Here is a 55,240-nt window from a genome sequence, read left to right on the forward strand (position 1 = left end):
AAATGGTGGGGCTTTTGTATTTGTTTGGGCTGTAATTCTAGGGCCTGCCAAAAAAAAAAAATATTTTTAAGGGCCCAATTTTGGTGGGGCCATTGTTTAAAAAGCTGTTTTGCGCGTGGGGGGGCCGTTTGGCGCCCCCGACACTTTCAGGGATTGCCTGCAGTAAAGTTCGGCAAACCGCCAATCGGCCGGTCGAACTGGAAAGGGATCGACTCCAGCGCCAAGCCGACGTTGCGCTGCACCACGAAATGCAGGTGCGGGCCCGTGCTGTTGCCGGTATTGCCCGACTTGGCCAATGCCTGCCCCAACGCCACCTGCTGCCCCTCAGCCACGACCACTGAACCGCGCATCAGGTGCAGATACACTCCCATCGTGCCGTCCGGGTGAAGAATGCGCACGAAATTGCCCGAGGGGTTGGGCCCCCGCCCGCTCTGGCTGTTCTCGATCTTCACTACCATCCCACCCCTGGCCGCGATGATCGGGGTGCCCTCCGGCATGGCGATGTCCATGGCAAAACGGCCCTTGGGGCCGTAATGGCTGAAGCGCCCATTGGGGCCTTGAGTCAGGCGGAAAGGGCCGCCCTTCCAAGGGAACGGGTAGCGGTAAGCCTGCGTACGCTGGCCGGGATCACCCATGGCGTACTGAAATTTGCTGGCGTACCTTAGCGGCCCGCCGGGTGCCGCCAATACAGAACTGAGCACCTTGGTCGAACGTGGCCCGACTACGGCCCGCACGATCCGCGGTCCGTTACCGCCAAAGGCGTTAGCCAACTGGTCGATACGCAATTCAACCTGCATGGGTACATACAGCTCATTACGCACCAGGAAGCGAACGCCGCCGGGGAATGGCTCGGTTTGCAGGCGTACCCGCCCTTCTACCTGCTCGAACATCGGCTCGCCCAGCTCCAGCGCCTTGGCACCTGGGCTGGGCCGCTCGGAGTAGGACGCCACGCCGAAATTATCGGTGGTCTTGTAGATGGTCATGCCCAGGCTCGACGCCGAGGCCGTGAGCAAGGTACAGAGCAGCAGCAAGCGGGCAGCAGGCATGATAGTGGCTTTTTGACAGTTACCGTCTGTCGAAGCCTAGCAGCCGGATCTGGGAGCGGTATGACAGTTGGTCGGATGACCGCCGCAGTTCTGTAATGACGGCCATGCGCCGCGAAAGGGCCGCGCAGCGGCCCAGGGCGTTGTACGAGGCACTAAGCGCCGGGAGTGAAGTGCTTCTGCGCGGTGCCGCGGGCAATCAGCCGCGACAGGTAGTCGAGCTTCTGCGCATCCTGGTCGACGAACTTGAAGGTCAGTTGCAGCCAGTCGCTCTCAGGTTTCGGCTCCAATGCTGCGATGGCATGCAGGTAACCGTTCAGGCGAGCGACTTCAGCGCTCTCGCCCTGCTCCAGGTCCAGCACAGCGCCTTCGAGCACCTGTGGCAGCACGGCACTGCGACGCACCACCAGCAGCGCCTCTTTGAGGCTCAACGCCTTGATCACACAAGGCTGAGTACCACTGGAAAGGCGCAGCTGGCCTTGACCACGCCCGGTCTGCGCGGCGGCCGCAGCAGCCGTCTGCGGTTTGGGTGCATTGATCAATGGCTTGGCCGGCGCAGCGGCAGCAGCGGCAGCAGGCGTGGCCTTGACCGCTTCAGGTTTGCCCCCGGTCAGCGCGCTCAACGAATCGTTGGCGAACGCCGAGTTCACCCGCGCCTGACCACCGGCTACCAAGCTTTCAAGCTTGCCGATCTTGGTCAGGGCCTTCTTCACTTTGGTCAGCAGCTGTTCGTTGGTGAACGGCTTACCGACAAAATCGGAGACGCCCGCCTGGATGGCCTGGATGACGTTTTCCTTGTCGCCGCGGCTGGTCACCATGATGAACTGCAGGCTCTTCATCTCTGGCTGCTGGCGGCACCAGGTCAGCAGCTCAAGGCCGGACATCTCGGGCATTTCCCAGTCGCACAGCACCAGGTCGAAGGTTTCCTTGGCCAGCATGGCCATGGCCTTGCGGCCGTTCACCGCATCTTCGATGACCATGCCCGGGAAGGCATTACGCAGGCACTTCCTCACCAGATCACGGATGAACGGGGCGTCATCCACGACCAGCACATTGACTTTACTCATCGATACTCCTCTTGAATCCCGACTAGCCTACCGCCGATTGGTGGCCATTTGCCAACATCTGGATCACGCCGGGACTTCTTTGCATCGTTCGCGGGTGCCTGCTGACTGCTCAAGCGCAAACGAAAACGCCCGGCAAAAGCCGGGCGTCGATGCTCGGGAGCAATCTTATTTATCGTCAGGTTGAGCCGGAACATTAGCAATTTCGGCCTCATCACCCGCCGTTCCCTGAACTTCGGCTTTCATGCGCTTGAGGCCCAGGTGGCGGACGTCGGTTCCGCGCACCAGGTAGATCACCAGTTCTGAGATGTTGCGCGCGTGGTCGCCGATGCGCTCCAGCGAACGCAGGGCCCAGATGACGCTCAATACCCGCGAGATCGAGCGCGGGTCTTCCATCATGTAGGTCACCAGTTCACGCAGGGCGGTCTTGTACTCGCGGTCGATGGTCTTGTCGTACTGGGCCACCGACAGGGCCAGGTCGGCATCGAAGCGGGCGAAGGCATCCAGTGCGTCGCGCACCATGTTGCGTACCTGGTCGCCAATGTGGCGCACTTCGACGTAGCCGCGCGGCGACTCGCCTTCTTCGCACAACTGGATGGCACGGCGGGCGATCTTGGTCGATTCGTCACCAATGCGCTCCAGGTCGATCACCGACTTGGAAATGCTGATGATCAGGCGCAGATCAGAGGCCGCGGGCTGGCGACGGGCGAGGATGCGCACGCATTCCTCGTCGATGTTGCGTTCCATCTGGTTGATCTGCTCGTCGACTTCACGCACCTGCTGGGCAAGGCCGGAGTCGGCCTCGATCAGCGCGGTAACCGCGTCATTGACCTGTTTCTCGACCAGCCCGCCCATGGCCAGGAGGTGGCTGCGCACCTCTTCGAGTTCGGCGTTGAACTGCTGGGAAATGTGGTGCGTCAGGCTTTCTTTGTTGATCATCGTTTCGCTCCGGGAAGCTGCGGCAGCTGCAAGCTGCAAGCTGCAAGCTGCAAGCTTCAAGTAGTTCGTATCGTTCCTGGCCCCGCGCTAACTGCTCTTGCTTCTGCTTGAAGCTTGAAGCTTGAAGCTCGCAGCTTGAAGCTCGCAGCTCGCCGCTCAAGGCGCCGTTAGCCGTAGCGACCGGTGATGTAGTCTTCGGTCTGCTTCTTCGCCGGGTTGGTGAACAGGGTGTCGGTATCACCGAATTCGACCAGTTTGCCCATGTACATGAACGCGGTGTAGTCCGAAACACGGGCCGCCTGTTGCATGTTGTGGGTCACGATAACGATGGTGTACTTGGATTTCAGTTCGTAGATCAGCTCTTCGACCTTCAGCGTCGAGATCGGGTCCAGTGCCGAGCAAGGCTCATCGAGCAGCAGTACTTCAGGCTCGACGGCGATGGTACGGGCGATCACCAGACGCTGCTGCTGGCCGCCGGACAAGCCCAGCGCCGAGTCGTGCAAACGGTCTTTCACCTCATCCCACAGTGCGGCGCCCTTGAGCGCCCACTCGACCGCCTCGTCCAGCACACGCTTCTTGTTGATGCCCTGGATACGCAGGCCATATACCACGTTCTCGTAGATGGTCTTGGGGAACGGGTTTGGCTTCTGGAACACCATGCCCACACGACGGCGCAGCTCGGCCACGTCCTCGCCCTTGCGGTAGATGTTGTTGCCGTACAGGTTGATGGCGCCTTCGACACGGCAACCGTCCACCAGGTCGTTCATGCGGTTGAAGGTGCGCAGCAGGGTCGACTTGCCGCAGCCCGAAGGGCCGATGAAAGCCGTCACGCGCTGCTTGGGGATGTTCATGCTGACGTCGAACAACGCCTGCTTGTCGCCGTAGTACAGGCTCAAACCGGGTACTTCGATGGCCACGGTCTCTTCGGCCAGGCGCAGGCTCTGCTTGTCGCGGCCCAGGGCAGCCATGTCGATGCCGTGGGTGTGGGATTCTTGCTGCATGGTCTCACTCCGTTTGTAGCTGCATGCGTTGAGCTGCAAGCTGCAAGTTAGGGCAAAGCGGCAATCTTCTTGGGGCTTGCCGCTTGTGGCTTAAAGCTTCAATCAGTGGTCGAGGGCCTTGTACTTCTCGCGCAGGTGGTTACGGATCCACACCGCCGAGAGGTTGAGGGTGGCGATCACCATCACCAGCAGCAGCGCAGTGGCGTACACCAGCGGCCGCGCCGCCTCGACGTTGGGGCTCTGGAAGCCGACGTCGTAGATGTGGAAGCCCAGGTGCATGATCTTCTGGTCCAGGTGCAGGTACGGATAGTTGCCGTCCAGCGGCAACGACGGCGCCAGCTTGACCACACCCACCAGCATCAGCGGCGCTACTTCACCCGCGGCTCGGGCCACGGCGAGGATCATGCCGGTCATCATTGCCGGGCTGGCCATTGGCAGCACGATTTTCCACAAGGTCTCGGCCTTGGTCGCGCCAAGCGCCAGCGAGCCCTCACGCACGGTGCGTGGAATACGCGCCAGGCCTTCCTCGGTAGCCACGATCACCACCGGTACGGCCAGCAGCGCCAGGGTCAGCGATGCCCACAGCAGGCCTGGCGTGCCCAGGGTCGGTGCCGGCAGCGATTCGGGGAAGAACAGACGGTCGATCGAACCACCCAGCACGTAGACGAAGAAGCCCAGGCCGAACACGCCGTAGACGATGGCCGGAACGCCCGCCAGGTTGTTCACGGCGATGCGGATCAGGCGCGTGACCGGGCCTTGCTTGGCGTATTCGCGCAGGTAGACCGCCGCCAGCACGCCGAACGGGGTGACGATCACGGCCATGATCAGGGTCATCATCACGGTACCGAAAATGGCCGGGAAGATACCGCCTTCGGTGTTGGCTTCACGAGGATCGTCGCTGAGGAACTCCCAGACCTTGGTGAAATAGGTGCCCATCTTGGTAAAGCCGGACATGGCGTTGGGCTGGATGGCGTGCACCACCTTGCTCAGGTTGATCTCCACTTCGCGGCCGTTGCCGTCGCGAGCGACCAGGCTGTCGCGGGCGAAGGCCTGATGCAGGCTGGTGAGGCGGTCTTCGATGGCCTTGTAGCGGCTGTTCAACTCGGCACGTTCGGCATCCATGTCGGCCTGGGCCGTAGCGTCCAGCTTGCCTTCCAGCTCCAGCTTGCGGCCTTGCAGGCGCAGCCGCTCCAAGCCATGGTTGATGGCGCCGATGTCTTTTTTCTCAAGCTGCTGCAGCTCGCTGTTGAGCTGGTTGGCGCGTTTGAGACGTGCCTGCAGCTCGTTCCAGGCGCCAGCGCCTTCGGCGACCACGCGGCCTTGTTCCTTGACGCTCACCAGATAGCCATAGAAGTTGCCCCATTCGCGGCGCTCCAGGGCGATCAGGTCGACCGGACGCTGCTCGTCGACCAACCATTCACCGACCACCCAGGTGAAATCACTGCCGTTGAGGTCACGGTTACCCACCTTGATCAGCTCGCGGGTCATGAACTCGGGGCCTTCGTCAGGCACCGGCAAGCCGGCACCCTTGAGGCGGGCGCGAGGTACTTCTTCTTTCTGAACCACTTCACCGACGATGACGTGGTCACCCTGGCCCGGCACCTTGTAGGTGGCCTGGACCAGGTCGGCGGGCCAGAAGTGACCCAGGCCGCGTACGGCGATCACGGCCAGCAGGCCGACGGTCATGATGACCGCCATGGCAACCGCGCCACCGCTGATCCAGACGCCTGGGGCGCCGCTCTTGAACCAGCCTTTGAGGGAATCCTTTTTCACGGATCTCTACCTTTCTATCAAAGCGACGAGTATTTCTTGCGCAGACGCTGGCGAATCAGCTCGGCCAAGGTGTTCATGATGAAGGTGAACATCAGCAGCACGAGAGCGGCGAGGAACAGCACACGGTAATGGCTGCCGCCGACTTCGGATTCGGGCATCTCCACCGCCACGTTGGCGGCCAAGGTACGCATGCCTTCGAACAGGTTCAGCTCCATCACCGGAGTGTTGCCGGTGGCCATGAGCACGATCATGGTCTCGCCCACCGCTCGGCCCATGCCGATCATCAGCGCCGAGAAGATACCCGGGCTGGCAGTGAGGATGACCACGCGAGTCAAGGTCTGCCACGGCGTCGCACCCAGGGCCAGGGAGCCCAGGGTCAGGCTGCGCGGCACGCTGAACACGGCGTCTTCGGCGATCGAGTAGATGTTCGGGATGACCGCAAAGCCCATGGCGATACCGACTACCAAGGCGTTGCGCTGGTCATAGGTGATACCCAGATCATTGGTTATCCACAGGCGCATATCGCCACCGAAGAACCAGGTTTCCAGGTACGGGCTCATGGTCAGGGCGAACCAGCCAGTGAACAGGATCACCGGGATCAGGATCGCGGCCTCCCAACCATCCGGAACGCGCAGGCGAACCGACTCAGGCAGCCGGCTCCAGGTGAAACCTGCCAGCAGAATGCCGAACGGCATCAGCAGGAACAGGCTGAACACACCTGGCAGGTGCCCTTCCAGGTACGGCGCGAGGAACAGGCCAGCGAAGAAGCCGAGGATCACCGTCGGCATCGCCTCCATCAGTTCGATCACCGGCTTGACCTTGCGGCGCATACCCGGGGCCATGAAGTAAGCGGTGTAGATAGCGGCGGCGATGGCCAGCGGGGCCGCCAGGATCATCGCGTAGAACGCGGCCTTGAGGGTACCGAAGGTCAGCGGCGACAGGCTCAGCTTAGGCTCGAAGTCGGTGTTCGAAGCCGTCGACTGCCAGACGTACTTGGGCTCGTCGTAGTTCTCGTACCAGACCTTGCCCCACAGCGCGCTGAAGGAAATTTCCGGGTGCGGGTTCTTCAGGCTCAGTGGCAGCAGCTTGCCGCCCTCTTCGATGAAGATGCGGTTGGCACGCGGTGACAGGGCCATGATACCTGGGCCTTCGGCAGCAGGCTCGACCAGCAGGGTGCGGTGCGCGGTGCTGTGGAAGACGCCCAGCTTGCCCTCGGCGTCCAGGGCGACGAAGCCCTTGCGGCGCTCTTCGGCATCGATCTGGACGATCGGCGCCTTGCCCATCTGGAAGGTACGGATCTGCTTGAAGCGCAATTCGCCATCCGCGTCACGCGCCATGAACCATTGCGCCAGGCCGCCTTTGGAGTCACCGAAGATCAGCGAAATGCCGCCGACCAGTTGCGCAGTAGCGGTAATCTCGGTATCAGCGCTCTCAGACAGCTTGTAGCGGCCATTGAGGCTCTTGTCGCGCAGGCTGAAGACATCCGCGGTGGCTCGCCCGTTGATCACGTACAGCCACTGCTGGCGCGGGTCGATGAAGATGTTCTTCACCGCCTCGGTCATTTGCGGCAGCTCGATGCGGTTCTGCTCGGTGGTGACCTCTTCGGTCATCAGGTTTTCGGTGCGCGTCAGCTCGATCACCTGCAGGTGCGCACCAGTGGAACCGGCAAGCATCAGGGTGTCGCCGTTGACGTTGACGCTGACGTGCTCCAGCGCGCGGCCTTGGTCATCCAGCACGTACGGCTCTTGGCCATACGGATAGTCGATGCCGGGGGTAATGGTCTTTTTGTTGTCTGGGTAGGTGATCTTGTAGGTGTGGTGGAACACCAGCGCCTGCCCATTGGACAAGCCCAGCACTACCAGTGGGCTACCCGGCTGGTCGGTGCTGATCGAGCTGACCTGGGTGCCTGCCGGCAGCGGCAGGTCGACGCGGTTGAGCTCGTTACCGGTCTTGGTATCGAAGAACAGTGCCTGCCCGTTGTCCGAAACACGCATACCGACCAGGTTCTGCTCTTCGAGCGCGATCATCAGCGGCTTGCCGGCATCCTGCTGCAGCCAGGTCGGCTCCAGGGCCTTCTTGCTGGTCAGCTCGGCGCCCTGGAACAGCGGCAGCACCACATAGGCCAGATAGAAGAAGATCAGCGTGATGGCTGCCAGCACAGCAAGCCCGCCTACCAGTACATACCAGCGGGTCAGGCGGTCCTTGAGCGCGCGCATGCGGCGCTTGCGTTGCAACTCGGGCGTATTGAAATCAATCCGCTCGGGAGGGGATTTTTGGGTCATGGTGGAGTTGGCCAGATCATTCATGCGCACACCCTAGCGGTCCCGTATGACAAAAACATGACAGTGCGTTGACGCAAAAAAGCCCGCCGCTCAGGAGCCCTGGCTTCGGACCGAGAATTCGTGGAAAAGGCCGGCTCAATTGCCGGCCTTTTCCTCAGTTACTTACTTTTTTGCAACGTTACCGGCGTGGGACAGGCCCAGGTCAGCGAGGGTCTTGTCGACCACTTTCGATGGCAACGGAATGTAGCCGTCCTTCACCACGACCTGCTGCCCGGCCTGCGACAGCACCAGTTTGACGAACTCAGCTTCCAGCGGGGCCAGCGGCTTGTTCGGGGCCTTGTTGACGTAGACGTACAGGAAGCGCGACAGCGGGTAGGTGCCGTTCAGGGCATTGGCCTCGTTGTCTTCGATGAACTCGCCGCCTTCTTTCTTGGCCAGGGCTACGGTCTTGACGCTGGCAGTCTTGTAGCCGATACCCGAGTAGCCGATGCCGTTCAACGAGGAGCTGATCGACTGCACGACCGACGCCGAGCCTGGCTGTTCGTTGACGTTAGGCTTGAAGTCACCTTTGCACAGGGCCTCTTCCTTGAAGTAGCCATAGGTACCCGATACCGAGTTACGACCGAACAGCTGCACTGGCTTGTTGGCCAGGTCGCCAGTCACGCCCAGGTCGCCCCAGGTCTTGACGTCGGCCTTGGCACCGCACAGGCGAGTGGAAGAGAAGATCGCGTCGACCTGAGCCATGGTCAGGCCCTTGATCGGGTTGTCCTTGTGTACGAATACGGCCAGGGCGTCGACAGCGACCGGAATGGCGGTCGGCTTGTAGCCGTACTTCTGCTCGAAGGCCTGCAGCTCGACGTCCTTCATCTTGCGGCTCATCGGGCCAAGGTTGGCGGTGCCTTCGGTCAGCGCGGGTGGCGCGGTGGAGGAGCCGGCAGCCTGGATCTGGATGTTGACGTTCGGATATTCCTTCTTGTAGGCCTCGGCCCACAGGGTCATGAGGTTCGCGAGGGTGTCGGAACCGACGCTGGAGAGGTTGCCCGAAACACCGGTGGTCTTGGTGTAGGTCGGGATCGCAGGGTCGACGGCGGCTACCGCGTTGGCGGTTGCAACGCCAGCGGCGGCAAAGGTGAGGGCCGCCATCAAACGCTTAAGTTTCATGCCTTGCTCCTAGCAGGAATATTTGGGGTGTTGGATGGATCGGGCCCAAGTATCAGCAGGCCGCATGAAGACGATATGACTTCAATATGACAATTGGATGAAAGGCCATCACCGGTTGTCGGGGATGGCCTTTGCAAGATGTTGCAGGAAAGTAGGGGCTACCCTAAAGCTCTCGGCGGTCCCTGAACATTATGTATAAAGAGTCTAGGCCGGACCCCGACGGAAACACCACGATATAGTCGTCGAACTGAACCTGTGCCAGGTTGGCGAAGCGCTCTATCCGCGGCACCTTGGGCATACTCAGGAATCCGATGCTGGGGGGTCGCGAAAGGTCCCTGGGGGCATAGGGAGCGCTGCCCATCTGCCACTGCACTGTCACAGGCGCTCGGCCTTCGCTGGTGAATGTGAAGGCCTGCCGCGAGACATCCCAAACAGCCGCCCGAACCCGTACGCGCGCGGGGACGACGTTGCCTTGAGTCGAGGTCATGACCACATGCGAGTAGCGCGTGAACGTTTTGACCCCCGTGGAGGTGCCAGTACTGGCGCCGCGCACTATGGAGCAGAGACGCACTGGCAAATCCACCTCGGCACGCTCCGCAGCTAGAGCTGCCCAGTCCATCCGCTCGCTGTCGAGCATTTCAACCAGCGGCACCGTTACGGCAAAGCGCGGATCGTCGCTGGGGGTACTCAACACGAACTCGACAACATCCGCATACGTGCCGGGGTGATCGCCCTGCAGCGACGTTGCCTGCCAATCCAGTTCCGCTACAGCGGAACGAAAGGTCTTGATCAGATGATGCTGCTGTTGGGCTACTTCACGGCTCAAGCCTTGCGCTGTCAGCAATGCAGGATGCAGGCTTGCTGCATGGGCCGCGGCCTTTAACGTCAAAGGCCCATGGCCCGGGCTGGTCGCCGTGGCCTTGGCCAACTGGGCGATACGTGCTTCCAGGCTTTCGATCAGCTTCACGCCACGGCCGTATAAGGCGGGATGACGCGCCTGGGCCGTAGCCAAGGCCGCGGCATGACGCTGGCTACCTGCGGTGATTTCACGCAGCACGACGGCCTGGATTGCAGCGTTTAGAAACGGGCTGGTGGCGTCGCGCTTTGCGCCATCGAGTGCAAACTTGACTGACATCTGCAAGCGCTTGAGCTGGTCGACGGCGGCCTTGGCTTGATGCTGGGCCAGTTCCAGGGCACGCAGCGCGGCGAGGCTGGCAGCCAGTTGCTGCGCAGGCGTGCCGACGCCCGGGCTGCGAGCCAATTGCTGTTCCAACGCGGTCAGCTTCAGTTTGCCCTGCTGCTCGGCTGCCTGGATCTCAGCTACCAGTTTGCGCACTTTTTCCAGGTTACGGGTGGAAGACTGGCTGGCTCGCTGCGCGGGGGTCAGCGTTTGGCGAACCGGTGGTGGTTGCAAGGTCTGGCCTTTGAAGGCTGCGCGGCCTTTTTGCTGATGCCAGGATTTTATCGTTGCAACAATGTGGTCAGGGGAGTTGATGCTGCCGGTTTCGTCAGCGGTTGAGTAGAACAGGAGGTCGCTGCCGGCGGGGTGGCCGATTATCTGGTCGAAATGGGCGATGAATGAGTTATGTTCAGACCTCTTGCCTTCGACATCCCAGATATTTTTGACGAGCAATAAGAACGAATGCTCATCGTAGTCTTGCAATCGTTTCTCAAGCTTCATCTTCCTTAGCCCTCAAGACAACCCCGGAAACTTTAAAATCCGTAGTATAATTATATGTTAATTCGACACTCGCAAACCCCTGGGAGGAAAGCTCATAAATATCCCATCCACCCGTTTTGCCTATGGGTGGCGGCATCGCCATAGGACCTCGTGAACTAATGGGATTTCCCCATGTCGCCCGAACAGCATCCTTATCCCGACAACCATAGGGTTGCGAAAGAAGATCCTTAAACTCTGGCTCAAGCTCAACGCGCCTGATAATTGTAACAATCACCGCTTGCAATACTTTAGTTTCCGTATCAAGTCTATAGCTAACCCCAGGCTCTGGCTCAAGGTACAGCTCTGTTGCACCAGAATAGAGTTTTATGAAAGGGAGATCTGGATCAAGCCCAAGACCAAGCAACGTGGCATGAGTTTCACCTAGGGACTTCAACCAATGCTCGACTTCTACAATTCTTGTCATGATCACACCATTTCAATAAATTTTTTAAGCAAATAAGTAAGCTCCGCCTTGATTCCTTCAACTCGCTCAGTCGGAAGACCTGGTCTTAGCGCCTCGACGTTGCTACGCACAGCCTCAAACAGGTCAGCAGCGTCTAGCTTTTGCTTCGCTTTGGTGTTCCGTCCACCATATGTCTCACTGTACCTCCTATGCACATGTGTAGGTATAACAACAGCAGGGGCTCGCCTGGTAAGCGCTCTGACTTGATAGGGTGACAAATGCGGAACATTATTCTCAAGCCAAAGTTTTATCGCGCCTTGAGCAGGTATATGATCAACATCCATATCGTCTCTTATACTTCTGCGCTCCAAATCACCATACGCTCCAGTTTCAGTCTCTTCTGCTGGCTCGTTATTAACCAGGCCCGGCGCTGGTAGGTCGTCCTCTCCACCGAACCCAGGAATTATGGCCCCTGTCTCTCCAGGATTCTCGCCTGGAAGTATTTCAAGACTTGGCCCCACTGGATCAGTCGACGCCCCCGGAAGAATGCCCGGCAGTGACGGAGCCCCGGGCAAAGGCGTTGGTCCCAGTAACTCCGATCCAGGTGCCACCAGTGGCGTCCAGGTGCGCGGGGGCTGGCCTTCCACAATCGCGGCGTCGAACGCCAAGGCCACACGAGTGCCGAACCAGGGCTTGAACGGCTGAACGACCGTCAGGACGCCTTGAGTGTCGTTGGGTTTGTGGATTCTCAGTTGATCGAGGTTGTACAGCCCGGAGCCAACACCAGGAGCTGCCACATGCCGCAGTTCGAACTCGCGCCGTGCCCCACTCCAGCTCGCTTTCGGTGCTACAGGAGGAAAACCGCTGAGGATGCGCCGCTGGTTCAGCTCATCGAACTGCCCGAGCAACCCCTGATCCGCTGCGATAGCCCGCCACACCGCGCTTTCGAAGGCTGGCATGCCTGTGAACAAGCGGCCACGCAGCTGGTTACCGACCTGCGCAGGCATTCCCACGCCGGCTGTGGCTCCGCTGGCGGACCACCATTTGGTGGCAGCCACCTGGCCTTTGCCGCTGACGATGCCGGTACCCGCCGGGGATACCGCGAAAGAGAAGTATTGGGGTGGTTGGCCGGGGACACAGACAATGCAGTCATCGAAGCGAAGGTCCACGCCTGCGTCGACAATGGCCGCTTCTGGTGCCAGCGCCAGCACCCTGCCGCTGGATGGGCTATTTCCTGAGACAGCCGCGTCGCCCAGCACGATGGTTTTGCCGGTGGGCGTCTCGGCCTCCACCCTGTAGGTTTCGGTCACAGGGTCGAAAACGGCATTCCTGACCCGCACTTCGGATGCGATCCCGGCTCCCGTGGAAGCCACCGCTATTCCGCTGCCACCCGGCAGCTGCTCGATCCTGATGCGGCTACTGAGGCGGGCTGAACCGCCAGCATCGGCGATTGCCTGCAGATCCTGGCCAGCCATCACCCCCAGCAGGTCCGCACGTACACCCAAACCTTCGAGATGGCGCCTGCGCTGTGCTTCGGTCAACTCGCCATTAGCCAGCGTTGGCGAGTACAGCATGGCCGTAGCCGAAAGGCTGACAGCTTGCCCGACACGAATCGCAGCGACCCTCAGCACCTCTTTCGCCGCATTGGCGATTGCCTGCTCCAAGGCCGCAGCCACATCCACCGCAACCTGCGCGCCTGCCTGGCTGAGCAACACCCCACCCGCCTGGGCAGCAGCAACGGGTGCCGTGAGCGTGGCGGCTACCTTGAACCGCTGCAGGCGCCGATCTTCGTCTGCCTGCTGCTTGTAGCGGATCCGGGCTTCCCGTTGTTCGGCATATTGCCGTTGGCGCTCCCAGCTCGCCTCTCTGGCGTGCCAGGCCTGCTCCTGTTGTGCGTGCTCGACAACCAGCGCCGCTGAGCGCTGCGACAACTGCTTGATGGCCTCCTGCAAAAGCCGGGCTTCCTGGGCTGCCACGTAGGCCGCCTCCCAGTCGCGGTGCAGTTGCTGCATTTGTGCTGCGGTTGTCAGGCTGGCCAACCGAGCGGCGTATGCATCAGCGGCCACATCCTGGCCAGCAAAAGCACCCGCCGATGCCTGCCGCTTGGTCAGCTCAAGTTGCTTGGCTGCAATGAGACCATTTGTCTCGTTACGCGCCTTGGTGATCTGGTAGAGCTGCCAGCGTTCGCTGCCGTCATAGTCAGGACGCTTGCGCGCAGCGTTGATCTCATCCTGAAGCGCCTGTGCCAGGCCTTTCGACTGTTTTGCGAAGTGAGCATCAAGCTGCGCACGTCGACCTTCACGTGCCTGGCTGTACGTACCAACCCGCTGGTGATGCGCAAGCGCCAATGCCTCGGCACGAGCCGTCGCAGCGGCAGCCTGGCGTGCCTGTTCCTCGGCCTTTGCCCGGGCGAGAGCGGCAGCGCGAGCTCTCGCCCGCTTTTTCCGACGGCGTCGGCTGGAGCCCCCAAAGCCTCCGCCAAAGCCGCCACCACCGCCAATGCTGAAAAAACCGCCTCCGCCACCACTTGAACCGGAAGAGCCGGGAGTGATGACAACATCACCCGTTGAATTATCGTTCAGTGTGTTTTGAACCATACAGAGTCTCCTTATCTGCATGGCTCAAGTTGCCCATTTGATGTCGGGCAACTGCACTACATATCTCTCTACGTTAAACTGTTTATTTCAACTAATTTCGGAATACATTTTTACTTTTCCGCCGGCATTTAGATGCCGTCGATACATGAGAAAATTTTCTCTACGGGCAGAAGTTTCTAATTTGCAGAATGGTGCAAAGACGCCTTGGCTTAAATTTTTGCCGATAGGAAACATCCCGCATAATTTGAAGGAAGCAATGATACAAGAGGCCTATTTACAGGGCGCGCTGAACGCCCTGGCAAGGGCAAGCGCCACTGAGGCCTGCATGTGCGGGCTGGGTAAAGCTTTTAGATTTTGAATAAGGCTGTGACTCCCACATGCACAGCACCGTTACTGAAACTGTGCTGTACATGTGGGCGTCACCTTGCCGACGATAAAGCCGGTGAGGGCCAGCCGATCAGCGCCTGTTAGCGACCAGGTAAATGCCCACGATCAGACCAACTGCACACAGACCCGCTACATAATAGGCAGGCGCCATTGGGCTCACCTTGAGCAGCGCAGTCACCACCATCGGCGTCAAGCCGCCAAAGATGGCGTAGGCCACGTTGTAGGAGAACGAGAGGCCACTGAAGCGCACCGCCGCCGGGAACGCCTTGACCATCACATAGGGCACCGCGCCGATCACCCCCACGCACAGGCCGGTGATGGCATACAGTGGGAACAGCAGCTGCGGGTGGGTCGGCAGGCTGTGGTAGAAGGTCCAGGACGTCACCAGCAGCAGCAGGCTGCCGATGACGAACACGCGGCCTGCACCAAAGCGGTCGGCCAGGCTGCCGGAGCCGATGCAGCCAAGGCTGAGCAGCACGATCGCCAGGCTGTTGGCCTTGAGCGAGTCGGTGGGGCTGATGTGGTAGATGCTCTGCAACAGCGCCGGTGTCATCAGGATGACCACTACGATGCCGGCAGAAAGCATCCAGGTCAGCAGCATCGACAGGATGATCGGGCCACGGTGATCACGCAGCACCGCGCGCAGCGGCAGCTCTTCGGCCAGTGCCTTGCGCTGCTGCATCTCAGCGAACACCGGCGTTTCGTGCAGCCAGCGGCGCAGGTACACCGAAAACAGGCCGAACACGCCGCCAAGCAGGAAAGGGATACGCCAGGCGTAGTCGGCGACTTCTTCAACGCTGTAAACCGTGTTGATCAGCGTTGCCACCAGCGAGCCAAGCAGAATGCCAGCGGTCAGGCCGGCGGTCAGGGTGCCGCAGGCATAGCCGGTGTTGCGTGCAGGCACATGCTCGGACACGAACACCCAGGCGCCAGGCACTTCACCCCCGATCGCTGCCCCCTGTATCACGCGCATCAGCAGCAGCAGGATCGGTGCCCACAGGCCAATCTGGGCATAGGTGGGCAGCAGGCCCATGATCAGCGTTGGCAGGGCCATCATGAAAATGCTCAGGGTGAACATCTTCTTGCGCCCAAGCAGGTCGCCGAAGTGGGCCATGATGATGCCGCCCAGGGGCCTGGCCAGGTAGCCGGCGGCGAAAATGCCGAAGGTCTGCATCAGGCGCAGCCACTCGGGCATGTCGGCCGGAAAGAACAGCTTGCCGACCACAGTGGCGAAAAACACGAAAATGATGAAGTCGTAGAACTCTAGGGCTCCGCCTAGCGCGGACAGTGAGAGGGTCTTGTAGTCACTGCGGGTCAGCGGCCGCGAGGGCTGCTCGATACTGCTCGGCACGGAGGTCATTGCTTGTTCTTCTCTTGTAGGGCATGCAGGCCGCTTGGCACGCGGCTTCTGGCGGTGACAGGCGAAGATAGCAAATTGCCGGGGCCTGCTGAAAGCGATACAAAATCCATACAGATATTCATGACTGCACGGTCGTCGCTGAGCGTTTGGCTATATATACTGCCCGTTCGTAGGAAAACGTTGCCGCCACGATGGGATGTTGTGCGAAAACGCCGGTCTTTATGTCAGGCGGTTTCGCAGAGTTTCCCTACGGCCGTCCAGCGAAACGAAATCGGCGTAGTATGTCTCAAGCTGAATCGTTTACTCGGCCTTTGCGCCACACCAACGAAAGCGTCACGGGTCAGAGGCCCCACCGCATGATTGAGCTCGAACAAGAAGATCCTATCCCGCAAGGCGACCTGGCCCTGCAAATCACTGCGTTGCCCCGCGAAACCAACGGTTTTGGCGATATCTTTGGCGGCTGGCTGGTCGCCCAGATGGACCTGGCAGGCACTGCCATGGCGAGCCGCGTCGCGGGTGGCCGGGTGGCAACGGTCGCCATTGACCGTATGGCCTTCCTGGTGCCAGTGGCCGTGGGCGCACAACTGTCGTTCTATACCCAGACGCTGGAAATCGGCCGCAGCTCGATCCAGATGATGGTCGAAGTGTGGAGCGACGACCCGCTGTCGAGCGAATGGCGCAAAGTCACGGAAGCAGTGTTCGTCTTCGTCGCCATCGATGGCAGCGGCCGCACCCGTTCGGTGCCTCGTCGCTAAGCCACGCGAGCGGTAAACTCATTGCAAGGCAGCGGGTCGAAGGCCCACAGGCAATCAATGAGACAAGCGCAATGGCTACCTACCAGGTCGTAAACGAGCAACACGGCGAACTCAACTGCTGGCGTATCACCAGCGACCGTGCCGAACTACTGATCGCCCAACAGGGTGCGCAGATCCTCAGCTACCAGCACGTTGGCGAGCCGCCGCTGCTGTGGCTGAGTGACCAGGCCATATTCCGCCAGGGCAAGTCGGTGCGCGCAGGTGTGCCGGTGTGCTGGCCGTGGTTCGGCAACCTGCAGCGCAACCCCGAAGCTGTTCAAGGCATGTTCCATGGCACGCAGGCGCCGGCCCATGGCCTGGCCCGCACGCGTGACTGGAAACTGTTGGGCATTGAAGAAGCGGCCAGCGCGCTGCGCATCGAATTCGAACTGCCAGAAGCCCAGGGCGATCTGCCGCACTGGCCGCATGACGTCGAGCTGAAACTGCTGATCGTCATGGGTGATGCGCTTGAGCTGACCCTGACCAGCCGTAACAGGGGCAACAGTTCAGTCACCATCAGCCAGGCCCTGCACAGCTACTTTGCCGTCAGCGATGTGCGTGAGGCGCGGGTCGAGGGTGTCGAAGGGCTGGACTACATCGAGACCCTGGCTGACTGGGAGCAGCGCCAGCAACAGGGTGCGCTGACGTTTGCCGGTGAGACCGATCGCATCTACCTGAATACGCCTGGGCAACTGAGCATTGTCGATCCGCACTGGAATCGGCGCATTACCCTGAACAGCCGTGGTTCACGTTCAGCGGTGATCTGGAACCCTTGGACCGACAGGGCCCAGGCATTGCCTGACATGGCCGATGATGGCTGGCAGCGAATGCTGTGCATCGAAACGGCGAATGTCTGGGACGATGTGGTGGAGTTGAAGCCTGGGGCCGTTCATGCCCTGCACGTGGCGATTGGCAGCGAAGGGCTTTGATTCCACTGCCGGGACCGTTTTGCGGTCCTTTCGCGATACGAAGCTCCTGCTACGCAGGCCGCACACACCTGAACGGCCTGTTTCACGATGGGCTGCAAAGCAGCCCCTTCACAGGTCAGCGTCCTGCACCACCCTCACCTTCGCGGCGTCCAGCGCATACGCCGCATCGGCCATGTCGTTGCTGACCTTTTCAACCTTCAACGTCCCGCTCACCCACAACGGCGTGTAGATGTCATCGATCTTCAAACCCTTCGGAAAGCGCACCAGCACCAGCTGGTTGGGTGGTGGCGGCGGTACATGGATGCAGGCGCCCGGGTAAGGCACCAGGAAGAACAGCGTGTTATTACCCTTGGCATCGCTTTCAAGCGGCACCGGGTAACCGCCGAGACGAATTTCCTTGCCGTTCATCGCGGCCACGGTCTTGGTCGAATACATCACCGCTGGCAGGCCCTTGCTTTGCTTCAGGCCGCCCTTGTCGGTGAAGGTACCCATCGCCTCGGGCGAGTTATGGTCAATCTCTGGCATTTGCTCGAGGGCTTTCTGGTCCGACTTGGGCATCAGTTCGAGCCAGTCGGTTTCAGGCAGCTCGGCATGGGCCAGGGCGCTGGCCAGAAGCATGGGGATGAGAAAAAAGGCACGCATGAATATGCTCGGCAAATCGGATGAATTGCCGAGCATTCTAACCAGTATTCAGCGCTTCTTGATGAAGCCGAAGATAACCAGAAGGATGACGGCACCGACCAGTGCGCCGAAGAAGCCCGCTGCCTGCCCAGCCTGATAAATCCCCAGGGCCTGGCCGCCATAGGTGGCGATCAAGGAGCCGGCAATACCCAGCAGGATGGTCATGATCCAGCCCATGCTGTCGTCGCCTGGCTTGATGAAGCGCGCCAGCAGGCCAACGATCAGGCCGATGAAGATAGTTCCAATGATGCCCATGGCAATCCCTCTGCAGTGAAGATGGAGCAAGCCAAAGCCTAGACAGCGCTTTGGCTTGTTGCCATTTCAGAGGGCGAACCGCTTGCAGAAGTTCGATCAGATGGCCTGTCAGTTGCTGATCAAGGCCTCTACCTCGGCAATCTTGCGCTCGAGGGTGGCCATATCCTGGCAACGCAGGGTGGCGTGCCCGACCTTGCGCCCGGCCTTGAAGGCCTTGCCATAGTGATGCAGGTGGCAGTCATCGATGGCAATGACCTTGTCCACTGCCGGCACCTCACCGATGAAGTTGAGCATGGCGCTCTCGCCTACCTTGGCAGTCGAACCCAGCGGCAGGCCGGCGACGGCGCGCAGGTGGTTTTCGAACTGGCTGCACTCGGCCCCTTCGATGGTCCAGTGCCCGGAGTTGTGCACACGCGGGGCAATCTCGTTGGCCTTGAGGCCACCGTCGACTTCGAAGAACTCGAAGGCCATCACACCCACATAGTCCAGCTGCTTGAGCACACGGCCGACGTAGTCTTCGGCCAGCGCCTGCAGCGGGTGTGCCTGGCTTGCCACGGACAGGCGCAGGATGCCGCTCTCGTGGGTGTTATGCACCAACGGGTAGAAGCGGGTTTCGCCATCGCGTGCTCGCACGGCCACCAGGGACACTTCGCCGGTGAACGGCACGAAGCCTTCCAGCAGGCACGGCACGCTGCCCAACTCGGCAAAGGTACCTACCACATCCTCAGGGGTGCGCAGAACCTTCTGGCCCTTGCCGTCGTAGCCCAGGGTCCGGGTCTTGAGCACGGCCGGCAGGCCGATGCTGGCCACCGCTGCATCAAGGTCGGCCTGGGAAAGGATATCGGCGAAGGCCGGGGTGGGAATGCCCAAGTCGCGGAACATGCTCTTTTCGAACAGGCGGTCGCGGGCAATGCGCAGCGCTTCGGCGCTCGGGTACACCGGGACGAACTGCGAGAGGAAGGCGACGGTCTCGGCCGGGACGCTTTCGAACTCGAAGGTCACCAGGTCGACTTCGTCCGCCAACTGGCGCAGGTGGTCCTGGTCGCCGTAGTCGGCACGCAGATGCTCGCCAAGAGCCGCAGCGCAGGCGTCCGGCGCCGGGTCGAGGAAGGCGAAGTTCATGCCCAGCGGGGTGCCCGCCAGAGCCAGCATGCGGCCCAGCTGGCCGCCACCGATAACACCGATCTTCATGGGTTCTGCCTCAAGCCTGACGTGGGTCTGGATTGTCCAGCACAGTGTCGGTCTGCTCGGTGCGGAACTGCTTGAGCGCCGCGTGATAGTGCGGGTATTTGGCGCCGAGGATGCTCGCCGACAGCAGCGCGGCGTTGACCGCACCGGCACGGCCGATGGCCAGGGTGGCAACGGGTACACCGGCAGGCATCTGGACGATCGACAGCAGCGAGTCGACACCCGACAGCATCGACGACTGCACCGGCACACCCAGCACCGGCAGGTGGGTCTTGGCGGCGCACATGCCTGGCAGGTGCGCTGCGCCACCCGCGCCAGCGATGATCACCTCGATGCCACGCCCTTCGGCCTCTTCGGCGTACTGGAACAGCAGATCCGGGGTGCGGTGGGCGGAAACCACCTTCACTTCGTAGGGAATGCCGAGTTTTTCCAGCATATCGGCGGTGTGGCTAAGGGTGGACCAATCGGACTTGGAGCCCATGATCACGCCAACCAGTGCACTCATCGTCGAGCCTCTCCTGCAAGCGCCTTCTGGCGCGCTAAAAGCAACAAGCCACGCAGGTGGACCGGCGTGGCTTGTCATACGGATTCTGAATCGACCAGGCTGGCCGAAGGCGCGGGATTGTAGCGTATTTCAAGTCGGCCCGCCCACCCCCACAAGCACATGTCGGATCAAAGGGCAAGCTGTCTCGTGGGACAACTTTTTCCGACTGCCGAGAGGCCTGCCAGGTGGTGACGATCGCGGCCACCCACTCGATCTACCTGGAGAACCGTAATGCCCAAGACCCTCACCCTCCTTTTCAGCCTCCTGCTGTCCCTGCAGTTGCCTTGCGCCGTAGCGGCCAAGTCGCTGGTCGTGACCGTTTATCTTCACGACGAGCTGGCCAGCATCAGCGACGAGCAAGTGCACAAGGATTACTCAGCACTGGATCGATGAGATGCGCAGTTTCACCGCCCACCCCACGGAACTGATCGTGCGACGCAACGTTCCGGGCATCACCGATATGGATTATCAAGGCAAGCCATCCAACGAGATTCTTGAGGCATTCACCCAAGGCGTGCAGGAACTGACCTCGGACCAACGCTTCTCTTTCATGCACAAGCACCTGCTGATGACGCAGAACAGCTATGACCACAGCGGGCTGAACTACAATGCGGGCCTGGCCTACTTCAAACAGAACACGGCCATCGCCTCGACGGCCGCGTACAGCAGCGCCGCCCATGAAATCGGCCATCTGCTTTCCGCCACCCATGAAGACGCCGAACTGAAGTTCAACGGCTGGGTCTGCGAAACCTATACGCACCGGCGAATCCCGGCGCGATCGAACTGCTACCGGTATAGCGACAAGAACCGGGCGAATATCGCCGACTACCTCAAGTACAACTCACACTGAGCCTTCGCCTTGCGCACCCGCGGACTCGAGCTTGCGCCATAGCAGGCGCACGTTGGCCTTGCGCACCAGAGCACAGCGATACAAGCGGATTTCCAGTGGCACATGCCACTGGGCCCCTGCGCAGATGACCAGCTCCCCGCGCTCCAGCTCGCCACGCATCGAAAGCCGGGGTACCCAGGCAACGCCCATGCCTTCCAAGGCCATGCTCTTCAAACTGTCGGCCATGGCTGTCTCGTACACCGTGGTATAGCGCAAATTGCGCTGGCGCAGCAGCAGGCTCACGGAACGGCCAAGAAATGCGCCCGCACTGTATGCAAGCAACGGCACGCTGGCGTCGCCCTCAAGGTCGAACATGGGCTTTCCATCTGCCCCTACGGCGCACACCGGAAGCATTTCGGTGGTGCCCATGTGCAGCGAGGGAAAGATTTCGGCGTCCATCTGCAGCGCCGCATCCGGGTCGTAGAAAGCCAGCATCAGATCGCAGCCACCTTCGCGCAACGCGTGCACAGCATCACCGACGTTGGTGGCCACCAGCCGTGTGGCGATGTTCAAACCATCGTTACGCAGTTGCGCAACCCAGCGCGGGAAAAAGCCCGATGCCAGCGAGTGCGCCGCCGCCACCTGGATCACCTCGCCCTGGCCACCTTCAAGATGATGCAAATGGCGTAGAACTTCACTCAACTGGTCGACAACGGTACGCGCCGTTACGAGAAATAGCTGACCCGCCGCCGTCAGTTCGATGGGCGTGCGGGAACGATTCACCAGCGTCAGGCCGAGCGCCGCCTCCAGGCTGCGAATACGTCGGCTGAAGGCGGGCTGGGTGACGAAACGGCGCTCCGCTGCCTGGGAAAAACTGCGGGTGGCGGCCAGCGCACTGAAGTCTTCCAGCCATTTGCTTTCTAGGTTCACTAAACGAATCTCCCGGCATGCACCAAAATGGAACACGCTCGAATGTCAATTGGCGTCACATCAAACACTATGCCGTTTGTGCATAGGTTAGCGTGCAACAGCATTGGCCGCAAAATCCCCTTAAGGCCTAGCATTAGCGCCATTCCGGCAGGTGCCGGGTCAAAATCGAGATGATATCCATCATGTCCTCCGCTGCATCGTTCCGCGTCGAAAAAGATCTGCTTGGTACCCTTGAAGTCCCTGCCGATGCCTACTACGGCATCCAGACTCTGCGCGCTGCCAACAACTTCCATCTCTCCGGTGTTCCGCTGTCGCACTACCCGAAGCTGGTCGTGGCACTTGCCATGGTCAAGCAGGCTGCTGCCGATGCCAACCGTGAGCTGGGGCACCTGAGCGATGCCAAGCACGCCGCCATCAGCGAGGCCTGCGCCCGCCTGATCCGCGGTGACTTCCACGACCAGTTCGTGGTGGACATGATTCAAGGTGGCGCTGGTACTTCCACCAACATGAACGCCAACGAGGTCATCGCCAACGTCGCGCTGGAGGCCATGGGCCACCAGAAGGGTGAGTACCAGTACCTGCACCCGAACAACGATGTGAACATGGCGCAGTCGACCAACGACGCTTACCCGACCGCCATCCGTCTGGGCCTGCTGCTGGGCCACGACGCGCTGCTGGCCAGCCTCGACAGCCTGATCCAGGCCTTCGCTGCCAAAGGTAAAGAGTTCGACCACGTACTGAAGATGGGCCGCACCCAGCTGCAGGACGCCGTGCCGATGACCCTGGGCCAGGAGTTCCGCGCCTTCGCCACCACCATGACCGAAGACCTGCAGCGTCTGCGCTCGCTGGCCCCGGAACTGCTGACCGAAATCAACCTGGGCGGTACCGCCATCGGTACCGGTATCAACGCCGACCCTGGCTACCAGGCCCTGGCCGTACAGCGTTTGGCGACCATCAGCGGCCAGCCGCTGGTACCGGCTGCCGACCTGATCGAGGCCACCTCGGACATGGGCGCCTTCGTGCTGTTCTCCGGCATGCTCAAGCGCACTGCGGTCAAGCTGTCGAAGATCTGCAACGACCTGCGCCTGCTGTCCAGCGGCCCACGTACCGGCATCAACGAAATCAACCTGCCAGCGCGCCAGCCAGGCAGCTCGATCATGCCAGGCAAGGTAAACCCGGTCATCCCTGAGGCCGTCAACCAGGTTGCCTTCGCCATCATGGGCAACGACCTGGCCCTGACCGTCGCCGCTGAAGGTGGCCAACTGCAGTTGAACGTGATGGAGCCGCTGATCGCCTACAAGATCTTCGACTCGATCCGCCTGCTCCAGCGTGCCATGGACATGCTGCGCGAGCACTGCATCGTCGGCATTACCGCCAACGAACAGCGCTGCCGTGAACTGGTGGAGCACTCGATCGGCCTGGTCACCGCCCTGAACCCTTACATCGGCTACGAAAACGCCACCCGTATTGCCCGCGTAGCCCTGGAAACCGGCCGTGGCGTGCTGGAGCTGGTACGCGAAGAACAGCTGCTGGACGAAGCGATGCTCAACGACATCCTGCGCCCGGAAAACATGATCGCTCCACGTCTGGTTCCGCTGAAGGCGTAACCCGGCTGCTGCAAACAGTCTCACCAGGTTTGAGGGACTAGACACCTCTCGACCTTTCAAGGGCCCGAGCGCACGCTACGGGCCCTTTTTTTCGCCTGCGCGATCCCGGCACACAACTTGCTCTGTAATGTTTCCCAGCCCCACGGAAATACCGAGCATGCTGCACAGCCACATGACCACCCTCAACGCGGTTTCGCTGATCCTCAACCTGTTCCAGGAGCAAGGGTGCGAGGCTACGGCGCTGCTGGCTGGCAGCGGTATAGGCCTGGCAGACCTTGGCCATGCCGATGCGCGCATCACCACCCAGCAAGAGCTGCAGGTATGCGCCAATGCCGTGGCACGGCGTGAGGACATTGGCCTGGAACTGGGCCAGCGCATGCATGTGTCGTGCTACGGCATGCTGGGTTACGCGCTGCTCTCCAGTGCCACTTTGGGTGACGCCTTGCGCCTGGCTTTGCAGTATCCGGCACTGCTGGGAACAGTCTTTCGCTTACGCCTGATAGACGACGGCCAGCGCATCTGGCTTAGCGCCGACGAATATCGCGACCTCCCGGCGCTGGCCGCTTTCAATGCCGAGTTCTGCCTGGTGTCGCTCAAAGTCATCTGTGACGACCTGCTGGGCCGGCCACTGCCCCTGCTCGGCGCCCGTTTCGCGCATGCCCAGCCTGCCTACCATCAGCGCTATAACGGTGTCTTTTCCTGCCCTCTGGGCTTCGACGCGAAGGACAACGCCTTTGCGTTCGATCGACACTGGTTGGACACGCCGCTGCCGCTTGCCGACCCGATCACGCACAAAGCCATGAGCGAACGCTGCCGGCGCCTGAACCTTGAATTCACAGGGCGCCAGGCCTGGCTGGGGCGGATTCGCCAGTTGCTGCTGCAGCAACTGGACGCTGCCCCCGGCCTTGAGGGCTTGGCGCGGCAGATGAACTGTTCGTCTCGCACCTTGCGCCGGCACTTGCAGGCGCTCGGCAGCAGTTATCAACAGCTGCTCGATGAGCTTCGATTCGAGCGAGCCAAGCAATTGCTCGCCGATGACAAGATGCCGATCTACCGGATTGCCGAGCGCCTGGGGTTCAGTGAGACGGCGAGCTTCCGGCATGCGTTCCAGCGGTGGAGCGGTGTTGCGCCCAGCCATTTCCGAGGTTGAGCGGGGCCTGCGAGCTTGGCCACATCGATCCCCTTTTGGCCGTTTGCGTCGTTCTCCCGCACCCGGCAGCCCGTGAAAATGGGCCAACGCCAGTACCACCGGAGAACAACAATGCTGACGATCTATTCCGATGACCACCGCCTGCACCACGGCCGCTGCGAGCTGATCGACGGCAAACTGATGCCCTGCTTCGAAATGCCGTCGCGCGCTGACCATGTGCTCGAGCAAGTGAAAAAGCGCAACCTCGGTGCTGTCCAGGCCCCGACCGATTTCGGCCGTGCACCGCTGCAGCGCATCCACAGCGCCGACTATCTCGACTTCTTCGAAGGTGCCTGGGCGCGTTGGGCCGCGTTGGGTCAGGAAGGCGACCTGCTGCCCTTCACCTGGCCAGCCCGCACCTTGCGCCAGGTCAAACCCACCGGCCTGCATGGCGAACTGGGTTACTACAGTTTCGATGCCGGCGCGCCCATCACCGCGGGTACCTGGCAAGCCGCCTACAGCGCAGCACAGGTTGCCCTCACCGCCCAGGCTGCAATCGAGCAAGGCGCCCATGCGGCCTTCGCCCTGTGCCGCCCACCAGGGCATCACGCCGCCGCTGAGGTGATGGGAGGTTACTGCTACCTGAACAACGCCGCGATCGCAGCCCAAGCCTTCCTCGACCAGGGCAGGGCCAAGGTGGCTATCCTCGACGTCGACTACCACCATGGCAATGGCACCCAGGACATCTTCTACCACCGCGAAGACGTGTTCTTCGCCTCGATCCACGGCGACCCGCAAGACGAGTTCCCGTTCTTTTTGGGCTACGCGGACGAAACCGGCGCAGGTGCGGGCGCAGGCTGCAACATCAACTATCCGCTGCCAGCGGGCAGTGACTGGGCCGCCTGGAGCGCCGCGCTGGAGGACGCCTGCGCGCGCATCGCCGGCTACGACGCTGACGTGCTTGTCATCTCGCTGGGGGTGGATACCTTCAAGGATGACCCTATCTCTCAGTTCAAGCTGGACAGCCCGGACTACCTGGAAATGGGCAAGCGTATCGCCCAGCTCGGCAAGCCGACCTTGTTCGTGATGGAAGGCGGCTACGCGGTGGAAGAAATCGGTATCAACGCAGTCAATGTGCTGGAAGGTTTCCAGCTCGCCCAGCCAGGAGCCCGATAATGGCCAGACTCAAGCGCCTGCTCGCCCCACTCATCGCGGCCACCCTGTGCGCCGGCGCCCTTCAGGCGCAAGCCGAACAGCGCACCTTGCGCGTGTACAACTGGTTCGATTACATCACCCCGCAAACCTTGACCAGCTTCCAGAAGGACAGTGGCGTCAAGCTGGTCTACGACATTTTCGACACCAACGAAGCCCTGGAGGCGAAGCTGTTAACGGGTAACTCCGGCTACGACGTGGTAGTGCCGTCCAACGTGTTCCTCGCCAAGCAGATAGAGGCGGGGGTGTTCCAGCCACTGGACCGCAGCAAGCTGCCGAACTGGCAACACCTGGACCCGGCATTGATGAAGCTGATCGAGGCCAACGACCCGGGCAACAAGTTCGCCGTGCCTTACATGTACGGCACGGTGCTGATCGGTTTCAACCCAGACAAGGTCAAGGCAGTACTGGGCGACAAGGCTCCGGTGGACAGCTGGGACCTGCTCTTCAAGGAAGAGAACATCGCCAAGCTCAAGCAGTGCGGCGTAGCGCTGCTCGACTCGCCATCAGAGATCCTGCCTCTGGCGTTGCAATACCTCGGGCTGGACCCCAACAGCAGCAAGCCAGGTGACTACAAGCAAGCCCAAGCCCTGCTGCTGAAGATCCGCCCCTATATCACCTACTTCCACTCTTCCAAGTACATGGCGGACATCGCCAACGGCGATATCTGCGTTGCCGTTGGTTATTCCGGCAGCTTCTCCCAGGCCGCAAACCGCGCCCGAGATGCGAAGAACGGTGTGGTGGTGGACATGCGCCTGCCCAAGGAGGGCGCGCCGATCTGGTTCGACATGCTGGCGATTCCGAAAGGCGCCGCCAACCCGGAGGATGCGCATACGTTCATCAACTACCTGCTGCGCCCAGAGGTGATTGCGCCGATCAGCGATTTTGTCGGCTACCCGAACCCGAACAAGGATGCGACGGATCAGGTCAGCCCAGCGATTCGCAATAATCCCAACCTGTATCCGACCCCTGAGGCGATGGCCAAGCTGTACACGCTCAAGCCTTTGACGCGTGAGGCAGAGCGGGCGCGGACGCGGGCCTGGACCAGGATCAAGTCCGGGACTTGATACCGCCTTGTGTTAGCAAGACCGCGCGCGCCTGACGGCGCGTGCGGTGCCTTGTCGAGCGGCCTTGTGCCGCGCTGGCCTAAGCAGGCCGGGAGTTTCAATCGCGCTTCACAAGCCCCGGCAACTGCGCCACCAGCTTCTGGTTGTTGAACGGCGCCCGGATGAACCCACGCTGACGACCGTCCGGCCCGACAATCGCCAGGTTGCCGCTGTGATCCACGGTATAACCGGGCTTGCTGGTATCGGCCGGGATGAACGGAATGCTCAAGGCATTGGCCAGCTTCTGAGTATCTTCGATCGACCCCGCCACGCCGACGAAATCCTTGTCGAAATAGCCCAGGTACTGCTTGAGCTGGTTCGGCGTGTCGCGGTTCGGATCGACACTCACCAGTACCACCTGCAGGCGGTCGACCGCTTCCTTGGGCAGCTCGCTCTTCACCTGCCGCAACTGGGCCAGGGTAGTAGGGCAGATATCCGGGCAATAGGTATAGCCAAAGAACAGCAGCGACCATTTGCCCTTGAGCTCGTCCAGTTGCACCGGCTGGCCGTCCTGGTTGGTCATGGTCACGTCGGCGACCGTGCGGCTCTGCGGCAGGAGGATGATGCCGGCATCGATCAACTGCGTGGGGTTTGGCTGGTCACTGCCATTGAGCACCTTGTTGACGGTCAGGCCCATGATCAACGCGACCAGGGCAACGAGGATGAAGACGGTTTTCTGGGTTCGGGTCATAGGTTCAGCAACAGGTAGTGGTCAACAAGCAACGCGATGAACAGCGCGAACAGGTACCCGATAGAGTACTTGAAGGTGCCGATCGCCGCGTGCGGCCGGCTGCCACGGTACAACACCCAGGCCCATTGCAGGAAGCGCAGACCAAGGGCGAGGGCGCAGGCCAGATACAACGGGCCGCTCATGTGGATGGCGTAGGGCAGCAGGGTCACCGCCAGCAGGATCAGGGTGTAGAGCAAGATGTGCAGCTTGGTGTAGCGCTCGCCGTGGGTCACCGGCAGCATCGGGATATCGGCCTTGGCGTACTCCTGCTTGCGGTGAATGGCCAGGGCCCAGAAGTGTGGTGGCGTCCAGGCGAAGATGATCAGCATCAGCAACAAGGGCTCGGCACTGACATGGCCACTTACTGCCACCCAGCCAAGCAGCGGCGGGGCCGCGCCTGCCAGGCCTCCGATCACGATGTTCTGCGGGGTCGCACGCTTGAGATAGCCGGTGTAGAGCACCGCATAGCCGAGCAGAGAGGCAAGCGTCAGCCAGGCGGCGAGGGCGTTGGTGAACACCAGCAACAAGGCCATACCCAGCAGCGCCAGGGCGAGGGCGAACAACAGCGCCGGCAACGGCGCAACCCGCCCCTCGGCCAGCGGCCGCTTGTGGGTGCGGGCCATCAGCGCATCGATGCGCCGGTCCAACACATGGTTGACCGTCGCCGCGGCCCCCGCGCACAGGGCAATCCCCAGATTGCCGAACAGCAGCACACCCCAAGGCACCCCGGCACGGGTCGCCAGGAACATGCCTACCAGCGAAGTGATCAGCATCAGCACCACCACCTTGGGCTTGGTCAGCTCCAGATAGTCGCGCCAGCCCGCACGTTGGGCACTTAGAAGCGTCGCCACGAAGCGTTCCTCAAGTGATGGGGCGCGCCCACGCCTGTCACCGGCGTGAGGCGCCAGCCTTGGCCCACACGCACCTTGTCGACGACACGGATACGGTAGTTGACCAGCACCATGCTCAGCAGCAACAGTGCGCCGCCTGCGTTATGCGCCACCGCCACCGCCAGCGGCAGGTGCAACAGCACGTTGCTGATGCCCAGGCCTACCTGCAGCGCCAGCACCAGCAGTACCAGGCGCCCCAACCCAGACAAGCCACAGCGGTGCAGCTTCCAGCTGAGCATCAGCAACACACCAGTGACCAGAAGAGCGCCCAGCCGATGGCTGATATGGATGGCCGTGCGCGCATCGCTGTCCAGTTGCCCGCCCAAGTAGTTGGGGCCCACGTGCTGGGTCAGGTGGAAGCCGTTGCTGAAGTCCGCTGCCGGCCACCACTGGCCATGGCAGGTCGGCAGGTCGATGCAGGCAACGGCCGCATAGTTGGAACTGACCCAGCCGCCCAGGGCAATCTGCCCGATCACTACCAGCAGCGCCAAGGCAGCGATCCGTCGCAAGCTCAGGGGTAACTTCGGCAATGGCGCAAAGGCCCGAGATAGACGCAGCGATAGCAGGAACAGCAAGGCCAGGGTAGTGAAGCCACCCAGCAGATGTGCGGTGACGACCTGCGGCCACAGCTTGAGGGTTACTGTCCACATGCCGAATGCCGCCTGGGCCAGCACTACGCCCAGCAGCAGCACCGGCAGGCGGTAGGGCTGGCCGTCGCGTGAATGCCGGCGCACGGCTTGGAAGGCGAGCAGGGCGATCACCACGGCAAGCGTGCCGGCAAAGTAACGATGGACCATCTCGGCCCAGCCCTTGGCGACCTCCACCGGGTGCTCGGGGAAGTGCAGTTCGGCATGGGCCAGCTGCGCATCGGTTTTCGGTACGCTGATGAAGCCATAGCAGCCAGGCCAGTCGGGGCAGCCGAGGCCAGCATGAGTCAGACGGGTATACGCACCGAGCAGTACGACCAGCAGTGCCAGCAGGGTGGCGAACACAGCGAGGCGGAATCCAGGTCTGGCCATGGCAAGGCTCCTAGCCGATGTTGGACAGCTTGAGCAGGTGGCGCAGGTCATCCAGTACATGCTTGCCGCTGACCTTGCCGTCATAGCGCAGCACCAGATTGCCGTGCGGGTCGACGATCCACAGATGCGGCGCGGGGTCTCCTACCTTCTGCAGGTAGCGCTGGGTATCGAGTGGATAACGCTGCAACTGTGGGTACTCGCGCGCCAGCAATGCCTGGTAGCCGGCGCTCAAAGGTTGGGCGGCGGCCAAGGCATGGCTGGCACGGCTGGCGTCCCGGCCAAGGCCAATCTGGATCTGCCGCGCCAGGTAAACCAGACGCTGGCAGTCTTCAGTACAGTTTTCCGGGGCGCTGACCAGCAGTTGCCAACGGGCGTCCTCGCCAGCGATGCCGATATCGCTGCGGCTCTGGCCATTGCCGATCATCGTGCCGTGATAGCTTCGGCCTTCCGGCACCCAGAACTTGAGCTTGTACATGCTGGTGGCCAGGATCATCGGGCCGAGCACCACCAGCAGAATCAGGATCAGCTGCAAACGCCCGCGGGCTCTGGGTTTGCGACGTTCAGGCATGTCCAGTGGAGTGGTGGTGGCGGCCATGGCGGTTCTCCTTTTTGTTGTGCCAGCCAAAGTAGAGGTAGAGCAGCACCAGTGCGGTGGCCAGGGCGAACCATTGCACGGCATAGCCCAGGTGTTTTTCCGGCCCCATGGCCACCACTGGCCAGTCCAGGCGGTACGCCGCCGGGCCAGGCTGCAGGCGCAGTTCATGGGCGAAGCCTGCGCGCCGCAGCTGTTGCCATAGTTGCACGGGGTTCACCGCCGTCAGCAGGTGCGGCCACTGGCCGCCCACGGGGTCGGGGTGCAATTGAAAGGTGCTGCCCGGCGCTACGTATACCGAGGCATCCAGGGCCAGAGCCTGCGCAGGGGTGTCGAAGGGCACCGGCACGCGACGGTCCGGCCAGGGCAGCCACCCGCGGTTGACCCACAGCCACAGGCCGCTGGGCTGGTCGAGAAACGGCTGCAGCAACTCGACGCCGGCCTGGCCGTCGCGCATGCGGTTGTCCAGCAGCACGCTGTGCTCGGCATCGAAGCGGCCGTAGAGGTGCACACGGCGGAAGGCGGGGTCGTCGCTCAGCTGCAACTGGGCGGCGGAAAGCGGCGCGTCGACGCTACGCTCGGCATGGCTGGCCAGCAATGCGCGCTTTTCGGCGGCTCGGCCCAATTGCCAGCAGCCAAGGGCGATCAAGCCCGGCAGTAGCGCAAGCACTACCAGGGTGGGTACCCAGCCCGGGCGAAACAGCCTCACGGGCGCCTCGCTATACTTATCCACATCACCGCATCCCCCTGGAGAAACGCCATGCTCAAGGCCGCGATTGTCATGATGCTGTTGGCCACCATCGCCAGCCTGTTCAGCGGCCTGGTGTTTCTGGTCAAGGACGATGAGAACTCCACCCGCCTGCTCAAGGCACTGACCGTGCGTGTCACCTTGGCCTCCGTGACCATCGCCCTGGTGGCATATGGCTTCATCTCTGGCCAGCTCGTCTCCCACGCTCCCTTCTAGGCCGTCAGCCGCCACCTGTAGGGGCGGCCTTGCGGCGCGAAAGGGCTGTGTCGCTCTTCACAGCACATACACAAAGATAAACAGCCCAACCCACACCACATCGACGAAGTGCCAGTACCAGCTAGCCGCCTCGAAGCCGAAGTGTTTGTCCGGGTTGAAGTGGCCCCGCAGGATGCGCACGAACATGACGATCAAAATGATCGTGCCCAAGGTCACGTGGGCACCGTGGAAGCCTGTGAGCATGAAGAAGGTCGCGCCGTAGATCCCCGAGCCCAGGGTCAGGCCCAACTGGGTGTAGGCCTCGAAGTATTCGTAGGCCTGCAGCGCGATGAAGCTCAGCCCCAGCAAGATGGTGATGGCCATCCACAGCTTCAGCGCCCCACGGTGGCCACGTCGCAGCGCATGGTGGGCGATGGTGATGGTCACGCTCGAACTGACCAGCAAAATGGTGTTGATCAAAGGCAGGTGCCAAGGGTCGATGACGTCCTTGGGCGGCGGGAACAACTTGGGGTCCGGGGTATTGAGCAGGGGCCAGGCGAACTCGAAACTGGGCCACAGCATGTGTGCGACACCTTTGGCGCCTTCTCCGCCGAGCCAGGGTCCGGCCAGTACCCGTACATAGAAAAGTGCGCCAAAAAACGCCAGGAAGAACATTACCTCGGAGAAGATGAACCAGCTCATGCCCCAACGGAACGAGCGGTCCAGCTGCGCGCTGTAGAGGCCGGCGCGGCTTTCCTTGACCACCGCACCGAACCAGCCGAACAGCATGTAGGCCAGCAACAGCGCACCGACGAAGAAAATCAGCGGCCCGTGGGAATCGGGGTGGCCAGCCTTGAGGTCGTTGAACCACGTGCCAAGGCCGAACACCGTGATGAACATTCCGATGGTGGCAATGATCGGCCACTTGCTCTGCGCAGGGACGTAGTAGTGTTCATGACTTGCCATTGCTGTTCTCCTTCCCTTAACGGGCGCCCTGAACGTCCTGGGGCGCGACATGCGCGACCGGCGGGTGGCGAGCGGTGATGTCGAACAAGGTGTAGGCCAGTGTCAGGTGCTTCACAGTGGCCGGCAGGTCCCGGTCGACGATGAAGCGCACGGGCATCTCGATACGTTCGCCGGGCTGCAGCACCTGCTGGGTAAAGCAGAAGCACTCGGTCTTGTGGAAGTACGCCGCGGCCTCGGCCGGAGTGATGCTGGGTACGGCCTGGGCGGTCATCGGCCGGTCAGTGGTGTTGTGAGCCACGAAGGTCATCTGGTTGACGGCCCCCGGGTTGACCGCGAGCTGGTCGGCAGTGGCGTAGAAATCCCAGACCATGTCACCGGCATTGGTCGACATGAACTGCACCCGCACCGAACGCGTCGGATCGCTGACCTGGCTCCCTTCATACTGCCCGCCCGTCTTGCCATTGATGCCGAAGGCCCTGCACATGACGTCGTAGATCGGCACCAGGGCAAAGCCGAAGGCGAACATCACCACCGTCAGCATCAACAGGCGCAGCACCAGGCGTTTGAGCGGTTGGCCGGTCATGGGCGGTTACCTATTTCACATCCGGTGGCGTCTGGAAGGTGTGATACGGCGCCGGCGAAGGCACCGACCACTCAAGCCCCTCGGCACCGTCCCAGGGTTTGGCCGGGGCCGGCGCGCCGCCGCGAATGCACTTGATGACGATGAACAGGAAGAAGATCTGCGTGGCACCGAACATGAATGCCCCGACCGATGACACCATGTTGAAGTCGGCGAACTGCAGGTTGTAGTCAGGAATGCGCCGCGGCATGCCGGCCAGGCCAACGAAGTGCATGGGGAAGAAGGCCAGGTTCATACCGATGAACGACAGCCAGAAATGCAGCTTGCCGAGGGTTTCGTCGTACATGTGGCCGGTCCACTTCGGCAGCCAGTAATAGGCCGAGGCGAAGATGCCGAAGATCGCCCCGGGCACCAGCACGTAGTGGAAGTGCGCCACCACGAAGTAGGTGTCGTGGTACTGGAAGTCTGCCGGCGCGATAGCCAGCATCAACCCCGAGAACCCACCGATGGTGAACAGGATGACGAAGGCGATGGCGAACAGCATCGGCGTCTCGAAGGTCAGTGAGCCTTCCCACATGGTGCTGACCCAGTTGAACACCTTCACCCCGGTGGGCACGGCAATGAGCATGGTCGCGTACATGAAGAACAACTCGCCCACCACCGGGATGCCGACAACGAACATGTGGTGCGCCCAGACGATGAACGACAGGAAGGCGATGGCACCCGTGGCGTAGACCATCGAGGTGTAGCCGAACAGTGGCTTGCGCGAGAACGCCGGGATGATCGAGCTGACCGCGCCGAAGGCCGGCAGGATCATGATGTACACCTCGGGGTGGCCGAAGAACCAGAACACATGCTGGAACAGCACCGGGTCACCGCCACCGGCGGCACTGAAGAAGCTGGTGCCAAAGTGGATATCCATCAGCATCATGGTGACCACGCCGGCCAGCACCGGCATCACCGCGATCAGCAGGAAGGCCGTGATCAGCCAGGTCCAGACGAACAGCGGCATTTTCATCAGGGTCATGCCCGGTGCGCGCAGGTTGAGAATGGTGGCTATGACGTTGATGGCCCCCATGATCGAGCTGATACCCATCAAGTGGATGGCGAATATGAAGAACGTCACGCTGGCGGGGGCATAGGTGGTGGAAAGCGGAGCGTAGAACGTCCAGCCGAAATTCGGCCCGCCACCGGGGCTGAACAGGGTCGATACCAGCATCAGGAACGCTGCCGGCAGCAGCCAGAAACTGAAGTTGTTCATCCGCGGCAGGGCCATGTCCGGCGCGCCGATCATCAGTGGGATCATCCAGTTGGCCAAGCCGACGAAGGCCGGCATCACCGCGCCGAACACCATGATCAGGCCGTGCATGGTGGTCATCTGGTTGAAAAATGCCGGCTCGACGATCTGCAGCCCGGGCTGGAACAGTTCGGCGCGTATCACCATGGCGAACGAACCGCCAAGCAGGAACATGATGAAGCTGAACCACAGGTACATCGTGCCGATGTCCTTGTGGTTGGTGGTCAGCACCCAGCGCATCAGGCCCTTGGCCGGGCCGTGGGCATGCTCATGGCCGTGGGCGTGGTCGTCGATCACTGCACTCATGTCCTGTCTCCTGCAGCCCACTGACTGCCGCGAGTAACCCGGTTCATTGCGCTTGTGCCTGCTTGAGCGCCAGCACGTCCTTCGGTGTCACCATGTCGCCTGTGTCATTGCCCCAGGCGTTGCGCTCGTAGGTGACCACGGCGGCGATATCGACTTCAGACAGCTGCTTGCCGAAGGCCGCCATGGCGGTGCCGGGCTTGCCGTGGAAGACGATGTCCAGGTGGGCATCCTTGGGGCCGGTGGCGATCTTCGAGCCCTTGAGTGCCGGGAACATCGGCGGCAAGCCCTGGCCCTCGGCCTGGTGACAGGCCACGCAGGTGGTGTGGTAAACCTTGTCGCCACGGGCGACCAACTCTTCAAGGGTCCATTCCTTGCTGGTCAGCTCTTTGAGTTTGGCCGCCTCGGCCTTGCGCTCGCCGAGCCAGGTGTCGTAGTCGGCCTTGGACTTGACCTCCACCACCACCGGCATGAAACCGTGGTCCTTGCCACACAGCTCGGTGCATTGGCCGCGGTAGATGCCGGGCTTTTCGACCCGGGTCCAGGCTTCATTGACGAAGCCAGGGATGGCGTCGCGCTTGACCGCGAAAGCCGGTACCCACCAGGAATGGATCACGTCGGCGGCGGTCACCAGAAAGCGCACTTTCGCGCCCACCGGCAGCACGAGCGGCTGGTCCACCTCAAGCAGGTAGTGCTCGTCCTTGGGCGCCTTGTTCTGGATCTGGTCGGCAGGGGTGGCCAGGTTGCTGAAGAACTCCACATCCTGGCCCAGGTATTTGTAGTGCCATTTCCACTGATAGCCCGTAACCTGGATATCAATGTCCGATTCGCTGGCGTCGTAGATGTCGATCAGCGTCTTGGTGGCGGGGATGGCCATGGCCACCAGGATCAGCAAGGGGACCACGGTCCACAGGATTTCTACCCAGGTGTGCTCGTGGAAATGCGCAGCTTGCTGGCCGGTGGAACGGCGGTGGATGACCATGGACCAGAACATCGCGCCGAACACCACGACGCCGATGATCACGCAGATCCAGAAGATGGTCATGTGCAGGTCGAACACGGCGTTGGAGACTTCCGTCGCCCCCGGCGCCATGTTTACGGTCCAGGCGGCGTTCGCCTGACCGAAAACCGTCCACAACAGGAGGCCCATCCAGACGGGTGGATGTCGCATCATTGCGGGTTCCCCTTCTAATTCTTGTTGTCCCGGAGGCATGGCCTGCGGCAAGAGGGAACGGCGGTCAAGACTGCCTGGCTTCGACGACCGAGCCCCTGCGATAAGCAGTCGGGCCTCATCAGCGAATCACGTTCAACCCGAGTATAGACAGCGACCAATGGCACGCAACGGCGCAGGTGAAATGATCTTCACGAAATCGTGAAAACGCCTGTAAAGCCTGCCCTAGACGCTAAGTGGCATAATGATGGCGCTCGCATATACCCAACAGCGCACACGTTTGCGTGGTTTATAACAAATGCGTCTTAGGTATTCTGTATACCGAGCTAATTTACTGTCTTCCGTTTGAAACGTATTGTCCCTGGAGTTGTCATGAACATCGCTGCTGTACGCGAGCAAATAAGCCAAGCCCACGATCACGAACGCCAGACCGGCCAACTGAAAGAGCGTCTCGAGCTGCAACTGCCCCATCTGCACCCCTCGATCCAGCTGCCTGAGCAGGACGCCCAGGGTACGTTGGCGCGCTTCGTCAGCGCCTATATAGACCAGGTGCCCGAGTTGCTCGAAGCTGCCCACGCGGTGGCGCTGGAGGCCGGTATCGAGTCGCAGATCAAACCCGTGCTGAAGATCGCTGAGGCCTATTTCCTGCAGCCGCCGAGCGTTATGCAGGGGCACGTGGGCCTGGACTGCCTGCTGGATGAAGCCTACCTGGCGCACCGTTTGGTGGAGGAGGTGAACGATCTTTATATCCGCCACTTCCAGCAACCACTGATCCCCTTCGATACCACCATGGCCAACCTGATTGCCCATCAACTGATCGGAGAAACCTTCGCCAACCAGCTCGATGAGGTGGTGCACCACTCGGTGGATGAAATGCTGGACGAGGAAAGCTTCGCTACCGAATCCGTGGAAGCCTACCGGGACACCTTGAGCAGCCCGAAGACTGGCGAGGCCTGGAAACGCTGGCCATGCCTGTCGCGCCAGCTGGGGGTCGAACTGGGCCAACCCGCCTGACCGCTGTCTGCAGCCCAATGGGAACAGGCTCCAACTGATCGGCTGTACCGCGCACGGATAGATTCTTCCCGCCTCCTTACGGGGTAGGCACTGACCTAACAAGGCGAGGAAGAAACCATGAGCATCAAATGGAACAGGCTTTACACGGACCTGTTACGCGGTAGCCGCTCCACCCTTTGGGGCAACTGGGCCCTCAACCCAGTCATCAAACCCGGAGCGGTGGGTATCATCGACCCGGCGTCCGGCGATTTCACCCTGGTCAACGAAGCGTTGCCCTCCGTACAGATTTCCAATGTCGAGCAAGGGCGCCGCTGGGCCATCAGCTCCAAGGACGTCTCCCGCAGGGAGACCAAGGCCAATGTTTCAGGGACCGTGATCGACCCAGCCACCGGGGCTCAGGTCAAGCCAGAGCTGACGCTGGAGTGGAACTTCGGTAAAGAGGAGTCGATCGCTTCGGAGTTTGCCCTTCATGGAGAGCAACGTCTGAATGACCTTGCCCTGATCCACGACCAATACGATTGGCTGTACGCGCAGGCACAGAAAGTCGGCATGGCCAGCGACGGCCGGATTGCAGAGGGCTTTGGCGTAGTAACGAGCGTCATTCTGGCCGATAGCGGCGTGAATGCCGGCGCCAAGAGCAAGAATGCCAAATTCTCCCTTTCGGGTTCGGCCAGCGGCCTGAACACCTTGCTGGGCGAAAACGGTATTTCAGGCAAAGGCGGAGCAACGTTCATCTCCACCCGCGATACCGCGTCGGTGGAATCGCATACCCTACCTGCGCAAGATGGCCAGGTTGCCACCCTCCCACTGCCGGTAGCTTACAGCTTTGCCTCCTTTGGCCCGGACAGGATGATCATTCCGATCTGGGTGCGCAAGATTGGCAGCTTGCAACTGCATGTCGACAGCAAGGCCACCTCGGCCACCACCTACATCACCAAGGTATCGATTGCCTATGATCTTCCAGGCGAGCGCCGCACCACGGTTGGCCCGATGACCATTTCCGGCGGCCTGTCGCATAACTTCACCCTTCCGCTGGGCGCCAGAAATCTCGACTTCAGCGCCGAATTCGTCAACGTAGGCGCCAATCAAACGTTGACGCGGCACTGGACAACGCCCCTCAGCCAGTGGGTTGGCGGCAGCCGGACCATCAACCTGTATGGTACGTGGCCCGGCTCGCCCTCCGTGCGTGTCGTCGAGGAAGACTGAGCTCAACACTCTGCCGCAGTGCGCAAGCCCCCCTCGATACGCCGCTTGAGCCCACGCGGCTCGATGAGCAGGCGTGAACCGGCGCTGCGCTGCGTACGCCCCCAGTCTTCCAGTAACTCCAGCACCGAATGGTCGATGTAACTCAGGTTGGCCAGCGGTACGTGCAACTGTGTGCCAGCGGGCACCGTTTCCAGCACCTGGGTCAGTGCCGGCACCTTGAGGAAGGTGGCGGCGCCGGTGAGCCTCAGCTCCATGTGCCCCGGCCGGTCCAGGCTGAGCAGGTTGATCTTAAGGCGGGCCGCTTTGAGTGCCAACTTCAGCAGCGTCAGGGCAAAGCCCAGCAGCACACCGGTCAGCAGGTCAGTGAAGATGATCGCCAGCGCTGTTGCTGCGTAGGTGAACATCGGCATGCGACCGTAGCGGCCAAGCCCGCGAAAGGCCTTGAAGTCCACCAACTTGATACCGGTGTACACCAGCACCCCCGCCAGGCTCGCCACCGGGATCTGCTGCAGCACACTGCTCAAGGCCACCACGAACGCCAACAACCACAAGCCATGGAGGATCGCCGATGCGCGGGTTTGCGCGCCGGCCTGCACATTGGCCGAACTGCGCACGATCACGCCAGTCATGGGCAGGGCGCCCAATACACCGCACAGCATGTTGCCGATACCCTGCGCGGAGAGTTCCCGGTCGAAGTCCGAGCGCTGGCCACTGTGCATGCGGTCCACCGCCGCGGCAGACAACAGGGTTTCGGCACTGGCGATGAACGCCAGCGCGAAGGCGGCCACCAGCAAGGTCGGGTCAGCCAATTGCAGCAGATCTTCGGGGCGCAGCCAGTCGATGGCCTCGGACAAGTCGGCTGGCACCTGCACACGATTGACTGGCAGTGCCAGCCACAGGCTGAGCAGCGTCATCCCCCCCACACCGAGCAAGGCGCCAGGTAAAAACCGCAGCCGCTGTGGCCGAAAACGCTCCCAGCCCCACATCACGGCGATGGTGCCCAAACCGAGCAGGCCGGCCTGCCAACCGCTGCCGGCACTTTCAAAGGGCAGGGCGCTAGCCACCGTGGCGGGGAAGCCGATCAGGTTCTGCAAGCCCGAAGGCTGCGGCGCCGTGTCGAACATCACATGCACCTGTGACAGCACGATCAGTACACCGATACCAGCCAGCATGCCATACACCACCGCCGGGGCAGTGACGCGGAACCAGCAGCCCAGGCGCAAGCGCCCGGCCAGCAATTGCAGCAACCCCGCCAGCAGCAGGATCGGCCCGAGCATCGCCACGCCGTGCTGGCGCACCAGCTCGAACACCAGCACGGCCAAGCCGGCGGCAGGGCCACTGACCTGCAGTGGCGAACCGGCCAGAAAGCCCACCACGATACCGCCGATGATGCCGGTTATAAGGCCTTTGGCCGGTGGCATGCCCGAAGCGATCGCAATGCCCATGCACAAGGGCAGGGCTACCAGGAAGACCACAACCGACGCCAGCAACTCTCGCGGCAAGGCCGCTTTCAACTGTGTAATGTTCACCGTGTTTCTCCTTTCTCTGTCACATGGCCTTCCCTCTGGCCATGGGCACATTTGGCCCCTGACAAACGCGCAGGCGCGGGCCGCCAGCGAGCATGCCGGCAGGGCAGTCAGGGAATTCAAGGCAGCCGAAGGCCGCGCCACACCCCTGCGGGGTGCAGCCGGCTATCAAGGTTCTAGCGTTGGATGGGTCGCTTAGTAGCGGCCTCTCGGAGTCGCGCAGGGCACCGGCTCACCAGCGGCCAGGGGCATGAAGCTGTCGCTGGCGGCATCGTAGGCTTCGATCCGGCTGGTCTCGATGTCATAGACCCAACCATGGATGTACAGCTCGCCAGCCGCAAGGCGCGAGGCCACCGACGGGTGGGTGCGCAGGTGGTGCAACTGGGCAATGACGTTTTCCCGCGTCAGCACCTGCATGGTTTCGTGCTCGCTGCCGCAGGCGCAGTTGTTCTCGACCACGGTACGTGCCACTTCGGCATGCCGCAGCCAGGCGGAAACGGTCGGCATCTTGGTCAGCGATTGCGGGTTGAGTACCGCACGCATCGCGCCGCAGTCGGAGTGGCCACAGATGATGATGTGGTGCACGCCCAGCGCCGACACGGCGTACTCGATGGCGCTGGAAACACCACCGTTCATCTGGCCATACGGCGGAACCACGTTGCCGACGTTACGGGTAACGAACAGGTCGCCTGGCGAGCTCTGGGTGATCAGCTCGGGGACGATGCGCGAGTCGGCACAGGTGATGAACATGGCGCGCGGCGTTTGCGCGGTAGCGAGCTTCTTGAACAGCTCTTGCTGCTCAGGGAAGACGTCATGGTGGAAACGCAGGAAGCCGTCGACGATGTGCTTGAGGGCGGCATCGGCGCTCTCCGCGGGGGCCTGCGGAACGACCTTGGATGGGTCCTTGACGGGCATGATTCATCCTCTTGACGGTGAGTTGGTAAATCCATTTTACCGGTGAAAGATTCTGGCTATGCGAGGAATTAGATGACACGCACAGGCCATAGATCACAGTCTTCGTGGACTGGTTTCCTACGCTAGCGGGGAAAACTTAACTGAAACTTAATTCGGAGGCTCTAGAACGGGTGTTCCAGATAGATAAGGCGGGAATTGGATAATAGCAAAAACACATCAAATGCCAAGACCCCCGAATAAGATTATGTGCTTGGATTAGTCCCATTAAGGGTCAAAACAATGCCATTTGCCCACCGGGCGGACAGAACGCCGAGCAATCCAGCATTTGCCCCTGCCGCCCCTCCAAATCCAACTTGCGCATGGCCTTGGCAAAGCGTTGCGCCAGCAACTCTGCGAAAACGCCCTCACCACGCATGCGCGCGCCAAAGCGGCTGTCATACAGCTCGCCACCCCGGCTCTGGCGAATCAGGCTCAACACATGGCTGGCGCGCTGCGGGTAGTGGTCCTGCAGCCATTGCTCGAACAGCGGTGCCACTTCCAGGGGCAGGCGCAGCATCATGTAGGCTGCGCTCTGCGCGCCAGCCTCCTTGGCGGCTTGCAAAAGGTGCTCCAGTTCGCTGTCGTTGATCATTGGAATCATCGGCGAACACAACACGCCCACCGGCACACCCGCCTCGCGCAGCACCCGGATTGCCCGCAGGCGGGCCTTGGGCGAGGCCGCACGCGGTTCGAGCACCCGCTTGAGGCCATCGTCCAGTGTGGTCAGGCTGATCATCACCCGCACCAACCGCTGGCTGGCCATTTCGGCCAGCAAATCGAGGTCACGCAATATCAGCGAACCTTTGGTGACGATGGTCACCGGGTGGCGAAAACGTAACAGCACTTCCAGCAAGCGCCGGGTCAATTGGTGCTCACGTTCGATCGGCTGGTAGGGGTCTGTGTTGGCACCCAGGTTGATGGGGGCGCACACATAGCCAGGCTTGCTCAGTTGCTCGGCAAGTACCTCGGCAGCGTTGGTCTTGGCGATCAGTTTGGTTTCGAAATCCAACCCTGGGGACAAGTCCCAATAGGCGTGCGAGGGCCTGGCATAGCAGTAGATGCAACCATGCTCGCAGCCTCGATAGGGATTGATGGAGCGATCGAAGGGCAGGTCGGGTGACGTGTTGCGGCTGATGATCGTCTTGGCCGTCTCAACCCGCACCTCGGTGCCTTGGGTAAGTGGAACCTCAAGGTACCAGCCGTCATCCTCCGCCACCGAATGGCTCGGAGCGAAGCGGTTGTGTGGATTGTGCGCCGTCCCACGGCCTTTGGGTGGTGCTGGAAGATTCATCGCCAAACCCTATACTGTATAGATGAACAGTATAGGGGCAAGGCTCAACTTGCCAGCACCTCTGGTCAGGCCAGCCCGTGCCAACTCAGGTAGGTGGCATGGCTTGGAGTGCGGCCAATATTGCCTGCCTCATGGGCGAGCGGGCGAGCATGCCTGCCTGGCGGAGCGGTAGAGCCTTGATCTTCTACCACCCCGACACAGGCAGGCGGGCCTTAGTCAGCCGGTTTCTTCAGCTTGGGATTGGGGAAGAACTGCACCGTCTGTACCTTGGCCGGCGCCGCCTTGGGCGCCAAGTGGTTGACCCGCGTCCCCAGCTCCTTGGGTACCGACAGCCCCTGTTCATTCAAGGTGTCGGTGAAGCCGCAGGCCACGCACTCTCGGTGCGGCACGTCGTCTTCGCTCCACATCATCAACTTGTCCGGCTCGCTGCACGCCGGGCAGACCGCCCCGGCGATGAAGCGCTTCTTGGTCTTGTTCACAGCTACCTCGCTCATGCCGCCGCGTCCTCGCTCAGCCCGCAGTGGCGCAGCAATGCATCAATGGAAGGCTCACGGCCACGGAAGTCGACGAACAGCACCATCGGCTCGCGCGAGCCGCCTCGGGCCAGAATGGCCTCGCGGAAGGCGCGGCCTGTCTCGGCGTTGAGCACGCCTTCTTCCTCGAACCGTGAGAAGGCATCAGCCGACAGTACTTCGGCCCATTTGTAGCTGTAGTAGCCCGCCGCGTAACCGCCAGCGAAGATGTGCGCAAAGCTGTTCGGGAAGCGGTTGTACGCCGGTGGGCGCATGACCGTCACCTCGTCGCGCACGCCTTCAAGCACCTGCAACACACTGCGACCATCGCCGTGGCTGGCGTGCAGCTCGAAGTCGAACAACGAGAACTCCAGCTGGCGCACCATCATCATGCCGGACTGGAAGTTCTTCGCCGCCAGCATCTTGTCCAGCAGGTCCTGGGGCAGGGCAGCCCCCGTTTCGTAATGGCCGGAAATCAGTGCAAGGCCTTCCGGCTCCCAGCACCAGTTTTCCATGAACTGGCTCGGCAACTCGACTGCATCCCAAGCCACGCCATTGATGCCCGACACGCCAGCATGCTCGATACGGGTCAGCAGGTGGTGCAGGCCGTGGCCGAATTCGTGGAACAGGGTTGTCACTTCATCGTGGGTCAGCAACGCAGGCTTGCCCGGCGCAGCGGGCGTGAAGTTGCACACCAGGTTGGCCACCGGGCTTTGCAGCTCACCACCCGCGGTACGGCGGCGGTCGCGGGCACCATCCATCCAGGCACCGCCACGCTTGTTGGCGCGGGCATAGAGGTCGAAGAAGAAGCGGCCGACGTGCTGGCCGTTTTCCTTGATCTCGAAAAGGCGTACGTCCGGGTGCCAGGTATCAAAGCCTTTGAGCTCTGCGATTTCGATGCCGTACAGGCGCTGGACGATGCTGAACAGGCCGGACAGTACCTTGTCGATCGGGAAGTAGGCGCGCAAGGTTTCCTGGGACACGCTGTAGCGCTGCTCGCGCAGCTTTTCACCGAAGTAGCCGGCGTCCCAACTGGCCAGCTCGGGGCAACCTTGCTCGGCAGCATAGGCCTTGAGCTGCTCCAGGTCCTGCACGGCGAACGGCTTGGAACGCTTGGCCAGGTCGCGCAGGAAGCTCAGCACCTGGTCGCTGGACTCAGCCATCTTGGTGGCCAGGCTCAGCTCGGCGTAGTTCTTGTAGCCCAGCAGTCCGGCCAGTTCCTGGCGCAGGTCGAGGATCTCGCGCATCACCGGGCCGTTGTCGAACTGGCCGGCATTCGGGCCCTGGTCAGAGGCGCGCGTGCAGTAGGCGGCGTACAGTTCTTCACGCAGGGCGCGGTCGCTGGCGTAGGTCATCACCGCATAGTAGCTGGGGAATTCCAGGGTGATCAGCCAGCCATCGAGGCCTTTGGCCTGGGCGGCAGCCGCCATCTGCGCCTTGGCCGAATCGGTCAGGCCGGCAAGCGCGGCTTCGTCGGTAACGTGCTTGGTCCAGGCCTGGGTGGCGTCGAGCAATTGGTTGGAGAAGCGGCTGCCCAATTCGCTGAGCTTGCTCTGCACTTCGGCGTAACGCTGCTGCTGGGCAGGTGGCAGGTCGATGCCCGACAGACGGAAGTCGCGCAGTGCATGCTCGAGGATGGTTTTTTGCGCCACATCGAAACCGGCGGCCTCAGGGCTGTTGACCAGAGCCTCATAGGCCTCGAACAGCGCGCGGTTCTGGCCCAGTTCGGTAGAGTAGGCACTGAGCGCCGGCAGGCAGGACTCGTAGGCCTCACGCAGCTCTTTGCTGTTGCACACCGCATTGAGGTGGCTGACCGGGCTCCAGGCAGCGCCCAGGCGGTCGTTGAGCTCGTCCATGGCCAGCACCAGGCCGGCCCAGGTGGGGTTCTTGCCTTGCTTTTCGAGGATCTGGGCAATGGCTTTACGGTTATCGGCCAGGATCTCTTCGATCGCCGGCAGCACGTGTTCGGCACGGATCGCCGAGAAGGGCGGCAGATCATAAGACTGCAGAAGCGGGTTGTTCGCACTCACGGTTTGGCTACCTTGGCAGAAGAAACACTGCCCCATCTTAATTACAATCGACGCCGACCGCAGCAGGCAGCCTGCCTATCGGCACAGATGAGAGACCCTATCATGGCCATTCGTAGCTTCCAGCAACACACTCCGAAAGTTGGACCACGGGCCTTCGTCGACCGCTCGGCGGTAGTGCTGGGCGATGTGGAAATCGGTGAAGACAGCTCTGTTTGGCCGTTGACGGTGATCCGCGGCGACATGCACCGCATCCGCATCGGTGCAAGGACCAGCGTGCAGGACGCCAGTGTGCTGCACATTACCCACGCCGGCCCGTTCAACCCGGACGGCTTCCCGCTGATCATCGGCGACGAAGTGACCATCGGCCACAAAGTCATGCTGCATGGCTGTACCCTGGGCAACCGCATTCTGGTCGGCATGGGCAGCACGATCATGGATGGCGCCATCGTCGAAGACGAGGTGATCATCGGCGCCGGTAGCCTGGTGCCGCCGGGCAAGCGCCTGGAGAGCGGCTACCTGTACGTGGGCAGCCCGGTAAAGCAGGCACGGCCACTGACCGACAAGGAACGTGCCTTTTTCCCTTATAGCGCCGGTAACTACGTGAAGCTCAAGGACCAGCACCTGGCCGAAGGCTACGACCGCCCGGAATGAACCTGACCACCGAGACCACCATGCACCAGCAGAATATCCTTTTCGACCTTGACGGCACCCTGACCGACCCGCGCCTGGGCATTACCCGTTCGATCCAGTACGCCCTGGCCAAACTGGGCATCGACGAGCCAGACCTGGCGCGGCTCGAGCACTTCATCGGCCCACCCCTGCTGCAGGCCTTCATGCAGTTCTACAGCTTCGATGAAGCCAAGGCGTGGGAGGCGGTGAATTTTTACCGGGAGCGCTTCCGGGTCACCGGCCTCTACGAAAACCTGGTCTTCGAAGGCGTGCCGGAACTGCTCCAGGACCTGAACCGTCAGGGCCGTACGCTGTACATCGCAACATCCAAGCCTTGGGAGTTCGCCCGTGAGATCGCCAGGCACTTTGCCTTCGATCATCACTTCAAGGTGATTTACGGCAGTGAACTGGACGGCACGCGCACCAACAAGGTCGAGCTGATTCGCCACCTGCTGGACGAGGAAGGACTGGACCCGGCGCAGACCCTGATGATCGGCGATCGCAAGCACGACCTGATCGGGGCGCGCAGCAATGGGTTGCAGGCAGTGGCAGTGGGGTACGGGTTCGGCAGCGACGAAGAATTGAAGGCCCACACGCCTGAGTTCCACTACGCCACCTTGGCTGAGATGCATCAGGCGTTCATCAAGGCCTGAGCGCGCGTGTAGCTAGCCGGCTTGCCGGCGATGGGCCGCATAGCGGCCCCCAGCGTTCACTGACCCGCCACCAATCGAGCCAACATCGCCTTGCGCTGTTCGCCCGGCAACCGTCCCAGCGCTTCTACCTTCTCGTAAAACCGGGCCCAATCCCCCCCAACCTCACGGAACACCGCCGCAAACGCCGGCACCCATTGATCATACAGCCCGAACGGCAACAGCTTGGCATTGCTCATCGGCCCATACATCCAGGCGTCATAGCGCTTGTCCCCAGCCCACTGGCTATCTCGCACCTGGCGATACTCCCGCCTCAAGCGCTCGAACTCTGCCTGCTTGGCCGCACGTTTGTGGGTGTCATCCAGCGGCCCGGCATAGATCGCCTGCAGCCGCTCGCGACTGGCGAGAATCAGCCGTATGAACTGGTCACGCTGCAGGCTCTGCTCACCCTGATTCGCTTCAAGCCCACGGGCGGCGCGCCATTGCCGCGATCCTTCGTGCTCGACGAACGTGGCGAAGGACTCGTTGAACGCCGTGTCGTCCTGCACATACACGCGCTGATGCGCCAGTTCGTGGAAGATCAACGCGGCCAGGCGCTCATCGCCCCAGCCGACCATCGACGACAGGATCGGGTCGTCGAACCAGCCAAGCGTCGAATAGGCTTCGACACCGGCCACATAGACATCCATGCCCGCCTGGCGCATCACCGCCGCCGCGCCGCGGGCTGCACCCTGTTGGTAATAACCGCGGTAGGCGACGCAACCGGCCACAGGGAAACAGTGCGTCACCGGCTGCAGCGAGAGCTCAGGCGTAGCGAACACATTCCACACCACATAGGGCCGCCCGAGGTCGGCATACACCCGGTAGCTACCGTTGTCCGGCAGGCCCAGTTGCTTGCTGGCGAACAGCCGCGCCTGCTCGGCGTGTTGCAGGCGGGCCCGCAACTGCGGGCTGCTGGCCGGGTCGGCGAGTACCTGCTCCACCGGCTGACGTGCACGCAACAGCTGCCATTGACCATCGGCCAACTGCCCGTAATAGGCAAGGCTGCTGCAACCACTCAGCAGAAAGGCGCCCAGCACTGGAACCAAAGTGCTGAAAACGCGGTCGAGTGGCCCAGGGCCTGAGCGCTTCAAAAGAAAAAACCAGACCATCTTGGACTATCCATTCGCTCACGGCCGATGCACTCCAAGACTATCTCGCCAAGGGGGAGTTTCGCCATGCGTGCACTGTTCGTCGCCGGCTCATTGTTGCTGACGTCTGCCTGTTCGACCCTGCCAGACCCGGACCCGAACCAAGCGTGGATCGACCTCACCCCACATGACGAGAGTTCGCTGCACGCGGTGCAGGTGGATGAGCGCGATTGGGCTGACACCCGCTATTTCGAGGTCCAGCCCGGTAGCCACGAGCTGACCGTGCGCTACCAGTTCCCGGTCACACCCAGCAATATCGGCCCCGTTGAGGCACCGTTGTGGCGCGACTGCCAGCTCAACTTGACCTTCAAGGACTTCAACGCCGGCCAGCGCTATAGCCTGCAGGCAGGCAGCATAGGCTTCCGGCCCTGGATCAAGCTCTATGACCACCAGCAAAAACTGGTCGGCCAAGGCCTGCCGGCGGGCTGCCAACGCACCTGAAGCCTGCAAACGGCGCTATGCTTGTAACTTGTGAATCGCAAGTGGGAGTTTCACCATGCGCCAGCCCATGATGCTGATGGCCCTCAGTGCATTGGGGGCATGCGCCAGCCCCTTGCCCCCCGTAGACCCTAAGCAAGCCTGGGTCGACCTCTACACCGTCACGCCCGGCCGAGTCATCATGGCGGATAAGCTCGATGGCAAGCGCCTTGAGGACGGCCGTTACTTCCAGGTCACACCTGGCAAGCACGAACTGGTGGTGCGCTTCGATTATGAAATTTACGGGGGCGGCATGATGAGCCAGCCCAGGGATCGGACGTGTTACCTGACCGTGCGCTTCGACGATTTCAAGGCAGGCGAACGTTACCGTCTGGAGGCGCGGGCACCGGTAATGGAACCGCAAGTGCTCTTGTATGACGCCAGCCGCACCGTGGTGGTCAACGAGCCCAGCAATGTGTTCTGCATTCCCTGAAACCCGGGGCTGCTGTCCAGCCCCGGTTTCCATCGGTGATCATCCGTTCTTCTGATAAATGATCTTTTTGGTCCCGCCATCACAGCTGCCGACGATCATGTTCTGATCCTTGACGTCAGCGTTGGGCACGATCTCCAGCGTGTACGACGGCACACCCTGAGCCTGGATCTTGGCTTCGATCTCGGCCTTCAGTTCCTCGCACGGCTTGACCGCCGCCGAGGCAGAAGTGGCTAGCAGACACGCCAACACGGCGATTACGACGCGTTTCATGGCACTGCTCCTGGTTAGGCAGCTGCGCTGCCGATGCTGTTTAGACTACAGCAAACCGAAGCGGTTGCGCCGCTTAGCCCACCAAGCTGGCGTCCAGGCTGATCTTCGCGTTCAACACCTTGGACACCGGGCAACCCGCTTTGGCCTTGTTGGCAATCTCAAGGAACTGGGCTTCGCTCGCACCAGGCACCTTGGCCTTGAGGACCAGGTGCACAGCAGTGATGGCAAAGCCGTCGGGCTGTTTGTCCAAGGTCACCTCGGCGATCGTATCGATACGGTCTGGGGTCAGGCCCGCCTCGCCAAGCATCATCGACAGCGCCATCGAGAAGCAGCCAGCATGAGCCGCGCCGATCAACTCCTCTGGGTTGGTGCCGGGCGAGCCCTCGAAGCGGGTGTTGAAACCATAAGGGTTCTGCTTCAGGGCGCCGCTTTCAGTCGAAATAACGCCTTTGCCATCCTTCAGGCCACCTTGCCAGATCGCCGATGCAGTCTTTTTCATGATGCCTCCTGGTCACTCGGTTACGTATCTATGGGTTCAGAGGCCACCCACCTTCGGCAAGTTCAGATCAATCGCACCGCAAGCATTGAATCTTCCGAATGTGCCCATACAGAGTTAGAAAGGCCTTCGGCCAATCACTTTTGCGGAGGCTCGAATGACGCAGCTGCGTGACCTGAAAATTTCCACCCTCGACCTGGTGCCTGTGCGGGCCGACGCGGGCCCTGCGCAAGCGTTGCGCAATTCGCTGGACCTGGCGCAGCACGTCGAGCGGTTCGGCTATAACCGTTTCTGGGTCGCTGAACACCACAACATGGACGGCATCGCCAGCTCCGCGACCTCCGTACTGATCGGCTACCTGGCGGGGGGTACTTCAACCATTCGTGTCGGCTCCGGTGGCGTCATGCTGCCCAACCATGCCCCCTTGGTCATCGCCGAACAGTTCGGCACGTTGGCCAGCCTTTATCCAGGGCGTATCGACCTTGGGCTGGGCCGTGCGCCGGGCTCCGACCAGATGACCGCACGCGCCCTACGTCGCGAGCGTTCGGGCAGCGCCGATGATTTCCCGGACGATGTCGAAGAATTGTCGCGCTACCTTGGCCCGCGCACAGATGATCAAAAAGTGATCGCCGTCCCTGGGCACGACACCGAGGTGCCGATGTGGCTGCTCGGCTCCAGCCTGTTCAGCGCACAGCTGGCCGGCATGCGCGGCATGCCCTACGCCTTCGCCTCGCACTTCGCGCCGCGCTACATGCATGAGGCGATCCGTATCTACCGCGACCATTTCAAGCCGTCTACCACGCTGGACAAGCCCTACGTCATGTTGGGCATTCCGATGGTGGTGGCCGAAACCGACGACAAGGCCGAATTCCTGGCCACCTCGGTGTACCAGCGTATTCTTGCCTTGATACGCGGCCAGAGCCTGATGCAGCGCAAGCCAGTGCCGAGCATGGATGGCTTGTGGTTACCGCACGAGCGGGATGCGGTGGGTAGCTTCCTGGGCTTGGCGATGATCGGCAGCCCGCAGAAAGTAAGGGCCAAGGTCGAGGTGCTGCTGGAGCAGACCGGGGCGGATGAGCTGATCTTTACCTGCGACCTGTACGAGCATGAGGACCGGATCAGGTCGTATGAATTGTTGGCGCAAGCCTTGAGGTCTGAGTAATCCCAAATCGCCGGCTAACCGGCGCCCACAGCACACGCCAAAGCCGCGAGGTGTTGGCAACGCTGTGGGGCCGGCTTGCTGGCGGCTAGGCCAGCGTTCAACCACGCCGGTAGACAATTTCCTTGGTGCTACCCTCACAGCTCCCTACCACCTTGCCCGCAGGGTCGCCCTTGCTGACGATCTCCAGTGTGTAACCTTCCACACCCTTGGCATCCAGCTTCGCGGCAATCTCGGCCTTGAGCTCCTCGCAAGGCTTGCCCGCCGCCAACGCGCTACCCGCCAGCGTCATCAGGCCCACCGCCAGAATCAGTTTCTTCATCACTCGCTTTCCTTGTGCAGATGAAAATGGCAAAGGGCGCCGGCAAAGGCGCCCTTGTCTGTATAACGCCATCACGCCGGCCTTAGCCAGCCCGCCACTGTTTCAACTATTGGCGATGCGGAAGCCCACTTTGAGCGTGACCTGAAAGTGCGCCACCTTGTTGCCTTCGATGTGGCCGCGGGTGTCGATCACTTCGAACCATTCCAGATGCTTGATGCTCTTGGCCGCTTCGGCCAACGCATTGTTGATTGCGTCTTCGATGCTGGTGGTCGATGAACCTACCAGCTCGATCTTCTTGTAGGTGTGATGATCGGTCATGAGCGCTCTCCGTGGGTGACAGTGAATTGAGCCTAGCAGCGCAGGCCTGGTTTACCTGCGAGCCGTCAGCCTTGGCGAAAGTTCGATCGCACTTTCGCTGCGGGGCGCAGTCGCAATCCATACAGTCCATACTGCAAAGGAGAGTCACCATGCACCGCAATTCGCTGCGTAAAACATCCCTGGAAAGCATGGAAGCGGAGATCGAAAGCCTCCTGAAGAGTCTGGAGAGCCTCAAACATGATGCCTCGGAGGAGTCACAGAAGTCCGTGAAGGCAATCCGCAGCAACGCCGAAAGCGCATTGAAGCACTCGCGCAGCCTGCTTAGCGATGCTTACGAGGAAGTGAAGACCCGCACCCGCCAGACCGGTATCGCCACCCGTGACTACGCTCAGGAGCACCCGGTGACCACTGCTGGTGTAGCCATCGGCGCGCTCGGCCTGCTCGCGGCCTACCTGCTGTACCGCCGCAACTAACCTGCCTGCCGCTCCAGTTCACGGCGCAGCCACTGCGCCAGTTGCTCGGCGCGCCCGTCTGCGGCGCGCCGCGGCACCCACAGCGCCAGTGCCGCTGCTGTAGGGGAAAAGCCCCACGGTGCACTGAGCCGCCCTGCACGCAAGTCATCCGCCACTAACGGCTGCGGTGCGATAGCCACGCCAAGCCCTGCCACAGCCGCTTCCAGCAGGTAATACAAGTGCTCGAAGGCCTGCCCATACTGCAACGCAGCCCGATCCAACCCCTGTTGTTCGGCCCAGGTCGGCCACGCCTGCGGGCGTGAGGTGGTATGCAACAAGGCTTCGTCCAGCAGCGCTACAGCGGGTGCACTGCGCAACCGCTCGAAACCGGTAAAGAGTGGGCTCAGCACCGGCCCGATACGCTCCTCGGCCAAGACATGTACCTGCATATCCACAGGCCAAGGGGGTTCGGCATACACCAGCAACGCATCGAGCCCCGGCCGGCGTGGGTCAAGGTCGCCTTCGCCCGCTGATAAGTGCAGGCGCAACTCTGGCAGGTCCGCCTTCAGGCGCCCAAGCCGGGGAATGAACCATCGCGCCAGCAGGCTTCCCGAGCACCCCAGCACGAACGGTGCCTCGCTGACATCCCGGCTGAGTTCGCCGCATACGCTGCGCAGCCTGTCGAACGCTTCGCCACTGGCATCACGTAGCCTGACCCCGGCATCTGTGAGTTTGATGCCGCGGCCATCCTTGACGAACAAGGCCACGCCCAAGTGCTCCTCCAGCACCTTGATCTGCCGGCTCACAGCACCATGAGTGACATGCAGTGCCTCGGCAGCCTGGCTGACGCTATTGAGTCTGGCGGTGCATTCGAAGGCCCGCAGGGCGTTGAGGGGAGGGAGGTCGTGGGCCATTTGACGTGTGAGTTTTCCTGACAGGTTTACGCAATCTTATCGGTTTTCAGCCGGGCTTGCCGTGGTTAAAGTAAAGCCCATCACTCATTCATTACGCCCTGGAGCGCCCCATGACCCAGTCCCAATACCGCCCCGGCCCCGACGCCAACGGCCTGTTCGGCTCGTTCGGTGGCCGCTACGTGGCCGAAACCCTGATGCCGCTGGTGCTGGATCTGGCCCGCGAGTATGAAGCCGCCAAGGCCGACCCGAAGTTCCTCGAAGAACTGGCCTACTTCCAGCGCGACTACATCGGCCGCCCCAACCCGCTGTATTTCGCCGAGCGCCTGACCGAGCATTGCGGCGGCGCAAAGATTTTCTTCAAACGTGAAGAGCTCAACCACACCGGCGCGCACAAGGTAAACAACTGCATCGGCCAAGTGCTGCTGGCCAAGCGCATGGGCAAAAAACGCCTGATCGCTGAAACCGGCGCCGGCATGCACGGCGTGGCCACTGCCACCGTCGCTGCACGCTTCGGGCTGCCCTGCGTAATCTACATGGGCGCCACCGACATCGAGCGCCAGCAGGCCAACGTGTTCCGCATGAAGCTGCTGGGCGCCGAGATCGTCCCGGTTACAGCGGGCACTGGCACACTCAAAGACGCCATGAACGAAGCCCTGCGCGACTGGGTCACCAACGTCGACGACACCTTCTACCTGATCGGTACCGTGGCCGGCCCACACCCGTACCCGGCAATGGTCCGCGATTTCCAGTCGATCATCGGCAAAGAGACCCGCGCCCAGTTGCAAGAGAAGGAAGGCCGCCTGCCCGACAGCCTGATTGCCTGTGTTGGCGGTGGCTCCAACGCCATGGGCCTGTTCCACGAGTTCCTCGAAGAACAGAGCGTCAAGATCATTGGCGTGGAAGCCGGCGGCCATGGCGTGGATACCGACAAGCATGCGGCCAGCCTCAACGGCGGCGTACCCGGCGTGCTGCACGGCAACCGTACCTACCTGCTGCAGGACGATGACGGCCAGATCACTGACGCGCACTCGATCTCGGCCGGCCTCGACTACCCGGGCATAGGCCCGGAACATGCCTACCTGCATGAAGTGAAGCGTGTGGAGTACGTCAGCATCACTGACGATGAGGCCCTCGACGCGTTCCACGCTACCTGCCGCCTGGAAGGCATCATCCCGGCCCTGGAAAGCTCGCACGCGCTGGCCGAAGCGATCAAGCGCGCGCCGAGCCTGCCCAAGGATCACCTGATGGTCATCTGCCTGTCAGGCCGTGGCGACAAAGACATGCAAACCGTGATGAACCACATGGCCGCCCAGGAGAAACAGGCATGAGCCGTCTTGAACAACGCTTTGCCGAGCTGAAAGCCGAAGGCCGCTCTGCACTGGTCACCTTCGTCACCGCCGGCGACCCTGGCTACGATGCCTCGCTGCAGATCCTCAAGGGCCTGCCGGCGGCCGGCGCCGACGTGATCGAACTGGGCATGCCGTTCACCGACCCGATGGCCGATGGCGTAGCCATTCAGCTGGCCACGCTGCGTGCGCTGGAAGCAGGCCAGAACCTGGCCAAGACCCTGAACATGGTGCGTGAATTCCGCGTCGACAACCAGGCCACACCGATCGTGCTGATGGGGTACTACAACCCGATCCACCGCTTTGGTGTAGAGCAGTTCGTTGCACAAGCCAAAGAAGCAGGTGTCGATGGCCTGATCATCGTCGACCTGCCGCCGGAGCACGATGCCGAGCTCGCGACCCCGGCCCAGGCCGCTGGCATCGACTTCATTCGCCTGACCACCCCGACCACCGACGATGCGCGCCTGCCACGGGTGCTGGAGCGCAGCTCCGGGTTCGTCTATTACGTGTCGGTGGCCGGTGTGACCGGCGCCGGCTCGGCAACCACCGAGCACGTCACCGAAGCCATCGCCCGTCTGCGTCGGCACACTGACCTGCCGATCAGCGTTGGCTTCGGCATTCGTACGCCAGAGCAGGCCGCAGCGATCGCGCGCCTGGCTGATGGTGTGGTGGTAGGGTCGGCGCTGGTCGACAAGATCGCCCAGGCCAAAGATGCCGATCAGGCTGTTGCCGATGTGCTGAGCCTGTGCTCTGCGCTGGCTGAAGGTGTGCGCGGCGCCCGACACTGATCCCAGTGGCTTCTTCGCGGGTCTGTCCGCGAAGAAGCCGACACATCGCTAACCGCCAAAAACCGATAACTTCAAAGGTCGCAAAGCCCCCATCCAGATCGCATGATCACGGTGATCTGCCAGCTCATCCCCGGTCAGCGGATGCAGAAACACCACCAACCCCTTGCGATACAGCGCCAACCACGGCAACACCACCCCCAACACCTGCGGCTCGAACGCCAGCTGGCAGCTCCAGTCCGGGTGCGGCCCTACCGGCTTCTCGTGCATGCGCCCCATGGTCACGGGAAACAGCCGCGCCGCCTCCTCGCACAGCGCACGAGCCTGCTCGATAGTCGATGCGTCGTAATAAACGTGGGCGTGATAGCCCTTGATCCTCTGCACGATGTCTCCTGATTGCGGTCAAACCATCACCCACCTGCGACGGGAGCGATGCAGTGAAAAATGCCGAAACCCCAGTGTTCAAGCTGGTGCTGTTCGGGGCTGAAAGCCGTTTGGGCAGTGCCCTGATGGTCGAGTTGCTGTCACGTCAGCATGAAGTCACTGCCGTGGTCGATGACCTCAACCGCCATGCTCCGCGCCCGGGCCTGCATTTCAAGATAGGCGGGCTGGGTGATGCCGACCAGGCGGAGCAGGGCGCAGCGGGGGGCTCGGCGGTGGTTGCCCTGCTGTCGGCGCTAGTATCCGGTGACCTTGCCGCGCAAGGGCGGATGAGCGAAGCGTTGGTCGCCGGCCTTTCTCGCACGACTATACGCCGGGTGCTGCTGGTGGGCGATTTCGATGTGCTGGACGCGCCGGGCGAGTACACCGAAGAAGAACGTGAGTGTGTGGACCAGGTTGTAGATGCACTGCAACGCAGCCCTTTGCACTGGACGTTGATCAATGCGCCACAGCCACTCATGGACCTGGAGCGAATGGCGGCGGGGATGGCCGACATGCTCGAGCTGGACCTGCATCGGGGCGAGCATCTGAACTTCGTGACGTAAGCCGCCAGGGGCCTACAGGTACGCACTAGCTCAAGCCACGCCACGGGCCTGTAGGCGCTGGCTTGCCGCCGATGGGCTGCCCAGCAACCCCATTCACCGAGTCCGCTCACTTTCCAGCCAATCCACAAACCGCTCGATCAGCGCCCCACGCCGCTTGCGCGGCGGCAGCACCACGTAATACCCCCGCGCCGAACGCAAGCTACCCTCCAGCGGCCGGCACAACAACCCTTGCTCGACCAGCCCATCGACCAGATGCCGCCAGCCGATAGCCACGCCTTGTCCGGCAATTGCCGCCTGGACCAACAGCGTGTAGTTATCGAACCGTAACTGCCCTGGAGGCGGCGGGCTTTGAACGCCAAAGCCACGAAATACACCCGCCCAGTCGAACCAGCGGCTGGCCTGCTCGCCACGCAGATGAAGCAGTGGCAATCGTTGCAAAGCCACAGCTGACAAGGGTTTGCCATGAGTCAGCCGAGGGCTGCAGACCGGGAATACTTCTTCATCGAACAGCCATCGGCTTTCGCCCTGGTGGAACCGGCCATCACCAAACAACACCGCCACATCGATGTCCGGCCGTAACATCCCCTGGCTGCGCTCACCGGTCACCAAGCTCACGTCCACCTGTGGATAAGCTTCGTGGAACCGCTGCAATCGAGGCATCAGCCAGAACGCTGCGAAGGCGAAGTCAGTGGCCACCTGCAACACTTCGCGCTGGTCCCGTCCGCTGGCTTGGGCAACGCCGTCATCCATGGCCTGCAGGGCTTGATGCACCTGCTCGAACAATACCTGCCCGGCGTCAGTCAGCGCGATGCCGC

58 protein-coding genes (1 of these 58 cut by a window edge) are annotated in these 55,240 nt (G+C 61.7%); 20 read left to right on the forward strand and 38 right to left on the reverse strand.

The window, feature by feature from the left end; all coding sequences use genetic code 11:
* Positions 1 to 146: 146 nt before the first annotated feature.
* The 11 genes from ACIPZH_RS24275 to ACIPZH_RS24325 form a co-directional block, all read right to left on the reverse strand.
* Entirely contained in the window at positions 147 to 1,046 is a 900-nt protein-coding gene (locus ACIPZH_RS24275) for a M23 family metallopeptidase (RefSeq protein ID WP_400638126.1), read from the reverse strand.
* 152 nt (positions 1,047 to 1,198) lie between these two features.
* Complete coding sequence (locus tag ACIPZH_RS24280; RefSeq protein WP_241806725.1) at positions 1,199 to 2,110, reverse strand: response regulator; 912 nt, start codon at positions 2,108 to 2,110, stop codon at positions 1,199 to 1,201.
* Between the two features lie 165 nt (positions 2,111 to 2,275).
* Complete coding sequence (phoU, locus tag ACIPZH_RS24285; RefSeq protein ID WP_241806724.1) at positions 2,276 to 3,046, reverse strand: phosphate signaling complex protein PhoU; 771 nt, start codon at positions 3,044 to 3,046, stop codon at positions 2,276 to 2,278.
* A gap of 167 nt (positions 3,047 to 3,213) precedes the next feature.
* Positions 3,214 to 4,047, reverse strand: coding sequence for a phosphate ABC transporter ATP-binding protein PstB (gene pstB / locus ACIPZH_RS24290; protein WP_241806722.1), 834 nt, complete (start codon positions 4,045 to 4,047; stop codon positions 3,214 to 3,216).
* 102 nt (positions 4,048 to 4,149) lie between these two features.
* The gene (pstA, locus tag ACIPZH_RS24295; protein WP_241806721.1) at positions 4,150 to 5,820 is read right to left on the reverse strand and encodes a phosphate ABC transporter permease PstA; all 1,671 of its coding nucleotides are present in this window, start codon (positions 5,818 to 5,820) and stop codon (positions 4,150 to 4,152) included.
* Between the two features lie 17 nt (positions 5,821 to 5,837).
* On the reverse strand, positions 5,838 to 8,126 hold the full coding sequence (locus ACIPZH_RS24300) for a phosphate ABC transporter permease (protein ID WP_400638127.1): 2,289 nt from the start codon (positions 8,124 to 8,126) through the stop codon (positions 5,838 to 5,840).
* A 138-nt stretch (positions 8,127 to 8,264) separates the two neighbouring features.
* Positions 8,265 to 9,263 carry a phosphate ABC transporter substrate-binding protein PstS gene (locus ACIPZH_RS24305; protein WP_241806719.1) on the reverse strand — a complete coding sequence of 333 codons (999 nt, stop codon included), beginning with the start codon at positions 9,261 to 9,263 and terminating at the stop codon, positions 8,265 to 8,267.
* A 163-nt stretch (positions 9,264 to 9,426) separates the two neighbouring features.
* On the reverse strand, positions 9,427 to 10,944 hold the full coding sequence (locus ACIPZH_RS24310) for an S-type pyocin domain-containing protein (RefSeq protein WP_400638129.1): 1,518 nt from the start codon (positions 10,942 to 10,944) through the stop codon (positions 9,427 to 9,429).
* Positions 10,934 to 11,407 carry a hypothetical protein gene (locus ACIPZH_RS24315; protein ID WP_400638131.1) on the reverse strand — a complete coding sequence of 158 codons (474 nt, stop codon included), beginning with the start codon at positions 11,405 to 11,407 and terminating at the stop codon, positions 10,934 to 10,936. The genes ACIPZH_RS24310 and ACIPZH_RS24315 overlap by 11 nt, the downstream gene beginning before the upstream one ends.
* 2 nt (positions 11,408 to 11,409) lie before the next feature.
* A complete protein-coding gene (locus ACIPZH_RS24320) occupies positions 11,410 to 13,983 on the reverse strand; it encodes an S-type pyocin domain-containing protein (RefSeq protein ID WP_400638133.1) in 2,574 nt (857 codons plus the stop codon).
* 457 nt (positions 13,984 to 14,440) lie between these two features.
* Positions 14,441 to 15,730: an MFS transporter gene (locus tag ACIPZH_RS24325; protein WP_241806716.1), complete on the reverse strand. Its 1,290-nt coding sequence runs from the start codon at positions 15,728 to 15,730 to the stop codon at positions 14,441 to 14,443.
* Positions 15,731 to 16,086: 356 nt separating this feature from the next.
* On the opposite strand from ACIPZH_RS24325, the gene ACIPZH_RS24330 reads away from it, so the two are divergent.
* On the forward strand, positions 16,087 to 16,485 hold the full coding sequence (locus tag ACIPZH_RS24330) for an acyl-CoA thioesterase (protein ID WP_003253317.1): 399 nt from the start codon (positions 16,087 to 16,089) through the stop codon (positions 16,483 to 16,485).
* A gap of 71 nt (positions 16,486 to 16,556) precedes the next feature.
* On the forward strand, positions 16,557 to 17,453 hold the full coding sequence (locus ACIPZH_RS24335; RefSeq protein WP_400638135.1) for a D-hexose-6-phosphate mutarotase: 897 nt from the start codon (positions 16,557 to 16,559) through the stop codon (positions 17,451 to 17,453).
* A gap of 108 nt (positions 17,454 to 17,561) precedes the next feature.
* Here ACIPZH_RS24335 and ACIPZH_RS24340 read toward each other — a convergent pair whose 3' ends face one another.
* The 4 genes from ACIPZH_RS24340 to purE all read right to left on the reverse strand — a co-directional run bounded on the left by ACIPZH_RS24340 (position 17,562) and on the right by purE (position 20,082).
* Positions 17,562 to 18,131, reverse strand: a complete 570-nt coding sequence (locus ACIPZH_RS24340) for a DUF3299 domain-containing protein (protein ID WP_400638137.1) — start codon at positions 18,129 to 18,131, stop codon at positions 17,562 to 17,564.
* Between the two features lie 12 nt (positions 18,132 to 18,143).
* Entirely contained in the window at positions 18,144 to 18,389 is a 246-nt protein-coding gene (locus tag ACIPZH_RS24345) for a GlsB/YeaQ/YmgE family stress response membrane protein (RefSeq protein ID WP_241806713.1), read from the reverse strand.
* Positions 18,390 to 18,497: 108 nt separating this feature from the next.
* Positions 18,498 to 19,580: a 5-(carboxyamino)imidazole ribonucleotide synthase gene (locus ACIPZH_RS24350; RefSeq protein ID WP_400638139.1), complete on the reverse strand. Its 1,083-nt coding sequence runs from the start codon at positions 19,578 to 19,580 to the stop codon at positions 18,498 to 18,500.
* Between the two features lie 10 nt (positions 19,581 to 19,590).
* Positions 19,591 to 20,082 (reverse strand): 5-(carboxyamino)imidazole ribonucleotide mutase, encoded by a 492-nt coding sequence (gene purE, locus ACIPZH_RS24355; protein ID WP_125924414.1) that lies wholly within the window; start codon positions 20,080 to 20,082, stop codon positions 19,591 to 19,593.
* Between the two features lie 270 nt (positions 20,083 to 20,352).
* Between purE and ACIPZH_RS24360 the strand changes: the two genes are divergently transcribed.
* Entirely contained in the window at positions 20,353 to 20,514 is a 162-nt protein-coding gene (locus ACIPZH_RS24360) for a hypothetical protein (protein WP_400638141.1), read from the forward strand.
* A 1-nt stretch (position 20,515) separates the two neighbouring features.
* Positions 20,516 to 20,971 (forward strand): zinc-dependent metalloprotease family protein, encoded by a 456-nt coding sequence (locus ACIPZH_RS24365; protein ID WP_400638143.1) that lies wholly within the window; start codon positions 20,516 to 20,518, stop codon positions 20,969 to 20,971.
* Here the strand turns inward: ACIPZH_RS24365 and ACIPZH_RS24370 are convergent.
* Positions 20,963 to 21,880 (reverse strand): LysR substrate-binding domain-containing protein, encoded by a 918-nt coding sequence (locus ACIPZH_RS24370; RefSeq protein ID WP_241806710.1) that lies wholly within the window; start codon positions 21,878 to 21,880, stop codon positions 20,963 to 20,965. The genes ACIPZH_RS24365 and ACIPZH_RS24370 overlap by 9 nt on opposite strands.
* A 182-nt stretch (positions 21,881 to 22,062) precedes the next feature.
* Between ACIPZH_RS24370 and aspA the strand changes: the two genes are divergently transcribed.
* The 4 genes from aspA (at position 22,063) to ACIPZH_RS24390 (ending at position 26,895) form a co-directional block, all read left to right on the forward strand.
* Positions 22,063 to 23,487: an aspartate ammonia-lyase gene (gene aspA / locus ACIPZH_RS24375; protein ID WP_241806709.1), complete on the forward strand. Its 1,425-nt coding sequence runs from the start codon at positions 22,063 to 22,065 to the stop codon at positions 23,485 to 23,487.
* Between the two features lie 157 nt (positions 23,488 to 23,644).
* The gene (locus tag ACIPZH_RS24380; RefSeq protein ID WP_349975578.1) at positions 23,645 to 24,637 is read left to right on the forward strand and encodes an AraC family transcriptional regulator; all 993 of its coding nucleotides are present in this window, start codon (positions 23,645 to 23,647) and stop codon (positions 24,635 to 24,637) included.
* A 111-nt stretch (positions 24,638 to 24,748) separates the two neighbouring features.
* The gene (locus ACIPZH_RS24385) at positions 24,749 to 25,792 is read left to right on the forward strand and encodes a histone deacetylase family protein (protein WP_400638145.1); all 1,044 of its coding nucleotides are present in this window, start codon (positions 24,749 to 24,751) and stop codon (positions 25,790 to 25,792) included.
* Positions 25,792 to 26,895, forward strand: coding sequence for a polyamine ABC transporter substrate-binding protein (locus ACIPZH_RS24390; RefSeq protein ID WP_267819991.1), 1,104 nt, complete (start codon positions 25,792 to 25,794; stop codon positions 26,893 to 26,895). The genes ACIPZH_RS24385 and ACIPZH_RS24390 overlap by 1 nt, the downstream gene beginning before the upstream one ends.
* Positions 26,896 to 26,992: 97 nt before the next feature.
* On the opposite strand, the gene ACIPZH_RS24395 is transcribed toward ACIPZH_RS24390, so the two are convergent.
* The 5 genes from ACIPZH_RS24395 to ACIPZH_RS24415 are packed head-to-tail and all read right to left on the reverse strand — an operon-like array spanning position 26,993 to position 30,874.
* Positions 26,993 to 27,625, reverse strand: a complete 633-nt coding sequence (locus ACIPZH_RS24395; RefSeq protein ID WP_267819989.1) for an SCO family protein — start codon at positions 27,623 to 27,625, stop codon at positions 26,993 to 26,995.
* Complete coding sequence (cyoE, locus tag ACIPZH_RS24400; protein ID WP_400638146.1) at positions 27,622 to 28,515, reverse strand: heme o synthase; 894 nt, start codon at positions 28,513 to 28,515, stop codon at positions 27,622 to 27,624. The genes ACIPZH_RS24395 and cyoE overlap by 4 nt, the downstream gene beginning before the upstream one ends.
* Positions 28,500 to 29,573, reverse strand: a complete 1,074-nt coding sequence (locus tag ACIPZH_RS24405; RefSeq protein WP_241806703.1) for a heme A synthase — start codon at positions 29,571 to 29,573, stop codon at positions 28,500 to 28,502. Before ACIPZH_RS24405 ends, cyoE begins: the two co-directional genes overlap by 16 nt.
* 10 nt (positions 29,574 to 29,583) lie before the next feature.
* Positions 29,584 to 30,168, reverse strand: a complete 585-nt coding sequence (locus ACIPZH_RS24410; RefSeq protein WP_400638148.1) for a hypothetical protein — start codon at positions 30,166 to 30,168, stop codon at positions 29,584 to 29,586.
* Positions 30,134 to 30,874 carry an SURF1 family protein gene (locus ACIPZH_RS24415; protein WP_241806701.1) on the reverse strand — a complete coding sequence of 247 codons (741 nt, stop codon included), beginning with the start codon at positions 30,872 to 30,874 and terminating at the stop codon, positions 30,134 to 30,136. Before ACIPZH_RS24415 ends, ACIPZH_RS24410 begins: the two co-directional genes overlap by 35 nt.
* A 51-nt stretch (positions 30,875 to 30,925) precedes the next feature.
* Between ACIPZH_RS24415 and ACIPZH_RS24420 the strand changes: the two genes are divergently transcribed.
* The gene (locus ACIPZH_RS24420) at positions 30,926 to 31,129 is read left to right on the forward strand and encodes a twin transmembrane helix small protein (RefSeq protein WP_400638149.1); all 204 of its coding nucleotides are present in this window, start codon (positions 30,926 to 30,928) and stop codon (positions 31,127 to 31,129) included.
* A gap of 57 nt (positions 31,130 to 31,186) precedes the next feature.
* Here the strand turns inward: ACIPZH_RS24420 and ACIPZH_RS24425 are convergent, their stop codons facing one another.
* From ACIPZH_RS24425 to coxB, 4 genes are read right to left on the reverse strand one after another with little or no spacing between them, the layout of a single operon-like run.
* Entirely contained in the window at positions 31,187 to 32,074 is an 888-nt protein-coding gene (locus ACIPZH_RS24425; RefSeq protein WP_400638150.1) for a cytochrome c oxidase subunit 3, read from the reverse strand.
* Between the two features lie 16 nt (positions 32,075 to 32,090).
* A complete protein-coding gene (locus tag ACIPZH_RS24430) occupies positions 32,091 to 32,657 on the reverse strand; it encodes a cytochrome c oxidase assembly protein (protein WP_400638152.1) in 567 nt (188 codons plus the stop codon).
* Between the two features lie 10 nt (positions 32,658 to 32,667).
* The gene (gene ctaD, locus ACIPZH_RS24435) at positions 32,668 to 34,257 is read right to left on the reverse strand and encodes a cytochrome c oxidase subunit I (RefSeq protein WP_012312075.1); all 1,590 of its coding nucleotides are present in this window, start codon (positions 34,255 to 34,257) and stop codon (positions 32,668 to 32,670) included.
* Between the two features lie 43 nt (positions 34,258 to 34,300).
* Positions 34,301 to 35,428 (reverse strand): cytochrome c oxidase subunit II, encoded by a 1,128-nt coding sequence (gene coxB, locus ACIPZH_RS24440; RefSeq protein ID WP_241806697.1) that lies wholly within the window; start codon positions 35,426 to 35,428, stop codon positions 34,301 to 34,303.
* Between the two features lie 369 nt (positions 35,429 to 35,797).
* Between coxB and ACIPZH_RS24445 the strand changes: the two genes are divergently transcribed.
* A complete protein-coding gene (locus ACIPZH_RS24445; protein ID WP_400624149.1) occupies positions 35,798 to 36,439 on the forward strand; it encodes a hypothetical protein in 642 nt (213 codons plus the stop codon).
* A gap of 117 nt (positions 36,440 to 36,556) precedes the next feature.
* Positions 36,557 to 37,645: a hypothetical protein gene (locus ACIPZH_RS24450; RefSeq protein ID WP_400638154.1), complete on the forward strand. Its 1,089-nt coding sequence runs from the start codon at positions 36,557 to 36,559 to the stop codon at positions 37,643 to 37,645.
* A 2-nt stretch (positions 37,646 to 37,647) separates the two neighbouring features.
* On the opposite strand, the gene ACIPZH_RS24455 is transcribed toward ACIPZH_RS24450, so the two are convergent.
* The 5 genes from ACIPZH_RS24455 to prlC form a co-directional block, all read right to left on the reverse strand.
* Positions 37,648 to 39,174: a SulP family inorganic anion transporter gene (locus ACIPZH_RS24455; RefSeq protein WP_400624143.1), complete on the reverse strand. Its 1,527-nt coding sequence runs from the start codon at positions 39,172 to 39,174 to the stop codon at positions 37,648 to 37,650.
* Positions 39,175 to 39,366: 192 nt separating this feature from the next.
* On the reverse strand, positions 39,367 to 40,086 hold the full coding sequence (locus ACIPZH_RS24460; RefSeq protein WP_241806693.1) for a carbonic anhydrase: 720 nt from the start codon (positions 40,084 to 40,086) through the stop codon (positions 39,367 to 39,369).
* Between the two features lie 271 nt (positions 40,087 to 40,357).
* Entirely contained in the window at positions 40,358 to 41,416 is a 1,059-nt protein-coding gene (locus ACIPZH_RS24465; protein ID WP_400624140.1) for a PA0069 family radical SAM protein, read from the reverse strand.
* A 212-nt stretch (positions 41,417 to 41,628) separates the two neighbouring features.
* Entirely contained in the window at positions 41,629 to 41,910 is a 282-nt protein-coding gene (locus tag ACIPZH_RS24470) for a YheV family putative zinc ribbon protein (protein WP_012312067.1), read from the reverse strand.
* Entirely contained in the window at positions 41,907 to 43,958 is a 2,052-nt protein-coding gene (prlC, locus tag ACIPZH_RS24475) for an oligopeptidase A (RefSeq protein WP_400638156.1), read from the reverse strand. Before prlC ends, ACIPZH_RS24470 begins: the two co-directional genes overlap by 4 nt.
* Before the next feature lie 102 nt (positions 43,959 to 44,060).
* On the opposite strand from prlC, the gene ACIPZH_RS24480 reads away from it, so the two are divergent.
* Both ACIPZH_RS24480 and ACIPZH_RS24485 read left to right on the forward strand, forming a co-directional pair.
* Positions 44,061 to 44,609: a gamma carbonic anhydrase family protein gene (locus ACIPZH_RS24480; protein ID WP_039603776.1), complete on the forward strand. Its 549-nt coding sequence runs from the start codon at positions 44,061 to 44,063 to the stop codon at positions 44,607 to 44,609.
* A 20-nt stretch (positions 44,610 to 44,629) separates the two neighbouring features.
* Positions 44,630 to 45,280 (forward strand): HAD family hydrolase, encoded by a 651-nt coding sequence (locus ACIPZH_RS24485; protein ID WP_349975605.1) that lies wholly within the window; start codon positions 44,630 to 44,632, stop codon positions 45,278 to 45,280.
* Between the two features lie 56 nt (positions 45,281 to 45,336).
* On the opposite strand, the gene ACIPZH_RS24490 is transcribed toward ACIPZH_RS24485, so the two are convergent.
* Positions 45,337 to 46,410: an aminopeptidase gene (locus tag ACIPZH_RS24490; RefSeq protein WP_267824145.1), complete on the reverse strand. Its 1,074-nt coding sequence runs from the start codon at positions 46,408 to 46,410 to the stop codon at positions 45,337 to 45,339.
* 84 nt (positions 46,411 to 46,494) lie between these two features.
* Here ACIPZH_RS24490 and ACIPZH_RS24495 point away from each other — a divergent pair, with 84 nt between their 5' ends.
* Both ACIPZH_RS24495 and ACIPZH_RS24500 read left to right on the forward strand, forming a co-directional pair.
* On the forward strand, positions 46,495 to 46,908 hold the full coding sequence (locus ACIPZH_RS24495) for a hypothetical protein (protein WP_400638157.1): 414 nt from the start codon (positions 46,495 to 46,497) through the stop codon (positions 46,906 to 46,908).
* A gap of 55 nt (positions 46,909 to 46,963) precedes the next feature.
* The gene (locus tag ACIPZH_RS24500) at positions 46,964 to 47,377 is read left to right on the forward strand and encodes a hypothetical protein (protein ID WP_400624134.1); all 414 of its coding nucleotides are present in this window, start codon (positions 46,964 to 46,966) and stop codon (positions 47,375 to 47,377) included.
* A 39-nt stretch (positions 47,378 to 47,416) separates the two neighbouring features.
* Here the strand turns inward: ACIPZH_RS24500 and ACIPZH_RS24505 are convergent, their stop codons facing one another.
* Together ACIPZH_RS24505 and ACIPZH_RS24510 are read right to left on the reverse strand one after the other, a co-directional pair.
* On the reverse strand, positions 47,417 to 47,647 hold the full coding sequence (locus ACIPZH_RS24505; RefSeq protein ID WP_400624131.1) for a DUF1161 domain-containing protein: 231 nt from the start codon (positions 47,645 to 47,647) through the stop codon (positions 47,417 to 47,419).
* Between the two features lie 73 nt (positions 47,648 to 47,720).
* The gene (locus tag ACIPZH_RS24510; protein WP_241806687.1) at positions 47,721 to 48,146 is read right to left on the reverse strand and encodes an OsmC family protein; all 426 of its coding nucleotides are present in this window, start codon (positions 48,144 to 48,146) and stop codon (positions 47,721 to 47,723) included.
* Between the two features lie 154 nt (positions 48,147 to 48,300).
* Here ACIPZH_RS24510 and ACIPZH_RS24515 point away from each other — a divergent pair, with 154 nt between their 5' ends.
* Positions 48,301 to 49,305: an LLM class flavin-dependent oxidoreductase gene (locus tag ACIPZH_RS24515; protein WP_349975568.1), complete on the forward strand. Its 1,005-nt coding sequence runs from the start codon at positions 48,301 to 48,303 to the stop codon at positions 49,303 to 49,305.
* 97 nt (positions 49,306 to 49,402) lie between these two features.
* Here ACIPZH_RS24515 and ACIPZH_RS24520 read toward each other — a convergent pair whose 3' ends face one another.
* Positions 49,403 to 49,624 carry a DUF1161 domain-containing protein gene (locus ACIPZH_RS24520; protein ID WP_400638158.1) on the reverse strand — a complete coding sequence of 74 codons (222 nt, stop codon included), beginning with the start codon at positions 49,622 to 49,624 and terminating at the stop codon, positions 49,403 to 49,405.
* Positions 49,625 to 49,726: 102 nt separating this feature from the next.
* Positions 49,727 to 49,942, reverse strand: coding sequence for a dodecin (locus ACIPZH_RS24525; RefSeq protein ID WP_241806684.1), 216 nt, complete (start codon positions 49,940 to 49,942; stop codon positions 49,727 to 49,729).
* Positions 49,943 to 50,091: 149 nt separating this feature from the next.
* Between ACIPZH_RS24525 and ACIPZH_RS24530 the strand changes: the two genes are divergently transcribed.
* Positions 50,092 to 50,415, forward strand: coding sequence for a YqjD family protein (locus tag ACIPZH_RS24530; protein WP_012312055.1), 324 nt, complete (start codon positions 50,092 to 50,094; stop codon positions 50,413 to 50,415).
* On the opposite strand, the gene ACIPZH_RS24535 is transcribed toward ACIPZH_RS24530, so the two are convergent.
* The gene (locus ACIPZH_RS24535; RefSeq protein WP_241806683.1) at positions 50,412 to 51,308 is read right to left on the reverse strand and encodes a LysR family transcriptional regulator; all 897 of its coding nucleotides are present in this window, start codon (positions 51,306 to 51,308) and stop codon (positions 50,412 to 50,414) included. The two genes, ACIPZH_RS24530 and ACIPZH_RS24535, sit on opposite strands and share 4 nt — an antisense overlap.
* A 110-nt stretch (positions 51,309 to 51,418) precedes the next feature.
* On the opposite strand from ACIPZH_RS24535, the gene trpB reads away from it, so the two are divergent.
* Positions 51,419 to 52,636, forward strand: coding sequence for a tryptophan synthase subunit beta (trpB, locus tag ACIPZH_RS24540; RefSeq protein ID WP_241806682.1), 1,218 nt, complete (start codon positions 51,419 to 51,421; stop codon positions 52,634 to 52,636).
* Positions 52,633 to 53,442 (forward strand): tryptophan synthase subunit alpha, encoded by an 810-nt coding sequence (gene trpA, locus ACIPZH_RS24545; RefSeq protein ID WP_241806681.1) that lies wholly within the window; start codon positions 52,633 to 52,635, stop codon positions 53,440 to 53,442. Before trpB ends, trpA begins: the two co-directional genes overlap by 4 nt.
* A gap of 48 nt (positions 53,443 to 53,490) precedes the next feature.
* Here the strand turns inward: trpA and ACIPZH_RS24550 are convergent, their stop codons facing one another.
* Entirely contained in the window at positions 53,491 to 53,823 is a 333-nt protein-coding gene (locus ACIPZH_RS24550; RefSeq protein WP_241806680.1) for a DOPA 4,5-dioxygenase family protein, read from the reverse strand.
* 53 nt (positions 53,824 to 53,876) lie between these two features.
* On the opposite strand from ACIPZH_RS24550, the gene ACIPZH_RS24555 reads away from it, so the two are divergent.
* On the forward strand, positions 53,877 to 54,425 hold the full coding sequence (locus tag ACIPZH_RS24555; RefSeq protein ID WP_400638160.1) for an NAD(P)-dependent oxidoreductase: 549 nt from the start codon (positions 53,877 to 53,879) through the stop codon (positions 54,423 to 54,425).
* Positions 54,426 to 54,518: 93 nt separating this feature from the next.
* Here the strand turns inward: ACIPZH_RS24555 and ACIPZH_RS24560 are convergent, their stop codons facing one another.
* On the reverse strand, positions 54,519 to 55,240 hold the 3' portion of the coding sequence (locus ACIPZH_RS24560; RefSeq protein WP_241806678.1) for a choline sulfate utilization transcriptional regulator. It continues 178 nt past the right edge of the window; 722 of the gene's 900 nt are visible here — the last part of the coding sequence; its start codon lies beyond the right edge, outside the window — the gene reads right to left on this strand; the stop codon is at positions 54,519 to 54,521.

This window comes from Pseudomonas sp. NPDC089758 (genome assembly GCF_044748705.1).
Taxonomy (GTDB): Bacteria; Pseudomonadota; Gammaproteobacteria; order Pseudomonadales; family Pseudomonadaceae; genus Aquipseudomonas; species Aquipseudomonas putida_X.

Bases quoted from the DNA above. Each gene is read 5' to 3' on its own strand.
- ACIPZH_RS24340 (WP_400638137.1), bottom strand. From the start codon at position 18,131: ATGCTCGGCAATTCATCCGATTTGCCGAGCATATTCATGCGTGCCTTT.
- ACIPZH_RS24450 (WP_400638154.1), top strand. From the start codon at position 36,557: ATGAGCATCAAATGGAACAGGCTTTACACGGACCTGTTACGCGGTAGC.
- ACIPZH_RS24470 (WP_012312067.1), bottom strand. From the start codon at position 41,910: ATGAGCGAGGTAGCTGTGAACAAGACCAAGAAGCGCTTCATCGCCGGG.
- ACIPZH_RS24515 (WP_349975568.1), top strand. From the start codon at position 48,301: ATGACGCAGCTGCGTGACCTGAAAATTTCCACCCTCGACCTGGTGCCT.
- ACIPZH_RS24465 (WP_400624140.1), bottom strand. From the start codon at position 41,416: ATGAATCTTCCAGCACCACCCAAAGGCCGTGGGACGGCGCACAATCCA.
- ACIPZH_RS24275 (WP_400638126.1), bottom strand. From the start codon at position 1,046: ATGCCTGCTGCCCGCTTGCTGCTGCTCTGTACCTTGCTCACGGCCTCG.
- ACIPZH_RS24310 (WP_400638129.1), bottom strand. From the start codon at position 10,944: ATGAAGCTTGAGAAACGATTGCAAGACTACGATGAGCATTCGTTCTTA.
- ctaD (WP_012312075.1), bottom strand. From the start codon at position 34,257: ATGAGTGCAGTGATCGACGACCACGCCCACGGCCATGAGCATGCCCAC.
- ACIPZH_RS24485 (WP_349975605.1), top strand. From the start codon at position 44,630: ATGCACCAGCAGAATATCCTTTTCGACCTTGACGGCACCCTGACCGAC.
- ACIPZH_RS24520 (WP_400638158.1), bottom strand. From the start codon at position 49,624: ATGAAGAAACTGATTCTGGCGGTGGGCCTGATGACGCTGGCGGGTAGC.
- ACIPZH_RS24280 (WP_241806725.1), bottom strand. From the start codon at position 2,110: ATGAGTAAAGTCAATGTGCTGGTCGTGGATGACGCCCCGTTCATCCGT.
- ACIPZH_RS24300 (WP_400638127.1), bottom strand. From the start codon at position 8,126: ATGAATGATCTGGCCAACTCCACCATGACCCAAAAATCCCCTCCCGAG.
- ACIPZH_RS24505 (WP_400624131.1), bottom strand. From the start codon at position 47,647: ATGAAACGCGTCGTAATCGCCGTGTTGGCGTGTCTGCTAGCCACTTCT.
- coxB (WP_241806697.1), bottom strand. From the start codon at position 35,428: ATGATGCGACATCCACCCGTCTGGATGGGCCTCCTGTTGTGGACGGTT.
- ACIPZH_RS24380 (WP_349975578.1), top strand. From the start codon at position 23,645: ATGCTGCACAGCCACATGACCACCCTCAACGCGGTTTCGCTGATCCTC.
- purE (WP_125924414.1), bottom strand. From the start codon at position 20,082: ATGAGTGCACTGGTTGGCGTGATCATGGGCTCCAAGTCCGATTGGTCC.
- ACIPZH_RS24350 (WP_400638139.1), bottom strand. From the start codon at position 19,580: ATGAAGATCGGTGTTATCGGTGGCGGCCAGCTGGGCCGCATGCTGGCT.
- ACIPZH_RS24405 (WP_241806703.1), bottom strand. From the start codon at position 29,573: ATGGCCAGACCTGGATTCCGCCTCGCTGTGTTCGCCACCCTGCTGGCA.
- ACIPZH_RS24535 (WP_241806683.1), bottom strand. From the start codon at position 51,308: ATGGCCCACGACCTCCCTCCCCTCAACGCCCTGCGGGCCTTCGAATGC.
- ACIPZH_RS24430 (WP_400638152.1), bottom strand. From the start codon at position 32,657: ATGACCGGCCAACCGCTCAAACGCCTGGTGCTGCGCCTGTTGATGCTG.
- ACIPZH_RS24365 (WP_400638143.1), top strand. From the start codon at position 20,516: ATGCGCAGTTTCACCGCCCACCCCACGGAACTGATCGTGCGACGCAAC.
- ACIPZH_RS24530 (WP_012312055.1), top strand. From the start codon at position 50,092: ATGCACCGCAATTCGCTGCGTAAAACATCCCTGGAAAGCATGGAAGCG.
- ACIPZH_RS24480 (WP_039603776.1), top strand. From the start codon at position 44,061: ATGGCCATTCGTAGCTTCCAGCAACACACTCCGAAAGTTGGACCACGG.
- ACIPZH_RS24525 (WP_241806684.1), bottom strand. From the start codon at position 49,942: ATGACCGATCATCACACCTACAAGAAGATCGAGCTGGTAGGTTCATCG.
- ACIPZH_RS24325 (WP_241806716.1), bottom strand. From the start codon at position 15,730: ATGACCTCCGTGCCGAGCAGTATCGAGCAGCCCTCGCGGCCGCTGACC.
- ACIPZH_RS24360 (WP_400638141.1), top strand. From the start codon at position 20,353: ATGCCCAAGACCCTCACCCTCCTTTTCAGCCTCCTGCTGTCCCTGCAG.
- trpA (WP_241806681.1), top strand. From the start codon at position 52,633: ATGAGCCGTCTTGAACAACGCTTTGCCGAGCTGAAAGCCGAAGGCCGC.
- ACIPZH_RS24495 (WP_400638157.1), top strand. From the start codon at position 46,495: ATGCGTGCACTGTTCGTCGCCGGCTCATTGTTGCTGACGTCTGCCTGT.
- ACIPZH_RS24500 (WP_400624134.1), top strand. From the start codon at position 46,964: ATGCGCCAGCCCATGATGCTGATGGCCCTCAGTGCATTGGGGGCATGC.
- ACIPZH_RS24410 (WP_400638148.1), bottom strand. From the start codon at position 30,168: ATGGCCGCCACCACCACTCCACTGGACATGCCTGAACGTCGCAAACCC.
- ACIPZH_RS24460 (WP_241806693.1), bottom strand. From the start codon at position 40,086: ATGCCCGTCAAGGACCCATCCAAGGTCGTTCCGCAGGCCCCCGCGGAG.
- aspA (WP_241806709.1), top strand. From the start codon at position 22,063: ATGTCCTCCGCTGCATCGTTCCGCGTCGAAAAAGATCTGCTTGGTACC.
- ACIPZH_RS24385 (WP_400638145.1), top strand. From the start codon at position 24,749: ATGCTGACGATCTATTCCGATGACCACCGCCTGCACCACGGCCGCTGC.
- ACIPZH_RS24330 (WP_003253317.1), top strand. From the start codon at position 16,087: ATGATTGAGCTCGAACAAGAAGATCCTATCCCGCAAGGCGACCTGGCC.
- ACIPZH_RS24510 (WP_241806687.1), bottom strand. From the start codon at position 48,146: ATGAAAAAGACTGCATCGGCGATCTGGCAAGGTGGCCTGAAGGATGGC.
- trpB (WP_241806682.1), top strand. From the start codon at position 51,419: ATGACCCAGTCCCAATACCGCCCCGGCCCCGACGCCAACGGCCTGTTC.
- ACIPZH_RS24335 (WP_400638135.1), top strand. From the start codon at position 16,557: ATGGCTACCTACCAGGTCGTAAACGAGCAACACGGCGAACTCAACTGC.
- ACIPZH_RS24425 (WP_400638150.1), bottom strand. From the start codon at position 32,074: ATGGCAAGTCATGAACACTACTACGTCCCTGCGCAGAGCAAGTGGCCG.
- ACIPZH_RS24320 (WP_400638133.1), bottom strand. From the start codon at position 13,983: ATGGTTCAAAACACACTGAACGATAATTCAACGGGTGATGTTGTCATC.
- ACIPZH_RS24445 (WP_400624149.1), top strand. From the start codon at position 35,798: ATGAACATCGCTGCTGTACGCGAGCAAATAAGCCAAGCCCACGATCAC.
- ACIPZH_RS24315 (WP_400638131.1), bottom strand. From the start codon at position 11,407: ATGACAAGAATTGTAGAAGTCGAGCATTGGTTGAAGTCCCTAGGTGAA.
- ACIPZH_RS24305 (WP_241806719.1), bottom strand. From the start codon at position 9,263: ATGAAACTTAAGCGTTTGATGGCGGCCCTCACCTTTGCCGCCGCTGGC.
- pstB (WP_241806722.1), bottom strand. From the start codon at position 4,047: ATGCAGCAAGAATCCCACACCCACGGCATCGACATGGCTGCCCTGGGC.
- ACIPZH_RS24420 (WP_400638149.1), top strand. From the start codon at position 30,926: ATGCTCAAGGCCGCGATTGTCATGATGCTGTTGGCCACCATCGCCAGC.
- phoU (WP_241806724.1), bottom strand. From the start codon at position 3,046: ATGATCAACAAAGAAAGCCTGACGCACCACATTTCCCAGCAGTTCAAC.
- ACIPZH_RS24395 (WP_267819989.1), bottom strand. From the start codon at position 27,625: ATGACCCGAACCCAGAAAACCGTCTTCATCCTCGTTGCCCTGGTCGCG.
- ACIPZH_RS24390 (WP_267819991.1), top strand. From the start codon at position 25,792: ATGGCCAGACTCAAGCGCCTGCTCGCCCCACTCATCGCGGCCACCCTG.
- ACIPZH_RS24345 (WP_241806713.1), bottom strand. From the start codon at position 18,389: ATGGGCATCATTGGAACTATCTTCATCGGCCTGATCGTTGGCCTGCTG.